This window comes from Bradyrhizobium sp. SZCCHNR1098, assembly GCF_032489375.1.
Lineage (GTDB): Bacteria > Pseudomonadota > Alphaproteobacteria > Rhizobiales > Xanthobacteraceae > Bradyrhizobium.
Genome location: NZ_JAUEXY010000010.1, coordinates 1 through 56,567 on the forward strand (window position 1 = coordinate 1; position 56,567 = coordinate 56,567).

Below are 56,567 nucleotides of genomic sequence, written 5' to 3' on the forward strand. Positions count from 1 at the left end.
CTACGTCAGCCCGGTTGAGTTCGAGCGCAAGGTGGGATTAGCTTGACCGGGTGTCCATCAAACCGGCAGCAGCTCACGGCCTCCACTCGTGAAATAGTGGTTTGGTGAATCCGAAAGGGCCCCCCACTACTGCTTGGCTGGGTCGATGTAGAGCAGTGAAAGCCGCGCGGCAAAATACGAAATTCTTCTGCGGTTTCAAGGTATCGCCCCTGTCCAGTCCTCGCGCGCAAAATATTCTACTTCCGTTTATCAGAAAATATGGTTTATTCGCTCCGTCCCACCTCGGCACGAGGGGCGTATCGCGATCGTCATGACACGCGGGGTGGGATGTGGTGGGCGCTTGGGGTCGCAGCATGGCTTGATGTCGTGCGGACGAACGGCTCGAGGCGCACGTTGAAAACGTATGGTCCTGGCATCCCGACGCTGATGCTACGCCGGTGGTGATGATGATCCGCCGGTCACGGGGGCAAGACAGCCCGGTCCCCGGGGAGAGTACGCATAAGGCGTAAAGCCATCGCGCAGGGAATGCCGGTTGACCGGCTGGACCTGTGGTGACTGCCGCCTGCTTTTTTTCTGCAGGCGGGCCATGGGTTGCGGCCAGCACCCGGCATTCCCTGCGCCCTCGTTCTGCAAGAGGGTGACATCGAGATGCAAGCCTCGGGCGTTTCATGCCGCGAGAACGACAGCGCATGTCAAAGCATCGTCATCGCGAGCGTCGCGCCGATCCCGTAGCCCGGATGAGCGCAGCGATATCCGGGTTCGCCGATACGGCGCATGGGACCCCGGATGTCGCTGCGCTCATCCGGGCTACGGCAGCGCGATTTGTCGCAACCGCGTGGCGATATCTATCCACGGCGTGGGAGCGGTCGTGCGCACCACAATCAGGGAGCGCGGCGCGATCAGCCCTCGGCGATTGTCGCCGCGCCGCCCTTGTAGATGCGATGATAGCGCCGGCCGAGATTGGTCAGGACTTCGTAGCCGATGGTGCCGAAATGATGCGCGAGCTCGTCGACCGTGATGCCCTCGCCGAGCAAGGTGGCGAAGTGACCGCGGCGGGCGGCCTTCGGCGGCAGGTCGGTGACATCCACCGCGATTAGGTCCATCGAGATGCGCCCTGCGATCGGGCAGCGTTGGCCGGCAATGATGACGTCAGCGCCGCGGGTGCCGTCGTTGGAGCTCGCCGCGCGGAAATAGCCGTCGGCATAGCCGGCGGAGAGGATCGCGATCTTTGTCGGGCGGCGCGCCGTCCAGGTGCCGCCATAGCCGACCGTGTCGCCACGGGCGAGGTCGCGCAACTGCACGATGCGCGCTCTTATCTCGGCCACCGGCTGCATCGGATTGTCGGCCTCCGGCGTCGGGTTGACGCCGTAGAGCGCTGCACCCGGGCGGACCATGTCGAACTGGAACGAGGCGCCGAGGAAGATGCCGGAGGAGGCGGCAAGCGCGGCGGGCACGCCGGTGAAGACGCTGGCGACCTCGCGGAATGTCGCGAGCTGGCGCGCGTTCGACGGGCTGTTGATCTGCTCGGCGGAGGCCAGATGGCTCATGACCAGCGTGATGCCGTGGTCGCCGCTCTGGATGCGCGGGATCATGCCCTGCGCATCGATCGGGGTGAGGCCGAGCCGGTTCATGCCGGTGTCGACATGGACGGCGGCGCCGCCCTTCCAGCCAGTGCGGCGGCAGAAGATGTCCCATTCGGCGAGCTCGTTGAGCTCGCCGATGACCGGGCGGCAGTTGATCGCGGCGTAGTCGTCGCCGGTGTTCTGGAAGAAGCCGTCGAGCACGTAGAGCGCGGCCGTGTCGGGCAGGGCCGCGCGGGCGACCTTGGCCTCGGCGAGCGTCGCGACGAAGAAGGTCTTGCAGCCGGCGGCCGCGAGCGTGCGCGCCACCTGCGGGATGCCGCAGCCATAGGCGTCGGCCTTGATCACGCCGGCGCATTCGGCCGGCACCGCGGTCTTTTCCAGCTTGCGCCAATTGGCGGCGAGCGCGTCGAGATCGATGGTCAGCACGCCGGTGGCGCTGGCCGGCACCTGGACCTCCTCAGGACCGGGGGCGGGCTGATCAGCGGCGGGTTTCAGATCGGGAACGCTCATGTCGCGCTTTTACGCGGTGCAGCGTCCCGGTTCAACAGCACACGGTCAATAGTCGTGATGCTGCGGCGGCAGGCCGTCATGGGCGAGGTCGCCGAAGCGCGTGACCGAGGCGTCGAAGTGCAATTCAACCGTGCCGGTCGGACCATGGCGCTGCTTGCCGATGATCACCTCGGCCTTGCCGAGCGCCAGATCCATTTCCATCTGCCACTTCTGATGCTCCTCGGTGCCGGGGCGCGGCTCCTTGGCGGCGAGGTAGTACTCGCCGCGATACACGAACAGCACCACGTCGGCGTCCTGCTCGATCGAGCCGGATTCGCGCAGGTCCGACAGCTGCGGCCGCTTGTCCTCGCGGTTCTCGACCTGACGCGACAGCTGCGACAGCGCGATGATGGGAACGCTGAGCTCCTTGGCCAGCGCCTTCAGGCTGGTGGTGATCTCGGTGATTTCCTGCACGCGGTTGTCGTTGCCGCGTTTGCCCGAGCCCGACAGCAGCTGGATGTAGTCGATCACCAGGAGGTCGAGGCCCTTCTGGCGCTTCAGGCGGCGGGCGCGCGCCATCACCTGCGCGATCGAGATGCCGCCGGTTTCGTCGACATAGAACGGCAGCGACTGCAGCTCGATCGAACATTCGCGCAGCTTCTCGAAATCAGCCTCGGTGATGCCGCCGCGGCGGATGTGGCTCGATGGAATGCCGCTGCGCTCGGCGATGATACGGGTGGCGAGCTGCTCGCCGCTCATTTCGCAGGAAAAGAACCCGACCACGCCGCCCTGGGCGGCCCGATAGGTGCCGTCCGGCTGCAATTCGGGAACATAGGCCTGGGCGACGTTGTAGGCGATGTTGGTGGCGAGCGAGGTCTTGCCCATGCCGGGACGGCCGGCGAGGATGATCAAGTCCGAATGCTGCAGGCCGCCCATCTTGGCGTCGAGATCGCGCAGGCCCGTCGAGATGCCGGACAGCTTGCCGTCGCGCTGGAACGCCTTGGCGGCCATGTCGAGCGCGGTCGTCAGCGCCTGGGAGAATTTCTGGAACCCGCCGTCGTAGCGTCCGGACTCGGCGAGCTCGTACAGCCGGCGCTCGGCGTCCTCGATCTGGTTGCGCGGCGCGAAGTCGACCGGCGCGTCATAGGCGACGTTGACCATGTCCTCGCCGATGCCGATCAGATCGCGGCGCAACGACAGGTCGTAGATGGTGCGGCCATAGTCCTGGGCGTTGATGATCGTGGTCGCTTCGGCCGCGAGCCGCGCCAGATACTGCCCGACGGTCATGCCGCCGATGTCGACGTCGGCGGGCAGGAACGTCTTCAAGGTCACGGGCGTCGCGACCTTGCCCATCCGGATCAGGCTGGACGCGGTCTCGAACACGGTCTGGTGCAGCGGCTCGAAGAAATGCTTCGGCTCGAGGAAGTCGGACACGCGATAGAACGCGTCGTTGTTGACCAGGATCGCGCCGAGCAGACCCTGTTCCGCCTCGATGTTGTGAGGAGCGCTGCGATAGGCCGGCGTTGCTGCGTCAGCCGGCGCCAGCTTGTGAACGTTCGAATCGGTGAGTGCCATGACCGCGTGTTTAGCAGCTTTGAAGGGGAGGGGATAAAGCGCCAGTCGCGCGCGAAGCGGAAGCGAAAGCTGAGCGCTATTCACCGTCCGGTAAATCTGGTGGATGAATCCGGACTCGCCAGATGTCGCGCTTGACGGAACCGGGGGGACTCAACGCCGCGCAGGCGGGAGCGACGCGCCGCTGCAATCAGGGAACGCGATCGTTCGACAGTTCTGCGATATGGGAACGGGAGCCGGCACGCCCAGGCGCGCCACGGCCGCAAGCGGATCCGCGCGGGACGTCAGACCAGCAGCAGATAGAGGAGGGCGAGGAGGGAGGCACCCACGCCGGCGGCAATCAGCGCGTAGTCGGTGCTGAAGTCGGTCTGCGGTTCCAACATGGCTCTGGTGGGGCTCTGGGACATGCGGGGACACTACGGCCAGGCTTTCCCGGGGTCTGTGAGCCAGTTCACAGACCGCACGATTTGTTTGAAAATTTGAGTCGGATGGGCATGATCTCGCGCGCGAGACGCAACCTGTCCACCGCGCGTCTCAAAATTGAACCCGAGCCCGGCGGGGCGCTGCCGAGCGAATGCGGGCATCCGTCTCTGCAAGACCATCGCACTGACGCCGCCCTCCGCTGTCGTCCCGGGCCGCGCGCGCTACTCCCCCGCCATTCGCAGCGCCGGACGGCTGCCGCGCTCGCGCGCCCGCAGCCGCGTCTCCTCACGGGGAATGTAGTCGCGCGTCATCGGCACGACGCCCTGGCGCTTCGTCAGCTGGATCTGGACATTCATCAGGTTCTGCTTGCGGAACGCCATCTCCGATATCGCCAGGTAGAACTCCCACATCCGCGCGAAGCGCTCGTCATAGAGCTGCACGGCCTCGTCGCGCCGGGCCATGAAGCGTTCGCGCCACGCCTTCAGGGTCTCCGCGTAGTGCAGCCGCAGGACCTCGATGTCGCAGACGAGCAGCCCGGCGCGCTCGATCGCCGGCAGCACCTCCGAGAGGGCTGGGATGTAACCGCCGGGGAAGATGTATTTGGCGATCCATGGATTGGTCGCATCCGGCCCCCCGGAGCGTCCGATCGAATGCAGCAGCATGACGCCGTCGTCCGCGAGCAGCTCGGCGCAGCGGCGAAAGAAGGTGTCGTAGAAGGCGACCCCGACATGCTCGAACATGCCGACCGAAACGATGCGGTCGAAGGTGCCGGGCACGTCGCGATAATCCTGCAGCAGGAAGTGGGCGGAGGCGGAGAGGTTACGTTCGGCCGCGCGGGCCTCGGCAACCTGCAACTGCTCGGCCGACAAGGTCACGCCGGTCACGTCGGCATCACACATCTCGGCCAGGTAGAGTCCAAGCCCGCCCCAGCCGCAGCCGATGTCGAGGATGCGATGGCGGCGGCCGATCAGCAGCTTGGCCGCCAGATGACGTTTCTTGGCGAGCTGGGCCTCGTCCAGCGTCGCGTCCGACGTCTCGAAATAGGCGCAGGAATATTGCCGGTCGGCATCGAGGAACAGCGAATACAGCCGGCCGTCGAGATCGTAATGATGGGCGACGTTGCGGCGCGCGCGTCCCCTGACGTTGAGCTGGCGCAGATGGCGGGCCAGGTAGCGCAGCCACCATTGCGGTTTTGCCCAGTCGGGCACCACGGCCGGCTGGCTCATCACGATCGACAGCAGATCCGCGATCGATCCCCGTTCGACCACGAACGAGCCGTCCATATAGATCTCGCCGAGCGCGAGCTCGGGATTGGCCAGAAGCCGGCGCTCGGCTTCATGGGTCAGGAATCGTGCCGCCACGGGAACACCGGTTCCATCCCCGCAGCTGAACGTCGTGCCGCTGGCGGTCGTAAAGCTGATCGACCCACGGCAAATGAAGCTACTCAACAGACTTCGCAGCAAACGGTCCATCCACACCACCCAACGAGCCATCCCGTGAGTTGTTGACTTTCCCGGCCGTCGCACTCGACGCATCGAGAACCGATTGGTTCCCTATCATCATCTTGTTATGTTACTCAGCGGGCACAAGCCGACGCCACTGCCATGAACACAACGCCGATATTCCGTCATGTCATTGATCGATGGACATCTCAGCGCAGGAACATCTGTGCGCTTTCATTCGCTCCGCAATCCGTTAAAAAGGCCGCGGCCGCCGGCCTTTTGGCCGGTGTCCGGCATCTGACCGCCGGACGAGGTCTGAAGGAATCGCCATCGAGGGCGTGGAGCGACCGCAACGTCCGCTGTCACGTTCGGCTGATAGCGAGAGGAAACACGGCAGCAGATGTCGCGCGGGGGCGGCGCCGTGTGGGCGAAACCATAGCTGGAGAATGAGAATGGTGGGCCGAGCGCTCAATTTGGCGACGGTGGTGGCGGTGTTCTGCATGGGCTTTGCGGGGGCCGCCGTTGCGCAGGAAAATCTCGATGCGGGCAAGAGTCCTGCGCAGATCTACAACGGGACCTGCGTGGTCTGCCACAAGTCGCCACGCGGCCTGGTCAAGAACACCTCGGCCGGCTCGCTGCCCGGGTTTCTGCGCCAGCATTACACGACGAGCCCCGAGATGGCCGGCGTGCTCGCCAACTACCTGATTGCGAACGGCGCTGCAGATGCGCGCTACACGGGCCATTCGGCCAAGGACGGCAAGGAGACGCGGTCCGAGCGCCGCGCTCGGTCGGCCGCCACCGAGCCGTCGGAGGCGAAGCCAGCCGCCGCGGATGCTGCTGCCAGCCCAGGCGAGCCGCGCCGCCGTTCGGGTCATCACTCCAAGCGCTCCGCGCCGGCCGAGGCGAAGCCCGACGCGGCAGCGGATCCAACCGCTGCGCCGGCCGATGGCGAGGGCAGCGCGCCCGCGAAGAAGGGCAGGCTCGGCAAGCGCAAGAAGCCGGCCCAGGAGGGCTCGGCTGCGGAGGAGACGCGCGGCGAGCCGACCGGTGCGACCCGGCCGTCGCCGTCGCGCGAGGACAGCGCCGCCGGCTCCGAGCCGCCGCGGGTCGAGCCGGCGAGATCGAGCGACGCCGCCCCGGCGCTGCGGGCCGATCCGGTCCCACCGGTGACGCCGGCGCCGGCCACGACCCAGTCGGTGCCGTCGGATCCCTCGGTTCCGTCCTCGCCCTCGCGGTGAGACGACAATGAAAAAATGAAAAAGCCCGGCTCGTTGAGCCGGGCTTTCCCGCAAATGGGCTGAGCGCGCTTACTGCTGCGCGGGCTCGCCGGCAGCGCCCTCGTCCTGGGCCTCCGGATCGAAGAACTCGCCGGCGGCGGCAATCGCTTCGGCGGCGGCGTCGCGGTCCTCCTGGCGGGTCGAGATGTCCTCGCCGCGCTTGATGCGCTCGGCCTCGTCGGCGCTGCGGGCGACCGTCACGGTCACGGAGGTCTCGACCTCCGGGTGGATCGCGATGGTGATCGTTTGCTTGCCGATCGTCTTGATCGGGGCGTCGAGCCAGACCTGCGGCCGGCTGACGGTGATGCCGTCGGCGGCGAGCGCGGCGACGATGTCACGCACCGAGACCGAGCCGAACAGCTGGCCGGATTCGGAGGCCTGGCGGATGATGACGATGTCGCGGCCGTCGATCTTCTCGGCGACCTTGGCCGCCTCGCCCTTGGCCTTGATGTTGTTGGCCTCGAGATCGGCCTTCATGCCCTCGTACTTGGCCTTGTTCTCGGCCGTCGCCCGCAGCGCCTTCTTGCGCTTCAGCAGGAAGTTGCGGGCGAACCCGTCCTTGACCTTCACGATCTCGCCCATCTGGCCGAGCTTGGCGACACGTTCCAGCAGAATGACTTCCATCGATGTTCTCCTTGTGATGTTCGGAAGCGGTTGGTGTGAGGTTGAGCCTTTACGGCACCGGCAAAGGCGGCGGCTGCCGCGGGCCGAAACGGTGGCGGAGGTCGAAGGCGGCGTCGGCGAGGCCGAGGACGATCATCGCCAGCATGGGGATCGGCCAGATGAAGGTCAGCATCAGCGCGTAGGCGAGGCCGAGCCAGAGCGGCCGGGTGCGCAGTGGCAAGGTCAGCGTATGCAGGACCGCGAAGCCGGTCAGCGCATAGGCGGTCAGCAGCGCTGCGGCGGCGATCCGCGCCAACATGCCGATCAGTTCGCCAGGGAAGCAGAAGGCGATGATCGCAAACAGCGCCGGAAGCGTCATCAGCGGCAGCTTGGTGTCGCGCAGGCGAGGCCATGGGCGCATCAGCCGGCCGGAGATCGCCGTGATCTTTGCGGCTGCCAGAACGTTGAGCGACAGGATCGTGGTCATGATCACCGCGGCCATGGGTGGCGCCATGAAGACCAAGAGCTCGATCAGCCGGGGAATGTCGACCGCGTCGGTCGACGTGACGGTATTGCCGAGCACGCGCGACAGCAGCCGCCTGAGACCCTGATTGGTGGCCGTCATGTCGGTGCCGAAGGAGAACGCGGCGATCAGCGCTGCGATCATCGCGATCCACAGCAGGATATGGCCGGGCGGATACCATTCGATGCCATCCTGGCCGGACGGGCTGGTCGTCGGACGGCCGAGCAGGACGAGGTGGCCGAGCCACCAGGCCGGCAGCGTCACCGAGACGGCAAAGGCGAGAGCGCGATCGAAGCCGAAGATGGCCAGCACGCAAGCGGTTGCTACGAGACCGCCGATGACAGCGCAAAGCCGGCCCCAGGCGATTGCGGCGACCAGCAGCGGCACGGGCGCGAGCAGCGCAAGCACGAGCGCCGTCATCACGCCCGACCCGGTCGAGGCGAACATGACCGCGGAGGCAGCGCCTGCCGCGAGCGCGATGAGAAGCGTTCCGATCATCAGCTGTCCCGCTCCCTTCGAGCGGTTAGAGGCGTGGTGGCCCCAACCATCGGCGACCGGACGACCCGGAAGCCTTATGAGAATTCAACGAGAGGAGCCGGCGGCGCGGGGCCGCCGGTCCGAGGTCCGCAATCAGCGGATGACGTAGGGCAGCAGGCCGAGGAAGCGGGCGCGCTTGATGGCGCGCGCGAGCTCGCGCTGCTTCTTTGCCGAGACGGCCGTAATGCGGCTCGGCACGATCTTGCCGCGCTCGGACACGTAGCGCATCAGCAGCTTGGAGTCCTTGTAGTCGATCTTCGGCGCGTTCGGCCCGGAGAACGGGCAGGTCTTGCGGCGGCGGAAGAACGGGCGACGTGCGGGGGCTTCAGCCATTGATCTTACTCCTCGTCCGCAGTTTCTTCGTCACGGGGACGGCGCGGGGGACCGCGATCACCACGGTCGCCACGATCACCGCGGAAACCGCCGCCATCGCGCTCACCGCGGAAGCCGCCGCCACGGTCGTCGCGCTCACGGTCGCGATCGGCCTTGCGCATCATCGCCGACGGACCTTCCTCGAGCTCGTCGACGCGGACGCTCAGGTAACGGATCACGTCCTCGCTGATCCGCTCCTGACGCTCGATCTCGGCGATCGCCGCCGAAGGCGCGTCGATGTTGAGCAGCACGAAGTGCGCCTTGCGGTTCTTGTTCATGCGGTAGGTGAGGGAGCGAACGCCCCAATTCTCGGTCTTGGTGATCTTGCCGCCGAGACCTTCGACGATGCCGGTCATCTGGGCTGTCAGTTCTTCCACCTGCTGGGTGCTCGCGTCCTGACGCGCGAGAAAAACATGCTCATAAAGAGGCATGGCTGTCCTTTCCATGTTGGCGCAGATCCCGGCGTCAAGCCCTTCGAGCCCTTGTGGAAAGGACTCGCAGACGTCAGCTCAGAAGGCGGGAACACGGGACGACGGGCCGACTGGCCCTGCCCCATCAAAGTCGCCTGGACATCCTGGAGGAGATACATCCCCAGGATCGAGCAAGGTTAATTTGCTGGGACCGTCCGTTCAGCTCCCGGCTCGGGATCCACGGATGGCGGGCCTTATACCGATTTTCGGCGCCAAGGCAAGGGAAAGTGGTCGAATTGCGCCCGTCACGCGCTTGACATCCCGGCCTTTGCCAGTGTCTTTCCGGCCAAAGCTACTCAATTCCAGGGATTTTGGAACGTTCAGGGGGCGGCCATGACGGCAGCATTCACTTTTCCGGGGCAGGGGTCCCAGGCCGTCGGCATGGGCAAGGCGCTCGCGGACGCCTTCCCGGTCGCCCGCTCCGTGTTCGAGGAGGTCGACGCCGCCCTCGGCGAGAAGCTGACCGCCCTCATCTGGGAAGGCCCGGCCGAAACCCTGCAATTGACCGAGAACGCCCAGCCCGCCCTGATGGCGGTTTCGATGGCAACCTTGCGGGTGCTGGAGGCCGAGGCGGGGTTCTCGGTCGGGCGTGATGCGGCCTTCGTCGCCGGCCACTCCCTCGGCGAATATTCGGCACTCGCGGCTGCCGGCAGCCTGACCATCGCCGACACCGCCCGCCTGCTGCGGACGCGCGGTCTCGCCATGCAGAAGGCCGTTCCGGTGGGCGTCGGCGCCATGGCCGCGCTGCTCGGGATGGATTACGAGGCCGCCGTGGCTGTCGCCGACGAGGCGGCCCAGGGCGAGGTCTGCCAGGCCGCCAACGACAATGGCGGAGGGCAGGTGGTGGTGTCCGGCAACAAGGCCGCCGTCGACCGCGCGGTCGAGATCGCGCGCGGCAAGGGCGCCAAGCGCGCCATGCTGCTGCCGGTCTCCGCGCCGTTCCATTGCAAGCTCATGCAGCCGGCGGCGGACGTCATGGCGGAGGCGCTGTCCAGGGTCACCATCAACGCGCCGGCCGCGCCGCTGGTCTCGAACGTGCTCGCGGCGCCGATCAGTGATCCCGACGAGATTCGCCGTCGCCTGGTCGAGCAGGTCACGGGTACGGTGCGCTGGCGCGAATCGATCGCCTACATGGCGAGCCAGGGCGTGACGCGGTTTTTCGAAATCGGCGCCGGCAAGGTGCTGAGCGGCCTGGTCAAGCGGATCGCGGATGGTGCGGTCGGCGTCGCCGTCGGCGGGCCGGCGGACATCGCGGCCGCCAAGGATGCCTTGGCCGCGGCCAAAACGTCGTAAAGGGCCGCGTGCAGCGGCATTGAGGAGAGTTTGATGTTCGATCTGAGTGGCAGGACCGCGCTGGTCACCGGCGCGACCGGCGGCATCGGCAATGCGATCGCCAAGGCATTGCATGCCCAGGGAGCGACCGTGGCCGTTTCCGGCACCCGGCGCGAGGTGCTCGAGACCCTCGCGGGCGAGCTGGGCAGCCGCGTGCACGTGCTGCCTTGCAATCTGTCGGATACGGCCGAGGTCGAGGCGCTGGTACCGGCCGCCGAACAGGCCATGGGGCAGGTCGACATTCTCGTCGCCAACGCCGGCATCACCCGCGACAACCTGTTCGTGCAGCTGCGCGACGAGGATTGGGACGAAGTGATCAAGGTCAACCTGACCGCGACATTCCGCCTCTCGCGTGCGGCCACCAAGCTGATGATGCGCAAGCGCTTCGGCCGCATCATCGCGATCACCTCGATCGTCGGCGTCACCGGCAATCCGGGGCAGGGCAATTACACGGCGTCCAAGGCCGGCATCATCGGCATGATCAAGACGCTCGGCGCCGAATATGCCAAGCGCGGCGTGACCGCCAACTGCATCGCCCCGGGCTTCATCAAGACACCGATGACCGACGCGCTGAACGAGAAGCAGCGCGAGTCGATCCTCGCCAAGGTGCCGGCGGCGCGGTTGGGCACGCCCGAGGACATTGCTGCAGCTGCGGTGTACCTCGCCTCAAACGAGGCGGCCTATGTCACGGGCCAGACCATCCACGTCAATGGCGGCATGGCCATGATCTAGGCTCTGCCGCGGCTCGGAATGCGGCGAAAAGACGTCGCGACCACCATACCGGGCCGTGTGGTCAATGATTCGCGTGTATGGTAACCGGGCGGCTGATGGGGGCACGAAGAACGCCATTGCAGGATTTCCAAACCCTGTATATTGGCGGGGCGAGCTACCATCGTTCGCCGGGCCTCCGTCGACTGGTGCTGCTGATCCGGGTTTCTGTTTGAGCGCTCTGGATCGGAGGCGTACCGGCCTCATGGAGAGTGTGGATTGGAGTTTGTGAGTGGCCCCGTTTCCGAAGTTTTCGGACCGCAAGTCGTCCGCCAAATTTCGGTAAAGGGGCGCTGCGGGGCAAATCTGGTTTTGCGCGATCGCGAAGGAAGTTTAGCGGCCGGGGTGATGCGGATCATCCGGGGGTCGGGTCTTAAAGGAACAAGCACGAGGTTGAACGATGAGTGAGATTGGCGAGCGGGTTAAGAAGATCGTGGTCGAACACCTTGGTGTCGAGCCCGAGAAAGTGGTCGACAACGCGAGCTTCATTGACGACCTCGGTGCTGACAGCCTCGACACGGTCGAGCTCGTCATGGCCTTCGAGGAAGAGTTCGGTTGCGAGATTCCGGACGACGCCGCGGAAACGATCCTGACTGTCGGCGACGCCACCAAGTTCCTCGAGAAGAACGCCAAGAGCTGACGCTCTAGCGAAGTTGCGCGAAACCGGCCGATCCGTCTTGTGCGGTCGACCGGTTTCTTGCTGTTGGCGGCGTCGCGATGAGCCGTCATCTGGCGGCCGGCGACGGACGATTCGGACGCGCTGCCTGGCCAGAACGTGTTACTCGAACAATTGACCCGAGGTGCGGCGACGGCAGTCAGCCGATCCACAAGCGCTCAAGGTCGGGTCTGGAGAAACGAACATGAGGCGGGTTGTCGTCACTGGCCTTGGCATGGTTTCGCCGCTTGGCTGTGGTGTGGAAACGACCTGGCAGCGCATCCTTCAGGGCAAGAGCGGTGCGCGCTTGATCGAGTCGTTCGATGTCTCCGATCTTCCCGCCAAGGTGGCCTGTCAGGTGCCGCGCGGCGATGGCTCCGACGGCACCTTCAATGCCGACCAGTGGATGGAGCCGAAGGACCAGCGCAAGGTCGACGATTTCATCATTTTCGCGATGGCTGCGGCGCGTCAGGCGCTCGATGACGCCAACTGGCATCCGGCAACGGAAGAGGACCGCTGCGCCACCGGCACGTTGATCGGGTCCGGCATCGGTGGCCTCTCGGGCATTGCCGACACTGCGATCCTCCTGAAGGAGCGTGGTCCGCGCAAAGTGTCGCCCTTCTTCATTCCCGGACGTCTGATCAACCTCGCCTCGGGCTATGTCTCGATCGAGCACGGGCTCAAGGGCCCCAATCATTCGGTGGTCACCGCCTGCTCGACCGGCGCGCATGCGATCGGCGACGCCAGCCGCCTGATCGCGCTCGGCGATGCCGATGTCATGGTCGCCGGCGGCACCGAATCGCCGATTTGCCGAATCGGCATGGCCGGGTTCTGCGCGGCGCGCACGCTGTCGACCGGATTCAACGAGACGCCCGAGCGGGCATCGCGCCCTTACGACAAGGACCGCGACGGCTTCGTGATGGGCGAGGGCGCCGGTGTGGTCGTGCTCGAGGAGTATGAGCACGCCAAGGCACGCGGCGCGCGGATCTACGCCGAAGTCTCCGGCTACGGACTGTCCGGAGATGCCTATCACATCACCTCGCCATCTCCGGACGGCGACGGCGGCTTTCGCAGCATGAGTGCCGCCTTGAAGCGTGCCGGCATCACGGCAGCCGATCTCGACTACATCAACGCCCACGGCACCTCGACGCAGGTCGGCGACGAGATCGAGCTCGGCGCCGTCGAGCGTCTGCTCGGCAATTCCGCGTCGAAGATCTCGATGTCCTCGACCAAATCGTCGATCGGTCATCTCCTGGGAGCTGCGGGCGCCGTCGAAGCGATCTTCAGCATTCTCGCGATTCGGGATAACATCGCTCCGCCGACGATCAACCTGGAGAACCCGTCGGTGGAGACCGCGATCGACCTCGTGCCGCATGCGCCTCGCAAACGCGAGATCAACGTGGCGCTGTCGAACTCGTTTGGTTTCGGCGGCACCAACGCGTCGGTGGTTTTGCGGCGCGTGGCGAACTAGTGCGGAAGGACGGATGCCGCTCGGGCCGATTGTCGCTTGGTCACGTGGATATCCGACTGCAGCCACACTAGAACCCAAGACTTCGCGTGTCCTTCGCAGGTCGGCCTTCGGCGCCGATGCGGTAAGTGGATGCGCATGGCGGTGAGGCCCGGCGAAAACACCTTTTCGCCGTATTCGATGACGACATGACGAATCGTTAAATTGGGCGTGGACTTCAGGTCGCTTGCGTTGGGGAGCGCACGGCCGCGACGAGAGCGACAGGACTGAAGGTTGCATCGATGAGTGAACGGCCGCCCATCTCACCCCGCAGCCCGCGCGCAGCGCTGGAGCCGGAACGCGTGCCGCCGCCGCCGCGCCGCTCCGACCGCGCCCGCAATCCGTTCGTGGTGGTCGGCAATGCGATCATCACCTTGCTCATCCTGGCCATGCTCGGCGTGGGCGCGGCCTACTATTATGGACGGCAGATCCTCGAAGCGGCAGGACCGCTGCAGGAGGACAAGATCGTCAACATCCCGCAGCGCGCGGGTAAACGCGATATTGCCGACGTACTCGCGCGTGAAGGCGTGATCGACGTCAATCCGTGGATCTTCATTGGTGGGGTCTATGCCCTGAAGGCCAGTTCCGACCTCAAGCCGGGCGAGTATGCGTTCCAGAAGAATGCGTCGTTGCGCGACGTGATCGGCGTCATCGTCGAAGGCAAGGTCGTGCAGCATTCGGTGACCGTGCCCGAGGGCCTGACGTCAGAGCAGATCGTGGCCCGCCTGTCCGAAAACGAGATCTTCACCGGCAGCGTCCGCGAGATTCCGCGCGAAGGCACGTTGTTGCCGGAGACCTACAAGTTCCCGCGCGGCACCAGCCGCGATCAGGTCGTGCAGCGCATGCAGCAGGCGCAGAAGCGGGTGTTGGCCGAGATCTGGGAACGGCGTAGTCCGGATCTGCCGGTCAGGACGCCGGAGCAGCTGGTGACGCTGGCTTCAATCGTCGAAAAGGAGACCGGCAAGCCCGACGAGCGCAGCCGGGTGGCCGCCGTATTCGTCAACCGGCTGAAGCAGAGGATCAAGCTGCAGTCCGATCCGACCATCATCTATGGTCTGGTTGGCGGCAAGGGCACGCTGGGCCGTCCGATCAAGCGCAGCGAGATCACCCAGCCGTCGCCCTACAACACTTATGTGATCGAGGGCCTGCCGCCGGGACCGATCTCCAACCCCGGCCGCGCCTCGCTGGAAGCGACGGCCAATCCAGCGCGCACGCGCGATCTCTATTTCGTCGCCGACGGCACCGGCGGCCATGCGTTCACTGAAACCTACGACCTGCACCAGAAGAACGTCGCCAAGCTCAGGGCGATGGAGCGGCAGACCCAGAACGACACGGTCGAGCCCGACGAGGCGCCGCCTGCCGTCGCGGGCGGCACGGCCGATCCGGCGGCCGGAGCGGCGGCCCCACGGGCTCCCGCAGCGGCAAAGAAGCCGCCGGCCAACCGCGCCACCGGCGGAGTTGCACCGGGGGCCGCACCTGGCAATGGCGCCCGTCAGGGGGCGGCGCAGCCGAGCCCGCCGGTCGTTCAGCAATAATTTCCCACGCATGTCGGCCGCGCAGAACCGGGCTTAACATTTGCCCAAAAGGCCGTAAGGTTCGCGCACTTTTGGCGGGGGCTGAGTCTGTCCTCGTTCCCAATGTGCCGGAGACATGGACGAAATGGCGCTGTCGAGCATGACCGGCTTTGCCCGTAGCCACGGAGCAAGCGGTCCCTACTCGTTCGAGTGGGAGTTGAAGTCGGTCAACGCCAAGGGATTGGACATCCGGGTGCGGTTGCCGCAGGGCTGGGACGAGGTCGAGGCCTTCGCCAAGAAGCGCGCAACGGGAGTCCTGTCGCGCGGCACCGTCTATGCGAATCTCACCGTCAAGCGCACCGAGACCGGGTCGACGGTGCGAATCAACGAGGACGTGCTGGCTGCGGTGGTGAAGATGGCGAGCTCGCTTGCGGGCCGGATCGACGCGGTCGCACCGAGCATCGATGGGCTGTTGTCGATCAAGGGCGTGATCGAGGTAGCGGAGCCGGAGAGTGACGAGGCCGAGGACAAGGCCGCCAAGGAGGCGGCGATCGCGGCGTTCGAGACCGCGCTGAAGCATCTCGTCGAGATGCGCCGGCGCGAGGGCGACACACTCGGACAAATCCTCAATCAGCGCGTCGACGAGATCGAGGCGCTGGCGAAAAAGGCGGAGGCATCGCCGGGCCGCAAGCCCGAGGCGATCAAGGCGCGGCTGGCCGAGCAGGTGGCAGCGCTGCTTGAGACCTCCGATCGTTTCGATCCCGATCGCCTGGCGCAGGAGGCGCTGCTGATCGCGGCCAAGGCCGACGTGCGCGAGGAGCTCGATCGCATTGCCTCGCACATCGCGCAGGCGCGCGAGATGCTCGGCAAGGGCGGGCCTGTCGGCCGCCGGCTCGACTTCCTCGCCCAGGAATTCCATCGCGAAGTCAACACCACCTGCTCGAAGTCGAACGATATCGAGCTGACGAACATCGGCCTCGAGATGAAGACCGTGGTCGAGCAGTTCCGCGAACAGGTTCAGAATCTGGAGTGATCCATGGCGGCTCACGACGGAAGCTTCGATGGGGTCGAGCGGCGCGGCCTGATGTTCGTGCTGTCATCGCCTTCGGGGGCGGGCAAGACGACGCTGTCGCGCCTGCTGATCGAGCGCATGCCGGGCCTGCGGATGTCGGTTTCGGCGACGACGCGTCCGATGCGCCCCGGTGAGATCGACGGCCGCGACTATCACTTCGTCGACCGGGCGCGCTTCGAGGACATGGCCAAGCGCAACGAGCTGCTCGAATGGGCCACCGTGTTCGACAACCGCTATGGCACGCCACGCGCGCCGGTCGAAGCGGCGCTCTCCGGCGGCCAGGATGTGCTGTTCGACATCGACTGGCAGGGCACGCAGCAACTGCGCGAGAAGGCGCGGCAGGACGTCGTCAGCGTGTTCATCCTGCCGCCGTCCGCCGCCGATCTCGAGAAGCGGCTGCATACGCGTGCGCAGGACTCCGATGAGGTCATACGCGGGCGCATGAGCCGCGCCAGTCACGAGATGAGCCACTGGGCGGAGTACGACTACATCGTCATCAACCGCAACGTCGACGATGCGTTTGCCGAGGTGCAGTCGATCCTCAAGGCAGAGCGCCTGAAGCGCGAGCGCCGGACCGGATTGACGACCTTCGTCCGCGAGTTGCAGCGCCAGCTCGAAAGCTGAGGCGCCTGTCACGCCCGTCGGCCGAGGCGCGCCAGGATGTCCTGGATGCCGTCGAGCGACTCATCCTGCTGAATGTTGCGCGGCCGCGGCCGCAGCGCGGGCGGCCGCGGAATGAAGTCGAGCGGCGGGGTCGCCGGGTCCTCGAACGGCGTCGGCACGAACAGGGGGCGCTGCTGCTGCGGCCGCTGCGCCTGCGGTCTGTCGATGGGGAGCGCGGCGGGGATCGACGACCGCGATTCCAGGAGACTCATCAGTCGGGCCGCGGGATCATCATGCATGTGCGCGACGTTCTGCTGAGCCTCGACGGAGAACTCCTCGTGCTCCTCCTGCTGCGGCTCTGCCTCCAGCTCGTCTTCGGGCAATGAAAAGCGCGACTGCAGAAGGTTGATCAGCGCCGCCGCGGGATCGTCGAACTCATCGTCTTCGGCGGCAGGGGCCTCCGACATCATCGCGGGTCCGGCCATGGCGATGTCATCGTCAGGCTGAGGGGCCGGTTGTCGTGCCGCATGCGCGCGAAGCGTCTCGATCAGTGCGGCCGCTGGATCGGCTGGTGTCGTCGACGGCGCGCGCGTGGGTTGATCGGGCATCGCGGGAACGGGCTGAGCGGCCGGCTGGCCGCCACGCAGACGGTTCGTCAGGTGTTGCGACGCCGGCGTGGTCTGGGGTGCCGCGTCCTCATGCGCTGGCGGAGCCGTCTCAGCGAGGACCGCTGCAGCCGGAGCATCGCCAGCCTCGCCGGGTTGCGTGGTACGCCGCTTGGCCGCGCGCGATACCAGCAGCGCGGCAATCACCTTGGCGGCGTCGACCGGGGCGCCGGCAGAGGGGGACGCGGCTTCGCTGCTGCGGGCCTTGCGCAGCGCCGACACGATTTCGCTGACGTCGACAGGGGCGGGTGGGGCGGCGCTCGTGGCAGCCTGCGTCGGTGGCGGGGCGGGTGGCGGCATCGGTGCGGCCGCCTGGACGCGGGTGGGATTCGCAGGTTCAACTCGCTGCGCAGCCGGCCAGGGCTCGGCGGGTGCGGTCGGCGCCGCATAGGTCGGCGAGCGCTGCGAGGCGGCTGCGGCACTCGCCTGGGCTGCTGCAATCTTGGTGGCAGTGGCCTGCGCCGCGGCCATCTGGGCAGCCGTCAGTTGTGCTTGCGCCGGAGCAGCAGGCGATGGGGTAATTGCGGCAACCGGCGATGGCTGCACGTTGGCCGCAGCGGCCTGTGCCCCGGAAGGCTCAGCCCGGCGCACCGCTGCGCGATCCACCAGCTCATCGACCGCCTGCCACACTGCGTCGGTGGACTGCGACCGTTGCATCTCCGCAGCCGCGTCCCGGTCGCGTCGGCGTGCGGCCACGGCCGGGTGATCCTGATGCTGGGGAGACGGCGCCGGTCGCTGTGCACGGGGGTCGATCTGGTCCGTTGAAGCGGACAGCCGCGCGCTGGCGAGGTCGAGCGCCGAAGCCGGCTGAGAGCCGCGGCTGCCGCCTGGATGGGATGGTGCCGCCGGCATGCTGCCGCGGTTCGCACGCATCCCGCCCTGCGGCGCCTTGGACCGTGGTTTGATGCGACTACGGCGCATCCGTACTGCGTCCGCGTGCCAGCTGCCGTTGCGCCGTTGCCGCCGTCCCATCCGGCTGAGCCGATAGAGCGCGCTCGCCAGCAGTCCTGAAATCGCGAGTGCGCCGATCACCACGAGCATGAGCACGTGGATGGGCGCTTCGGGCTTGCTCGGCTTGGGTGCGATGATCGGCCCGTCGGCAGGCGGCGCCGCATTCGCGTCCGGCTCCACATTGCCGTCGTCGGCCATTGCCGGCGGCGGCGCATCGGCCGCAATCGGGTCAGCCTGTTGCGGCGGGGCAGAGGGCCAGGGCGAGCTATCGAGGCTGCGCGGCAGGCTGGCGTCCGACGCCGTCAGCGTCGTCCGTGTGGCGAGGGTCTGCGGCTTCGGCGTGCCTCGCACGGCGAGATCGGTACGCAGCCGCGGCTGCGGCGCTTCTGCGAGGGCATCGCTGGTGCGAACGACCGGGCCATCGGTGCGTCTTGGCGTCAGTTTGGGTGGAGCGGGCTGGGCGAAGTCCCAGGGAGCCGGCTGCTGCGTCGTCCGTATCGGTGCCGCGGCGTCACGGGGGTTGCCGTTGGCGTCTTTCAGATACCAGCAACGCCGATTGGTGCCACGATCGAAACGATAGTACCAGCGTTGCGCGTCGGACTTCTCTCCCGTCGGCTCGGTCAGACATTCCTCCGCCGCGAAGACGACGCGCGGCAGCACGAGCACGACGGTGCCAGCGATTCCGGCAGCAATGGCAAATGCAACTCCTGCCGTTCGGCTTGCCATTGAAGACTCCGGATACGCTTACGCAACGGCGCGTTCTCGGAGACAAGTTGGGTGGCAATGAGCCGCAATTCCGGATTAATTCTGTCTCGATCCTTTCGTGTCCGAGTGCGGCTTTTTTCCCACAAGAGGATTTGCATCGCGCCGCGATTTTGGCCGCGCTATCGCGCCAAATCGGTCACATCGGTGAAGATGGACCCGGTTTTTCACCCTCAGAGATTAAGGGCGTTACACCGACAACCTCTGCGTTTGTGGACAAATGATTGGCAGCAGCGGCAGCGGTGCAGCACCGCCGCCGCGTCCGATGTCGCAACAGGCGACGGATCAGTTCGTCAGCACCACACGTCCGACCACATGGCCGGCGCGCAGCGCATCGATCCACTTCTGTACGTCAGCCATCGGCTCCTCGCGCATCGGCGGCGGCTTGATCTTGCCGGCGCGCGCGAGCGCCATCAACTCGTGCGCCTCGGCCAGCGTGCCGACCATGAAGCCCTCGATGGTCATGCGCTTGTACACCCATTGAACCATCGGCAGGGTGAACTGGCCGCCCATCAGTCCGGAGACGACGATCTTGCCGCCGCGTGCAACGACGGACACCGCAAAGGCCATCGACTTCTCGTTGCCGGCGAAATCGACGACCTCGTCGAAGCCGCCCTCGGTCTCCTTGAGGATGCGCTTGATCACATCCGGCTCGGCCGGATCGTAGGCCGTCGCGGCGCCATTCTTCAGCGCGGTCTCGCGCGCAGCCGCCGAGAGGTCGGCCACCGAGATCGGTTGCTTGAACATCGCCTGCGCGAACGACAGGCCCATCATGCCGACGCCGCCGAGTCCGATCAGCAGCAGATTGCGCTGGCGCGGCCGATCCACGAGGCGCTTGAGCGCGCCATAGGCCGTTACGCCGGAGCACATCAGCGTCGCGGCCTGGTTGACCGGCAGCGGATCATACTCCAGCAGATATTTCGCGTCGGGCACCAGCACGTGCGTGGCGAAGCCGCCGTCGATGGAGACGCCGAGGAAGCGCTGCTTGGCGCACAAATTCTCGTCGCCATTGGCGCAATCGCGGCATTGGCCGCAGCCGATCCACGGAAACACTGCGCGGCGCGCGCCGATCAGCTCCTTCGGCACATCGGGTCCGACCTCGTCGACGACGCCGGCGATCTCATGCCCGAGCGTGAAGGGCAGGGTCATGCCGCGTGTGGTGTCGAGTCGCTTGCCATTGCCGAGATCGGCATAGCCGTCCTGGATATGCAGGTCGGAGTGGCACAGGCCGCAGCGCTCGATGCGAACCAGAACTTCCCGGCCTTGCGGCTTCGGCGTCTCGACGATCGTCTCGCACAGCGGTGCATCGAACTTGACGAGCGACTGACGGCGCATCAACGCCATGATGAAACTCCCTGAAATGCTTGTTGATTAAGACTTGTTCTCGTTGCGACTATTGGTCAATTCGCGGGCCATGGCAACAAAGCCGGAAACCGGAATGGTCTCGGCGCGGCGGGTGGGATCGACGCCTGCGGCGGCCGCGAGCCGCACGGGATCCGCCGGCAGCGACTTCAGGCTCTGCCGCAGCATCTTGCGGCGCTGGCCGAAGGCGGCGGCCGCGACCTGCTCGAGCGCGCGGCGGTCGCATGGTTCGGGCGAAGGGCGCGGCACCAGCCGCACCACCGACGAGGTGACCTTCGGCGGCGGCACGAAGGCCGACGGCGAGATGTCGAACAGGATCTTGGTCTCGCAGCGCCAGTTGGCGAGCACGCCGAGCCGGCCATAGGCGTCCTCGTTCTCGCGCGCGACGATGCGCTCGGCGACCTCGCGCTGAAACATCAGCACCATCATGTCGTACCAGGGCGGCCACGGCTCTACGGAAAGCCAGCCGATCAAGAGATGCGTGGCGATGTTGTAGGGTAGGTTGGCGACGATCTTCGCCTTGGTGCTGCCGAGATAGGGCCGGACGTCGAAGGTGCGGGCGTCGGTGCAGACGATTTCGAGCCGCCCCGGATAGCGCGCAGCGATCGCCTGCAGCGCTGGGATCGCGCGCTCGTCGTGCTCGACCGCGATCACGTGGCGCGCGCCGAGCGCGAGCAGCGCCCGCGTCAGGCCTCCCGGGCCGGGGCCGATCTCCACCACCGTGGCGTCCTCAAGCGGACCCGCGGCGCGCGCGATCCGGGCGGTGAGATTGAGATCGAGCAGGAAGTTCTGACCGAGCGCCTTGCGCGCCGACAGCTGATGTTCGCGAATGACCTCGCGCAGCGGCGGGAGGTCGTCGATCGCGCTCATGACGACTGGCTGGCCATGCGCGCCGCGAGCTCGAGCGCCGCGATCAGGCTCGCCGGATTGGCGGTGCCCTTGCCGGCAATGTCGAAGGCCGTGCCGTGGTCGGGCGAGGTGCGGATGAAGGGCAGGCCGAGCGTCACGTTGACGCCCTCGTCGAACGCCAGAGTCTTGATCGGGATCAGTGCCTGATCGTGGTACATGCAGATGGCGCAGTCATAGGTCTTGCGCGCAGCTTCATGAAACATCGTGTCTGCCGGCAGCGGTCCCTTCACGTCGAGCCCGGCGTTGCGCAACGTCGCGATCGCCGGCGCGATGATCGTGTCCTCCTCGCCGCCGAGCGTGCCGTCCTCGCCCGCATGCGGATTGAGTCCCGACATGGCGATGCGGGGCCGCGCCACGCCGAAATAGCGACGCAGGCTCGCCGCGACGATTCGCGTCGTCGACGTGATCAGCGGGCTCGTCAGCTGTTCGATCGCATCGCGCAACGCGACGTGGATCGTCACCGGCACCACGGCGAGAACAGGCGACCACAGCATCATGACCGGCTGTGGCGTGGCCCCACCATCGGCGGCGAGCTCGGCGAGAAATTCGGTATGGCCGGGATGCGAGAAGCCGGCGCGGTAGAGGACGGCCTTGGCGATCGGGTTGGTCACGACGGCGCTGGCGCGTCCGGCCCTCACGTCGGCCACGGCCTCCCGGATCGAGCCGATGGCCGCCTCGGCACTCGTCATGTCCGGGCGGCCCGGCAGGGCCGTCACGGCGTGCCCGGTGGAGACCACGGGCAGCGCGGTCGCAAACGCCTGCGCCGCTTGTTCGGGACGAACCTCGTCCACAGTGACGGGGAGGTCGAGCAGCTTGGCGCGCTGAGCCAGGAAGGCCGGATCACCGCGCACGTAGAAGGCGGGGAGTCCGAGCTCGGTGCGGCGCAGCCACGCTTGCAGGGTGATGTCGGGGCCGATGCCTGCCGGTTCCCCCAGGGTCAGCGCGAGCGGCTTCGTCATCAGCGATATTCGATCATCGCCGCCTTGCGGACTTCCTGCAGATAGGCCTTGGAGGTGGCCTCGTATTTCTTGGTATACATCTGCTCCTTGATCTCGCGCTTCTTCGGCGTGTCGATCGTGGTCGGAGTCCGCGAGCAGAGCGCCACCATCTGAATGCCCTGCCGTGTCGCTTCCGGCGGAGTCAGGTGGCCGATCGGCGTGTCATCGAGCAGCTTGCGCAGATTCGGCGGAATGTCGGCGGACGTCTTGACGACGATCTCCTTGATGACCGCATTCGCCGTCGTCTTGAAGATGTTGTTGGCTTCGGCGCAGGTCTGCACCCGTGAGCGCAGCGCCTCCGCCTCCTTGTGACGTGCCTCCATCAAGCCCTGGTTCGAGGAGTTCGACACGATCAACACGATCGGCTGCATCTTGTACTCGAACGCTTGGCCCTGCTGATCGCCGTCGCCGCCGGCGGCGGCGACAGCCGCGGCGACGTCCTTGTCGGAGACGAGCAGCCGCTCCTTGTAGCGGCCGCGCACCAGGCTGCTCCAGACGATCTCGGCCTTGATGCGGGCCTTCAGCGTCTCCGGCCGCACGCCCTGGCTCTCCAGCGATTTGGTCAACTGTTCCGGGTTGAGCCGCATGCGAGAGCCCATGCCGGCAAACGACTGGTCGACGTCGGAGGCAGTCGGCTCGACGCCGTACTTCTTGCCCTCCTTGATCTTCACCTTGTCGTCGATCAGCTCGTCGATGATCTCCTGGCGGGACTGATGCTTGCGCGTGCTCAGGAAGTTCAGCTTGGTGCGCTGCTCGATGTCATAGTCGGTGATGGGATCGCCATTGACCATGACGACGATGCTCTGGGCGCGAGCCGACATCGTTCCGATGCCGCAGACGAGTGCGGCAAGAGTGCAGATGGCCAGGGCCCGAAGGCGAGGAGAGAACGCGATCGTCATGACCAAGCTTCGCTGTCGCTATTGATCCAACTGGAAACCGCGCCACGGCTCCCGACGAGGGACTTTCGAACCCCACGGAGCGGCCCGTCGGAGACCGGCGCGCGCTACTGAAGGCCCCCAGCCCCGGTTCCCGTGGACGAGGAATTGGCCAGCGTCCGGAGTCCGATCTGGAGCATATAGGCATGGCTCAGAACGGGGGGAGTGGTGCCTGCCGTATAGTTATACGACGTTACATAGTTGGCGGCCAGCACGAAACAATCATCCACATAGCCGGCGCCGATCACATACTGGTTGATCTTGTTGGCTGCCAGATCCCAGCGCGCCGCACCCGTGACGACCCAGTTCGGCGCTACCTTGACCGAGCCGCTGCCCAGGATGCCTTCGCGCCGGTCGAGATAGCCGAGCGCCGGATCGGCGGCATAGTTGCCGTAGGTCAGGGCCACCGACCAGCGGTCGAAGTTCGCCTTGGCTTCCGCCTCGAAGCGCTGGATGTTCAGGGTCTGCTGGTCGAACCGGCTGCGCATGCTGAACGTGTAGGTGCGGTTCGGCGAGTAATCGACACGCGCCACGTAGTCCGAGACGTTCTTGTCCAGGCCGGAGCCGATGGCGGTGTTGTTGGCATCCTGCACCGCGAACGAGTTCATCCCGAACAAATGGTAGGACTGGCCGAACAGCACGTTGATGGTGCCGCCGCGGTCGAACTGCGTCGTCGCCTGGACGCCGACATTGGCGCGGCCGCCGCCTTCGACGCGGTCGTAGCCGGAGAACTTGTCGACGCTGAACAGGTTGCTGGCGTCGAACACCATGCTCTGGGCGTCCTCGTTCGGCAGCCGGCCGGCGTAGGTCTCGTTCGGTCGGATGATCACTTGCGCGATCGGCTCGATCGTCGTCGTGCCCCACGGCTGAACGTTGATGAACGGGTAGCGATATTCGAGGCCGACCGTCGGCATCAGCCGCAGCGCCTGGGTGTCGCCGGTCTGCAGGAAGTTGCCCACGCCCGGCTGGTTCGAGACGTTGGCGTTGATCGCATCCGCGCGCAGGATCGCGAACGGCGTCCAGATCTGGCCGTAGGGATCCGTGAACGACCGCCGCCACTCCGCCTGCGCAGTCAGGCGGGTGTAGGTGCCGGGCGTGGCGCGCAGCAGGCACTGGTTGGGCAGACGCGCCCGCGGATCGGCAGACACCGTCGTACACAGCCCGGCGGTGTTGGCGGTGGTCGTGATCGGATCGAACACCGCCGTCTGGCGGCTCAGATTGACGAAGTTGGTCTTGTAGCTGAACTCGCCGCCGAACACGGGGTAGTTCAGCACGTTCGAGTAATCCAGCACCGGATAGACCACCGGCACGGTCTGCTGGTTGCCCGAGAAGCTTAGATAGTGGATCGCCCTGACGTCAAAGAAGCTGCGACTGCCAACGCCGGTCAAATACAGCTGCGAGATCGCCTCGGTCGGCAGGCTCATGAACGAGTTGAACGGGTCGCGGTACTGCGCCAGCCGGTAATCCGACAGGAACATGTAGTCGGACAGCAGGATGCCGTCCCAGCCCCAGACCCATTTGTCGTTGAGCGCGAACTGGCCCTTGGTGTCGACGCCGCCGCGGAATTGGCGGTTGCCGGGCTGGCCGGCGAAGGCTTGGGGGTCGAGCTGATCGATGCCGTACAGGCGCACCTGATAGCCGCCATTGCTGAGGCGCTGGCGGAACTCGGTCTGCAGCAGCACGCCCTGCTTGGAGGTGATGCGCGGCGTGAAGGTCGCGTCGTAATCCGGCGCGATCGCCCAGTAATAGGGGATGTCGACGCCGAAGCCGTAGCCGCCGGTCTGGGTGACGCCGGGCATCAGGAAGCCGCTCTTGCGCTTCACGGTCGGATCGGGCGTCGAGAAGTAGGGGATGTAGGCCAGGGGAACGCCGAAGAACTCGAGCTGGGCGTTCTCGAAATACAGCATCTTCTCGGTCTGGTCGTGGATGATGCGCGCACCCTTGACCTGCCACAGCGGCGGCTTCTTCGGATCGTCCTTGCAAGGCGCGCAGGCGGTGTACACGCCGTTCTCGAAGACGGTGTAATTCCCCTTGGAGCGGTCGGCGCGGGTCGCCGCCATCCGCGTCTGGTCCTCGGTCTCGACGCGCAGCGAATCGACGAAGCCGTCACGATAATCGTCGGACAGGTCGAGGCTGTTGGCGTAGGTGATCTTGCCGTCGGCGTCGGTCATGCGGATGTTGCCTTCCGCATGCAGACGCTTGGTCTTCTGGTCGTAGATCACCCGGTCGGCCTCGACCGAGGTGCCATTGTAGAACAGCTGCACGTTGCCGACCGCCGACACGCGCGAGTTGTTGTAGTCGTAATCGACCTCGGTCGCCTGCACCAGCATCTGGTTGTCGTTGGCGACGCGCGGCGGCGGCGCCTTGGGCGGGCGCGGATTGTAGGTGAAGCCCTGCGCGGCGGCAGGACTCGGCGCCACGACCCCGGTCGCAGCCGCAACCATCAGGCCGAGCCCGCAGGCCAAAACGAATCCAAGCACGCCAGACCCGGCGCGACGCACGCGCACGCAACCGCGGCGCGCAACGGCATGCTGCCGAAGCGCGGCGAGCGCTGTCTGACGGACGGCAACGAACGACACTAGCCGTCCTCCTGGTAGAGCAAAGCCATGAAACCGGTGAGGCCGCCGACGAACACCGGCAACCACGCCGCAGCGATCGGATTCATCAACTCAGCCTTGCTCAAATCTTCAGTTACTTTCGACAGAACGTAGAGCAGAAACCCGGCGCCCACGCCACTCAAAACCATTTTCTGTACGCCACCCATTCGGAAGAACCTGAGCGACACGGACGCAGCCAGCATGACCATCGCAGCCAGCAAAAACGGCTGCGCGATCAGCTTATGATACTGCAGTCGGTACCCCGCGGTCGCGAAGCCTGAGCTCTCCGACGAACGGATGTATGTCGGCAGTTGCCAAAACGACACAGTTTCGGGGGTGGAGAAGCTGTTTCGGACCTGCGCCGGCGTCAGGCTGGTCGGAAGAATGAACGTCGGTTCGTCGACAGGGGGCGCATCGAGGGAGAATCGGCGCACCGAGCGGAAGACCCACCGGCCTTCTTCGAGGGTCGCCTCGCGGGCTTCGATTCGCTCCTTGAAGTGCTTGTCCGTATCAAAACGGAACAGGGTCAGTCCGGTCAGGCGGACGCCCTGCTGCTCGCTGCGGGCGGCATTGATGATCACGGAGCCGTCCGGGTTGATCTGGTTGAGCCAGAAGCCGGCCGCATCCTGCACGCCGCCGCCGGGGGCCGCGCCGAACAGCTCGGCCTCCATGCGCTTGGAGAGCTCGCGCAGATTGGCCGACATCGGGTTGTAGAGGGTCGTGGCCATCAGCCCGAGCACGATGGCGCTTGCCAGCGCCGGCGCGATGAACTGCCAGGCGGAGACCCCGGCTGCGCGCGCCACCACGAGTTCGAGCCGGCGCGACAGCGCGAGATAGCAGGTCATGGCGCCGATCAGGACGCAGAACGGCATCATCTTCTCGAGCAATTGCGGCACCCGGAACAGCGACGTTTCCGCCACCATCAGCGCCGAAGCGGAGGCGAGCCCGGAGGTCTTGCGCACCATCTCGATGTAGTCGACGAGCACGAGCAGGATGAAGATGCTCGCGAACACGCCGACCGCCGAGACCAGGAAACGGCCGGCGAAATAGCGCCCGAGCGTGTTGGTGACCATGCTCATGCGGTGGCCGGCCTTCCGAACAGGCGTGCGATCCGCGCGTTCGAGCGGTTGATGGCTTCCATCAGCCGCGCCGGCGGCTCGACCACCACGCCGCCGATGATGATCCAGATGCTGAGGCCGAGCACGCCGAACAGCATGAGGTACTGCACCAGCGCCGCCATCGGCGTCTTCACCGTCATGACCGAGCAGGCGAAGCCCGCCATGCGGACGCCGAACACGGCGAGGATGGCGCTGCCGAACGAGAAGTTGCGGCTCTGGCGTGTCGTCCGCGGCGCGCCCAGGAATGCGAAGGTGAGGGCCGCGAAGGCGAACGGATAGATCGGCGCCAGGAAGCGGTCGTGCAATTCCTGGCGGAATTGTCCCGGGATCTGCTTGTAGATCGGATCGTTCTCGGCGGGGGCCATCAGCTCCCAGAGATAGCGCTCGCGGATGCCGAGCGTGACGTCGCGGCCCTGATTCGAAAACTTCGACATGTCGAAGGCGTAGCGGGCGAACGCGACCATCGCCGGCTCGCGCTTGCCGAGCTCGAAGCGTTCCAGATTGCCGTCCTCGAGCACCAGGAACGAGCCGTCGGCATTCTTCACGACGGTGCCCTTCTCGGCGATGATCGTGATTCGCTCCTTGGGGTCGCGGCGGTCGTCGATCAGGATGCCGGACAGCTCGCCGCCGGGTTGGCGCTCGCGGATCCGGATGGTCAGGTTCTGGTCGAGCTGCGCGAACCGCCCGGGCTGCAGGATGTTGGCGAGCACGTCGGCGGTGATCTCGGCATCCCACTGCTTGATCCGGCGCAGGCCGTCGGGGGCGAAGAACGCGGCGATCACCGTCACCAGCACGGCCACCGCGCAGGTGGCATAGGCGAACGGCACGAACAGCCGGATCGGCGACATGCCGGCCGCGTTCATGACGATGATCTCCGAATCGGTCGCGAGTTTGTTCAGCGTATGCGAGACCGCGATCATCAGCGCGATCGGCGCGATGACGCCGAGCAGGGAGGGAATCACGAGCCCGGTGATGCCGAGGAAGGTCAGGATCGTCTGGCCCTGGCTGGTCATCAGGTCGATGCCGCGCAGCGCCTGCGTAATCCAGATCACGCCGGTGAGGCTGACCAGGACCAACGCGAACGACGCCAGCGTCGTGCGAAAGATGTACCTGTCGATGGACCCCATCGTCTGCGCTCGATCCCCAATCAGCAGTCCCGGAACGAGCGCTGCAGCCCCCCTTGAAACGGGTCCCCCCAAGGCCGCTGTCGCCGTGACGTTCCAAGAGCAGTGAATATCATTACCATCTCATTGATCCGTCGACAAAATGGCTGTGGCGTGGCGCCCCGAAAATACGGTCAAAATTTCATGATTGTGACTGGCCCGCCACGCGGCGCTTGGCAGCCGCGGCCCGGGCAGGTCATACTGCTGCCAAGTTGGGTTCCGAACTGCCGCCATCCGCGTCTGGTCCTTGAGGTTTTCGGCCGGACGTGGCGGCTCATCACGTCGAAATTTGGAGGATTGCTTGATGTCCGACGCCGTCAAGGTCGGCTTCGTCCCGCTATCGACCGCCCCGCGCGGCATCGTGGTGGCGTTCTGCGATGACACCCTGCGACTTGGAGTCGCGACCGAGAAGGCGCTCGGGGGAGCCTCGGACCTGATCAAGCGCGCGGCCGCCGCAGCCCGGTTCAAGGGCAAGGACGGCGCGGTGCTGGACCTGCTGGCTCCTGAGGGAATCAAGATTCAGCGCTTGATCGTCATTGGCACTGGCAAGGGTTCAGACCTTAAGGACAAGGATTTTCTTAAATACGGCGGTACTTTAGCCGGAAAGTTGAACTCCGGAACTGAAGCGGTCGCGGTGCTGGCCGAGTTGCCTTCGGGACCGCTGTTGCCGGATCAGGTCAGCTCGCTGGCCACCGGGATCCGGCTGCGGGCCTATCGGTTCGATCGCTACAAGACCAAGAAGAAGGACGAGGAGGGCGCCGTCAGCGCCAATGTCTCGATCGCCGTGGCGGATGCCGCGGCGGCCAAGAAGGCGTTCGCGCCGCGGTCCCACGTCACTGACGGGGTGATACTGGCGCGCGATCTCGTCAACGAGCCGCCGAACGTGCTCTACCCGGAGGAGTTCGCCAAGCGCGCCGCCGCCTTGCGCAAGCTCGGCGTCACCGTCGAGATCCTCGACGTGCCTGCGATGAAGAAGCTCGGCATGGGCGCGCTGCTCGGCGTCGGCCAGGGCTCGGCACGGCCGAGCCGCACCGTCGTGATGCACTATAATGGCGGCAAGCGCGGCGAGCAGCCGGTCGCCTTCATCGGCAAGGGCGTGTGCTTCGACACCGGCGGCATCTCGATCAAGCCGGCCGGCTCGATGGAGGACATGAAGGGCGACATGGGCGGCGCGGCCTGCGTGGTCGGCCTGATGCATGCGCTCGCCGCGCGCAAGGCCAAGGCCAACGTGATCGGTGCCATCGGCCTGGTCGAGAACATGCCGGACGGCAATGCGCAGCGTCCAGGCGACATCGTCACCTCGATGTCGGGCCAGACCATCGAGATCATCAATACCGATGCCGAGGGCCGGCTCGTGCTCGCCGACGTGCTCTGGTACGTCGCGACCAAGTTCAAGCCGAAGTTCATGATCGACCTGGCAACCTTGACCGGAGCGATCATGGTCGCGCTCGGCACCGATCATGCGGGCCTCTTCACCAACAATGATGATCTCGCCGACAAGCTGTTCAAGGCGGGGCAGGAGACGGGTGAGAAGGTCTGGCGCATGCCGCTCGGCCACGAATACGACAAGCTGATCGATTCGCAGTTCGCGGACATGAAGAATACCGGTGGACGCCATGGCGGCTCGATCACTGCTGCGCAATTCCTGCAGCGCTTCGTCAACGACACGCCGTGGGCGCATCTCGACATCGCCGGCACCGCGATGGGCGCGCCGAAATCGGAGATCAACCAGAGCTGGGGATCGGGCTATGGCGTCCGGCTGCTCGACCGGCTGGTGTGGGATTCCTACGAATCCAAATCCGACGCCAAAGCTGAAGCCAAGTCCGGCGCCAAGGCGTGACGCGGGACGATGACAGAAGTCCTGTTCTACCATCTGCAGAACATGACCATTGAAGGCGTGCTGCCGCCGCTGCTCGAGAAGTCGCTCGAGCGCGGTTGGCGCGTCGTGGTGCAGTCGACATCGGAGGAGCGCGCGGATGCGCTCGATGCGCATCTGTGGACCTATCGCGACGATTCGTTTCTGCCGCATGCCACCTGGCGGGTGGCCGATGTGGCCGACCAGCCGATCGTGCTCGCGGTGGAAGAGAGCAATCCCAACGGCGCAAACGTCCGTTTCCTGGTGGACAACGCGCCGCTGCCATCGGACTCGCACAGCTACGAGCGCATGGTGCTCGTATTCAACGGCGATGATGCGGACGCGCTCGCGGCTGCGAGATCGGCGTGGACCGATTGCAAATCGCGAGGATTCGAGGTCACCTACTGGCAGGCGGATGAGCGGGGGCGTTGGCAGCGCCGGCAATGATGCGGAAGTCCGTGAAGCGCCAATGATGGCAGCGCGGCGCGATTCATGATAAACTGCTGATTTACCGGCAGAGCGTTGGCAAAGTCACGAACGTGCCGCAAAGTGATGTTGGGACAACACGTTAGAGTGTCCACAGGTTGCAATTCAGCAAGGTTCATCGTGCGAGACCACAACAAACAGCTGACGCGCGCTCTGGCGTTCCTTGTGCTTGCCCCGGTCGTCGCCGGATGCTCGAGCACGCCCGATTTCCTGTCCAAGGACACCGAGTGGTTCAACCGGCCGCAGCGCCTGTTCATCAGGAACATCTCGATCGACGCGCCGCCGCTGACGCCGGATAAGCCGGTCACGGCTGAAGACCTTGTGAGCGCCGAAGGCGCGTGCCCGGGCATGGCGCCTGCGGCCGGTGCTGCGGGCGCGAACGCGCTGGCGAATGATCCCGCCGCCGCAACGCCGGCCGTCGGCGGCACCGTCGCACTCGGCCATACCGAATGCGACGTGGTGCGCGGCATCGGTGCACCCGACAACGTCAACGTCTCGAGCAATGGCGGTGAGCGCGTGGCCACGGTGACCTGGCTGCGCGGCGCGCGCGCCGGCGTCTACACGTTCAGCTCTGGCCGCCTGACCTCGGTCGAGCGAGCGCCCGATCCGGGACCCGCGCCGAAGACGGCCAAGCCGAAGGCGAAGAAGCGCGCGACCTGAGTGTGCGCTGAAGTTGCCGAGAGAGTAGTTCGTCGGACGAACGTTGGTTCGTCGCGGATTGCTCGATCAGCCGGTTGCCTCGTCATACAACGTGCTCGCTTCCAGCCATTGCTCCTCGGCGCGCGCCAGCGCGTCGGCGGCATTGGCCCGTGCCTTCGACAATTGCGCCGCCTGTTTCGGGTCGCGTGTGAAGATGTCGGGCAGCGACAGCGCGCCGTCGATCTTGGCGATGATCTCGGTGATGCGGGCGATCTCGGCTTCGACCGCCGTGATCTTCTGCTTCAGCCCGCTCCGCCTGTTGTCGCCGCGCGGCCGCTCTGCTTTCTCGGTCACCTGCGGACGTTCGGTCTCTCGGGTGCCGGCGCCGCTGCGTGACGACAGGACCATGCGCCGGTAGTCATCGAGATCGCCATCGTAGGTCTTCACCGTGCGGTCGGCGACGACCCAGAGGCGGTCGGCGCAGGCCTCGATCAGATAGCGGTCGTGCGAGACCATGATCACGGCGCCGGGAAATTCGTTGATCGCTTCGGCGAGCGCGGCGCGGCTGTCGATGTCGAGATGGTTGGTCGGCTCGTCCAGGATGATCATGTTGGGGCCGAAGAAGGTCGCGAGCCCGAGCAGCAGCCGCGCCTTCTCGCCGCCCGACAGGCTCTTCACCAGCGTGTCGGCGGCCTTGCCGGAAAACCCGATCGCGCCGGCGCGCGCGCGCACTTTCGACTCCGGCGCGTCACCCATCAGCTTGCGCACGTGACTATACGGCGATCCGGTCTCGTCCAGCTCATCGAGCTGGTGCTGGGCGAAATAGGCGATCGACAGCTTGTCGGCGCGCGTGACCTTGCCGGAAAACGGTGTAAGCCGGCCGGCGAGGAGCTTCACCAGCGTGGACTTGCCATTGCCGTTGGCGCCGAGCAATGCGACGCGGTCGTCATTGTCGATGCGTAAGGTGACGCGGTTGAGCACCGGTTGCGCGGGGTCGTAGCCGACCGAGGCGTTGTCGACCGCGATGATCGGCGGCGACAACAGTCGCTCCGGTGCGGGGAACGTGATCTCGTGCACGTCCTGGGTGACGAGCGCGGTGATCGGCTTCATCCGCTCCAGCATCTTGACGCGGGACTGCGCCTGGCGCGCCTTCGAGGCCTTGGCCTTGAAGCGCTCGACGAAGGCCTGCAGCCGCGCGCGCTCCGCCTCCTGGCGCTTGACCGCCTTGGCATCGAGCATCTCGCGGGTGGCGCGCTGCTCCTCGTAGGAGGAGTAGCTGCCGCGGTACAGCGTGAGCTTGCAACGGTCGAGATGCAGGATCTGGTCGACGGAGGTTTCCAGCAGATCGCGGTCATGGCTGATCACGATCACCGTGCGCGGATAGTGCGCCAGGTGATCCTCGAGCCACAGCGTGCCCTCGAGGTCGAGATAGTTGGTCGGCTCGTCCAGCAGGAGCAGGTCGGGTGCGGCGAACAGCGTGGCCGCGAGGGCGACCCGCATGCGCCAGCCGCCGGAGAATTCGGCGCAGGCTCGCGCCTGATCCGCGGCGGAAAATCCGAGGCCGCTGAGAATCGCGGCCGCGCGCGCCGGGGCGGAATGCGCGTCGATGTCGACGAGGCGGGTCTGGATCTCGGCGATACGGTCTGCGTCATGGGCGGTCTCGGCCTCGTGCAGCAGCGCGTGCCGCTCGAGGTCGGCTCGGAGAACCACCTCGATCAGGCTTTCGGGCCCGCTCGGGGCTTCCTGGGCCAGGCTGCCGATGCGCCACCGCGGCGGCACGCTGATGCTGCCGGTCTCCAGCGACAGTTCGCCGCGGATCGCTTTGAACAGGGTGGACTTGCCGGTGCCGTTGCGGCCGACCAGCCCGACGCGCGCGCCCGGCGGAATCTGCACCGAGCTCTGGTCGATGAGAAGCCGTCCGGCGAGGCGGATGGAGATGTCGGTGATGGAAAGCATGCGCGCCTTGTCACCGCGCGCGCGGCCAAAGGCAACCGCTTTGTCGCGGTCTCAGCGGCCGGATAGGCTCGTCCCGGCCTCGTCGCGCTTGCGCAACTCGTTCATCAGGTCCGCAAGGGAAGCCGGCAGGTGAGAGCCGTCCGGCGGCAGGCTGCGTTGCAGGCGCTCGCCGACGGCCTCGCAGATCGATCGGCTGGTCTTGCGATCGAGCGCCTCGCTGAAATTGGCGGTGCGGCCAGACATGACGGAATTCCAAGAGCAGTTGCAGGACGATGCCGTAACAAGTCGTGGCCGCTCGATTTGTTTCCGGCTCCTGACCGGAATACCCCGAAATGAGGTTGAAACTGCACAAAAAAAGCCCCGGCGTGGGGGAGACGCCGGGGCGATGCGAGTTCGGTGCGGCGGGGGGCGGGTGCCGCGCCGAGGCTCGTATCAATAGCAGCGGTTGATCAGGCGCCAGCGCGGTCCCCACGGGGTCGGAACCACGCGGCGCACATAGCAGCCGCCATAGCCGTAGCTGTAGGCCGGGCCGCCGACGAAGAAGCGGGGACCGTAGAACGGACGGTGCCAACCGCCATGCCAGCCGCCTCCATGCCAACCACCGCCATGCCAGCCACCGTGCCAGTGAGCCGAGGCGGCGGTCGGGGCGAGGGCGGCTGCGCCGAGGGCAACGGCGGCCGCCGCGATGAGGGAGAGTTTGCGCAACATGATCGTCTCCTGGATGACAGCGTTGGTGGCGCCGAAATTGTCCGACGGATGAGGCTGGGAGAGGGCGGCCACCGGAACGCTGCTGGCTCGTCCTCGCCCGATACCGAACACGTTAAGACATGACAGCTGAATGATGGTCGCACGAACCCTTCAGGCTATGTTCAGAAACGTGAAATTGTCGTAAGGCGTTGCGCCTCCGGGCTGGGTCCCGGTCGCTTGCCGTCGACCAATCGCGTCGATATAAGCCCGCAACCCACCCAAATCCCGCACCTCCAAGGACGACATCATGGCGATTGAGCGCACCTTTTCGATTATCAAGCCCGACGCGACCGAGCGTAACCTCACCGGCGCGATCAATGCGCTGATCGAGAAGGCCGGCCTGCGCATCGTGGCCCAGAAGCGGATCCGCATGACCCGCGACCAGGCCGAGACATTCTATGCCGTGCACAAGGCGCGGCCGTTCTTCGGCGAGCTGGTCGATTTCATGATCTCCGGCCCGGTCGTCGTCCAGGTCCTCGAAGGCGAAGGAGCCATCCTGAAGTACCGCGACGTGATGGGCGCGACCGATCCGTCGAAGGCCGCCGACGGCACCATCCGCAAATCGCATGCGAAGTCGATCGGCGAGAACTCGGTGCATGGCTCGGATGCCGCCGAGACGGCTGCGGTCGAGATCGCGCAGTTCTTCGCCGGCAACGAGATCGTCGGCTGAGCCATGATCGCTGCGGCGGAGCCTCGCTCCGCCGCATGCCGACGTGCTCAATCTTCGTTGAACCGATCTGAAAGGCTTGGCCGTGAACTGGCTGTCGCAACTCGCTGATCCCGCCACTTTCGGCCATTTGCTCGCTCAATTCGAGGCCGACCTGCAGAGCCCGGGCTTCTGGCTCGCGCTCGGCAAGATCGTCTGGATCAACGTGCTGTTGTCGGGCGACAATGCGCTGGTCATCGCGCTCGCCTGCCGCGGCCTGCACGGCAAGCATCGCGTCTGGGGCATGGTGGCCGGCTCCGGCATTGCCGTCGCACTGCGCATCGCCTTTACCGGCATCGTCGCCACCCTGATGGCGCTGCCCTATCTGAAGCTGATCGGCGGGCTGGCGCTGATCGTGATCGCCGCCAAGCTGCTGGTGCCCGAGGACGAGAACGACGAGATCGCAGCCGGCACGACGCTGTGGCATGCGGTCCGCATCGTCGCGCTTGCCGACCTCGTGATGAGCCTCGACAACGTGATCGCGGTGGCTGCGGCCGCGAACGGCCAGGCGTCCCTGCTGATCATCGGCCTCGCCATGAGCATCCCGCTGATCATCGCGGGCGCCGCGCTGATCATGCTCGTGCTCGATCGGGTCCCGCTGCTGGTCTGGCTCGGCGCGATGTTGCTCGGCTGGGTGGCCGGCGAGGTGATCGCGACCGATCCCGCGATCGAGCCGATGCTGCACCATCTCCTCGACGGCACCGTGGTCATCAACATCGAGGCGACCTCGGCGCTGTTCGCCGGCAAGACCAATCTCGCGAGCCACGTCGATGTCATGGAGACGCTGATGTCGCTGATCGGCGCCGGTGTGGTGCTGATCGCCGGCTCGATCTGGCGCGGCCGCGCGCTGCAGCGTCAGGCCGAGAGCGAGCTGGTGCCGGCGCGCGGCGTCGATCTGCCGTAGCTGATCGTCAGGACGCGTCGCATCCGACCGGGCGGCGTCAGGACGCCGCATCCAGCCGATCGAGGAATTCGCGAACGGTGTGGACCGATCCCGTGGCGGCTGGCTGGTAGCCGGGCAGGGCGGCGACGGCGCGATGGAATTCGTCGCCCTTCATCACCTCGAGCACCCGCCGCATCGGGTCGGTCTCCAGAAACGATTTATGGCAGGCGAAGAAATAGTCCTCGGTGAGGATACGGATGAAGTCGAGTCCGAACTGCCGCGCGGCGGCCTCGACGCCGAAGCAGACGTCGGCCATGCCGCTCGCGACATAGGCGGCGACGGCTGCATGGGTGAACTCGATCTGCTGCGCGCCATTAATGCGCGCTTCGTCGATGCCTTGTGACGCGAGCAACTGATCGAACAACAGGCGGGTGCCGGAATCATGATCGCGATTGACGAAGCGCGCCCTGCCGTCGGCAAGATCGGCCAATGAACGGATGGACAGCGGATTGCCGCGCTTGACCATCAGCCCCATTTCACGGGTCACGAAGCTGATGACGCAGTCCTGCTTGGGATCAAGCCAATCCCTGCAGGCCTGGATGTTCTGGGCACGCAGCTCGCCGCGCGGCAGATGCAGTCCCGACAGGTCGCATTCGCCTTGCGCCAGCGACGCCAGCGAATGCTGGCTGCTGACATAGCGGACATCGACCCCGACGCCTGGCTCGCGATCCAACAGCTCGCGCAGCTTGGCGACGGCAAAGCCGTGGCTGGCGTGAACGCGGATCACGCCAGGATGCGGCTGCAGGAACGGCTTGATCTCGGTCACCAGCTCCTGCGCCAGATTGTCGAGCTGCGGGCCGAGGCGGGCGTGCATGCGCTCGCCGGCCCACACCAGCTTGTCTCCGAACGTGGTGAGCTTCGATCCCTTGCCGCGCTGGGTCTCGACCAGCGGCACGCCGAAGAATTCAGACCACTGCTCGATCAGATTCCAGACGTGACGATAGGACAGATGCGCGTCACTGGCCGCGCTGGTGATCTTACCCGTCCTCCTGATTTCACTGAGCACGCGGAGCATCACGACGATGCTCTGCGGGCCGTCGTCCTTGTAGAAACGCCAGACAGGTTCGATCGCGATCCGCAACATCAGGGCCCGCTTGTGAAGTCGGCTTCATATGACCGCCGGCCATAGGCAACAGATATCATATTTACGAACAGATATTTGTTCTTACCTTCATTGGTATACAACAAACGGAGGAAATATGATGTCGATTGCATATGATTACGAGCGCGGCTCGAGGACGACGTCTTATCTGACGAAGCCGTTCCAGCTCCTGATCGGCGGCCGGCATGTTCCCTCGGTTTCGGGACGCACCTTCACGTCGCTCAATCCTGCGACCGAGCAGGCGATTGCGACGGTCGCCGAGGGCAATGCCGAGGATGTCGATCTCGCGGTCGCCGCGGCCCGCAAGGCCTTCGAAGGGCCGTGGCGAACGATGCGTGCGGCGGAGCGCGGCGCGATCCTTCTGAAATGGACGCAGCTGTTGCGCGACCATGCCGACGAGATCATCGAGCTCGAAAGCCTCGATGCCGGCAAGCCCGTGTCGGCGATCCAGCGCCAGGATCTTCCCGCCGCCATCGATACGCTCACTTATTACGCCGGATGGGCCGACAAGATCAGCGGTGAAGTCGTCTCTACGCGCGATGATGCGCTGACCTATACCGTGCGCGAGCCGGTCGGCGTGGTCGCGGCAATCGTGCCGTGGAATTTCCCGCTGATGATCGGGATGTGGAAGCTCGCTCCGGCGCTGGCTTGCGGCTGCACCGTCGTGATGAAGCCCGCCGAGCTGACGTCGCTGTCGGCGCTGCGGATCGGGGAGCTCGCGCTCGAAGCCGGACTGCCGCCCGGTGTTCTCAACATCGTGACCGGCCCCGGGCGCACCGTCGGCGATGCGCTGGTCAACCACCCCGATGTCGACAAGGTCACGTTCACCGGCTCGCCCGGCGTCGGCCGCGGCATCATGAAGGCGGCGGCCGGCAACTTCAAACGGGTGTCGCTCGAGCTCGGCGGCAAGTCGGCCAACATCATCTTCGACGATGCGAACATCGAGGCCGCCGCGAAGGCTGCGGCCAGCGGCATCTTCTTCAACACCGGGCAGGTGTGCTCGGCCGGATCGCGGGTGCTCGTGCACGAGCGCGTGTATGATGAGGTGGTCGATCGCCTGACTGCGCGGGCGCAGGCGCTGCGGATCGGCGATCCGCTCGATCGCGCCACCTCGCTCGGACCGGTCATCTCCGAACGGCAGATGAAGACGATCCTCGACTATGTCGACATCGGACGCAACGAAGGCGCCACGCTCGTCACCGGCGGCCAGCGCGCGGCCGCCCGCGGCTATTTCGTCAGCCCCGCCGTCTTCGCTGGCGTCACGCACGACATGCGGATCTCGCAGGAGGAGATCTTCGGACCCGTGGTCAGCGTGATCAAGTTCAGGGACGAGGCCGAGGCGCTGCGGACGGCGAACGGCACGGCTTACAGCCTGGCCGCGGGCGTCTGGAGCCGCGACATGGGGCGCGTCCATCGCTTCGCTAAGCGCCTGCGCGCCGGCACTGTGTGGATCAACACCTATGGCTACACCGATGTGCGGCTGCCTTGGGGTGGCGATCGTGACTCCGGACTGGGCCGCGAGCACGGCACGGCCGCGCTGGACAACTTCACGGAGCCGAAGTCCGTCTGGATGAACCTCGCGGTGTGAGCCAGGCGTCGGTTGACGCGGACGGCCGCCATTCGCATCGGCGGCCGTCTGCGCGATCCAACGGATCAGTCGGCCTTGGCGCCGGTCGGCGGCCGGCGTGTCGGCGTCTCCGATGGCCTGTGAGAAGCACGATGGCCGTCGTGTTTGTTGCCGTTGCCGTCTCCGATCGCTGAGTCGGTCAGCAATCGTCGCGGCAGGATCACAAGCCAATCCACAGTGCTGCGGCACGGTGCCGCGCCTTTGACAAGTACCGCAGGGCGTGGTCGTCTGTTTCTTATAATGAACCCGTTCGCGTCGCCGCGACACCACTACGTCGAGCTCCACTGATCGGGCCCTGATTGGAATTGTTTCGAATTGGACTTGCGCATGTTGACTGCAGATGAGATTGCGCACGTCAAGTCGTCGTTCGACTTGGTATTTGCCAATGCTACACAGATGACGACGACGTTCTATGATCGCGTGTTCGAGCTCTTGCCGGAATGCCGCGCGATGTTTCCAGCCGACATGGACGTGCTGAAGCGCGATTTCATCGCGACGCTTGCGGTGCTCGTCGGCAGCCTCGATCAGATGACCGGACTTCTGTCGAGCACCGACATCCTCGGCCGCAATCATGCGCGCTATGGCGTCAAGCCGGAGTACTATCCGGTGGTCGGGGAGGCGCTGCTGTGGAGCCTCGCCAAGGGGCTTGGTCCGCATTGGAATGATGAGGTGGAGCAGGCCTGGCGCAAGGTCTACGGCATCATCGCCCAGCGGATGATCGCAATTTCGGTCGGCGCTCGGCGGCCCTGATCCGGATCTAGCTGCGCACGATCGAGCCGGAGCGGCCGACGAGACGCGCGAGCTGCTTGAAGCGTCCGCCGACACGGTCGGCGACGAGGTCGACCATCTGGTGCTCGAACACCAGCATCAGCTTGCGATCCTGGGTGCGGAAATGCGTTGCGGGCAGCACGCCGGGCCGCGCCGCCGAGATCAGATGCGCGACGCGAAACGCGGTGCCGAGCAGGCGCGCACGATCGATCTGGGCCGGGCTCAGCTGCTCGGTAAGGGCAGGCGCCGCCGCCTCGTCGCGCAGGCCCTCGTAGCGGAAGAATACGGACAGCGCGACGAAGATGCGGCCCTCGTGGTTGATCGAGCCGAAATTGCCGTTCAGAACGATGCCGTAGGTCTGCTCGCCGCGATGGTCCGGATGCATGCGCCAGCCGATGTCGGACAGCAGGCAGGCGGCGTGCCGCAGCCGGCGCTCGTCCTCGGTCTCGCGCATGTGCATCACGCGGAACAGGCGGTCGGTCCAGTCGATCAGCTCGCGGGCATGCTGGGCCGAGCGCGACAACAGCTCGTTGAGGCCCTGCGCCGCGCAGAGCAGCCCGTCCTTGGCGCGCTCGGCGTCGGGAAGCTTGGAGTAGAGCAGGCCCTCGCGCACGCCGAAGGTCGAGAACACGACCGTCGTCGGCCTGGCGACGCGGATGATATGCTCGAGCACCAGCGCGGCATAGGCAAGCAGCGGGCGCCGCGCCTCGGCGATCGCTTCGATGTCGGCCAGCATGTCGGCGGCGACGAGACGGCGCAGCCGGCGCACGAAGGCCAGCGCATCGGCCGCCGGAATCGCATAGCCGTGCATCACCCCGAGCGGATAGCCGCTCTGGATGATGTGGATGCGCGCCAGCGCGCGCCAGGTGCCGCCGACCGCATAGAAGGTGCGGTTCTGGCCGGCCAGCAGTTGCGGCAGGTCGGTCAGCGCCTCGCGCGCGATCCGCTCCGCCTTCTTCAGCGATTTCTCGGCGAGATCCTGCAGCGCCAGGCTGCCGAGCGGCAGGGTGACGCCGCTGCGGACCTGGTGCCCGCGCACGTCGATCAGCTCAAGTGAGCCGCCGCCGAGATCACCGACGATGCCGTCGGGCTTGTGGATGCCGGAGATGACGCCGAGCGCCGAATAGCGCGCCTCTTCGGGGCCGGTGAGGATCTGGATCGGGGCGCCGCAGATCTTCTCGGCCTTGGCGATGAAATCAGCGCCGTTCGAAGCATCGCGGCAGGCGGCGGTCGCGATGGCATGAACTTGCCCCACCCGCTGCACCTTGCACAACGCGCGGAAGCGCTTCAGCGCCGTCAGCGCCTTGTCGACGGCATCGGCCGCGAGCAGGCCGGTGGTCTGGACCTCGCGACCGAGCCCGCACAGCGCCTTCTCGTTGAACACGGTGACGAGACTGCGTTCCATCGCCTGGTAGACGACGAGACGGACCGAGTTCGAGCCGATGTCGATGACACCGACGCTCGCGGCCCTCGTGCCGGGCCGCTTCACCACGGCATGTCCCGTTGCAGAAGGCCCCGGTGCAGACAGCCCCTATGAAGGAGGGCGTTCATTCCGGCGCGTGAGCCGGCGCGGCGATGATTCCTTGAGCGACTTTCCACGGCCGGACAGACTCGGATTCGTCATGAAGTAATTGTGCAGGTTGAACGGCTCCTCGCCCTTCGCGGCCTTCATACGCGTTGACGACCCATCCGGCAACAATTGCCAGCTCTGCTCGGTGTCCTTGAGGTTCGCGACCATGATCTGTTCCAGAACCTGCTGATGCACGGTAGGGTTCTGAAGCGGGCACAGCACCTCGACGCGGCGGTCGAGATTGCGCGGCATCATGTCGGCCGAGGAGATGTAGACGGCGGCCTTGGCGCTCGGCAGGCCCTGACCCATACCAAAGCAGTAGATGCGGCCATGCTCGAGGAAGCGGCCGATCACCGATTTGACGCGAATGTTCTCCGACAGTCCGGGGAGGCCGGGACGCAGGCAGCAGATGCCGCGCACGATCAGCTCGATCGACACGCCGGCCTGCGAGGCCTCATACAGCGCGTCGATGATGTCGGGATCGACCAGCGAGTTCATCTTCATCCAGATCACGGCGGGCTTGCCCTGGCGGGCGAAGCTGGTCTCGCCGTGGATGTGCTCGATCATGCGCTTGCGAAGCGTGAGCGGCGACACCGCCATCTTCTCGATGTCGATCGGCTCGGCATAGCCGGTGATGTAGTTGAACACCCGCGTCACGTCGCGGCCGATCACCGGGTCGGAGGTGAAGTAGGACAGGTCGGTGTAGATGCGCGCCGTCACCGGGTGATAGTTGCCGGTGCCGGTGTGGACATAGGTCGTGAGGCTGCCGCCCTCGCGGCGTACGACCATCGACAGCTTGGCATGCGTCTTCAGCTCCAGGAAGCCGTAGACCACCTGCACGCCGGCGCGCTCCAGATCGCGGGCCCAGCGGATGTTGGCTTCCTCGTCGAAACGCGCCTTGAGCTCGACCAGCGCCGTCACCGACTTGCCGGCTTCGGCAGCTTCCACCAGCGTGCGTACGATCGGCGAGTTGTTGGAGGTGCGGTACAGCGTTTGCTTGATCGCGACGACGTCCGGGTCGCGCGCCGCCTGCTGCAGGAACTGCACGACGACGTCGAACGACTCGTAAGGGTGATGGACGATCAGGTCCTTCTGCCGGATGGCGGCGAAGATGTCGCCGCCATGGTCGCGGACACGCTCAGGATGGCGCGGCACATAGGGCACGAATTCGAGGTCGGGCCGGTCGACCCGCGTCAGTTGCGACAGCTCGTTCATCGCCAGCACGCCGTCGACCAGGAACACCTCGTCATCGGTGGTCGAGAGCGCATTCTGCACGAAGCGGCGTAGCTCCTCCGGCATGTTGGCCTCGATCTCGAGCCGGATCACCGAGCCGCGACGGCGCCGCTTCAGCGCGGTTTCGAACAGCCGCACCAGGTCTTCGGCCTCTTCCTCGATCTCGATCTCGCTGTCGCGGATGATCCGGAAGGCGCCCTGGCCCTTCACGGTGTAGCCCGGAAACAGCCGGCCGATGAACAGGCCGGTCGCCTGCTCGAGGGTGATCAGGCGGATCACGCCATCCTTGGAGCCGGGGAAGCGGATGAAGCGGTCGATCTTGCCGGGCATTCGGATGAGGGCGTTCATCGGACGCCCGTCGGCGGAGCGGATCAGCTGCAGCGCCACCGTGAAGCCGAGGCTCGGGATGAACGGGAACGGATGCGCCGGATCGATCGCCAGTGGCGTCAGCAGCGGGAAGATGTTGGCGAGGAAGTGGTCCTCGATCCAGGCGCGCTCGTTCTTGGTGACGTCCTGGCCGTCGACCAGCACGATGCCGAGCTCGCCGAGAAACTTGCGCAGGTCGCGCCAGATCGCCTGCTGGTCGATCGCGAGCTGTGAGACGGTCTCGTTGATCAGCTTCAACTGCTCGGTGGGGGTCAGCCCATCCGGGCTGCGCTCGGCGATGCCCTCGCGGACCTGGGCGCGGATGCCGGCGACGCGGACCATGAAGAATTCATCAAGGTTGTTGGCGGAAATCGACAGGAAGCGCACCCGCTCCAGGGCGGGATGGCGCGGATTGACCGATTCCTCCAGAACGCGGCGGTTGAAGTGAAGCCAGGACAGTTCCCGGTTGATGAATCGCTCGGGGCTCGAGGCAATCTCGAAGGACGGCGCCGCGACCGATTCTTTCTCTGAAATTTCAGTAACTTGCTCGGTATCCATCGGAATTCGATCCATATCCATCCAGTCGCGAATGGTCGACCGTAGCCCAATCTGGGTAACCAGGGGATGACGTTGCCGGCACCATTGAGGTTCCGTCACCAACCGCCGTCAAGATGGCCGCCGGTCACAGCGGGCGGAGCAGCTCCGCCGCCAGCGCCCGGGTGACCGGCCGTCCGAGCCGTAGGGACTCGTTGTCCAGCAGCGCGATGGTCTGGCGTGCCGCCGCATAGGAGCGCTCGATGTGGCTTGCGAGATAACTGACCACGGTCTCGTCGATCGCCAGTTGCCGGTCCGCGGCCAGCTTGACGATCAGGGCGCGGAACAGCTGGTCGTCGGGCGGCAGCAGCGTGACGACCGGGACGGCGCGCAGCCGCGACCTCAGATCGGCCAGGGCGATGGGCAGGGCCGCCGGGGCCTCGCGCGCCGTGATCAGCACGAAAGCCTCGTCCTGGCGGGCCAGGTTCAGCAGGTGAAACAGCGCCCGCTCGTCGAGATCGGTTGCCGTCAGATCCTCCAGCACCAGCGCGCCGGTGGCGAGCGCCCCAGGGACCGCGCTCGCCTCGAGGGCATGCGCGGACAGGGATCGGGCTCCAGCCTGCTCGGCCCAGATCGCGGCGAGGTGGCTCTTGCCGGAGCCGTCGGGGCCGACCAGGAACATGGTCCGCGCCGGCCATTCCGGCCAGGCGTCGACCAGAGCGAGCCCGGCCGCGTTGCCTGGACCTTCGAAGAAATTGTCCCGCGTCAGGCTCTCCGCATGCGGCAATGCGAAGGCCAGCTGACGAGGGGGGATATGGCCGGCCAAGGTCGAATTGCTCCGTATCGTGGGGTGCGTGAGGTCAGGACGGGCCCCCAGCGGAGGATCACCGGACCTCGATGGTGCTCATGTGGCGCACCCAGTCGACGAGATACAGCCCGACCGACACGAGGGTAAAGACCGTGACCAGCGCCATCAGCACCACATCGTAGGGCTTTGGCTCGAAGCCGAAGCTGAGCGAGGCCAGCACGAGCGCTGCGAATCCCACCTGGGCGACCGTGTTCAGCTTGGACACCATCAATGGCTTCATCGCGACCGGCCGGTCGAACAGCCAGGACACGATCACCGCCGAGACGATCATGATGTCGCGCGAGACCACCAGGATGACGATCCAGCGCGGGATCGCGCCCCAGATGCCAAGCGTGACGAAGATCGAGACCAGCAGCGCCTTGTCGGCGAGGGGATCGAGCAGTGCTCCCAGTTCAGACCGCAGGTTGAAGCGCTTGGCCAGGAAGCCGTCCACGGCGTCGCTCACCCCCGCGACCACGAAGACCAGAAACGCGATCTCCATCTCGCCGGCCGCAATGGCCCAGACGACGATCGGAACCAGCAGGATTCGACCGAGCGTGATCAGATTGGGGATACTGTGGGGAATGGTCACGCAGCGGGTCCCGACGACAACGATCAAAAGACAACCCGATTCCGAAACAGGGCGAACCGGTACGGTTCCTAGATAGTATGGGGACGAGCCCCTTGCGAGCCATTGCGCGCGGCCGGATTCCGACGTAACCAGCGGCCAGATTAGGGGTTTTTACCATGACCGAGCGCAAGAACGGGCTCACTTATGCAGATTCGGGCGTCGATATCGATGCCGGAAACCGTCTGGTCGATCTGATCAAGCCCATGGTGCGCGCAACCGCCCGCGCCGGCGCGGATGCCGAGATCGGTGGCTTTGGCGGCCTGTTCGACCTCAAGGCCGCCGGATTCAAGGATCCGGTGCTGGTCGCCGCGACCGACGGCGTCGGCACCAAGGTGAAGATCGCGATCGAGACCGGGCTGCATGGCGGTATCGGCATCGACCTGGTCGCCATGTCGGTCAACGATCTCGTCGTGCAGGGCGCCGAGCCGCTGTTCTTCCTCGACTACTTTGCCTGCGGCAAGCTCGACCCGGAGGCGACGGCCTCGATCGTCGCCGGCGTCGCCGAAGGTTGCCGGGAATCCGGCTGCGCGCTGATCGGCGGTGAGACCGCGGAAATGCCGGGCCTCTACAAGGACGGCGACTACGATCTTGCCGGTTTCGCGGTCGGCGCCGCCGAGCGCGGCACGCTGCTGCCGTCGCCGGACATCGCGGCCGGCGACGTGGTCCTCGGCCTCGCTTCATCCGGCGTGCATTCCAACGGCTACTCCCTGGTGCGCAAGATCGTCGCCCAGTCCGGCCTCGGCTTCGATGCGCCGGCACCGTTCGCGCCGGTCCTGACTCTCGGCGCGGCGCTGCTGACGCCGACCCGGCTCTATGTGAAGTCGTGCCTTCGCGCCATCCGCGAGACCGGTGCGGTCAAGGGGCTCGCGCACATCACGGGCGGCGGCTTCACCGACAACATTCCGCGCGTGCTGCCGAAGCATCTCGGCGTCTCGATTGATCTGACGGGCCTGCCGGTGCTGCCGGTCTTCAAATGGCTGGCGGAGCAGGGCGGCATTGCCGAGCGCGAGCTCTTGCGCACCTTCAATTGCGGGATCGGCATGATCGCGATCGTCAAGGCCGAGGCCGTCGATGCGGTGATCGAGGTATTCACCGCCAATGGTGAGCATGTCGCCCGGCTCGGCGAGGTCGTTGCCGCCGCGGGCGATGAGCGCGTGATTTACACCGGCGCCCTCGATCTGGCCCTGTGAGACGAGTGAGCCGATGAAGCGCCGCGTCGCCATCCTGATCTCGGGCCGTGGGTCGAACATGGCCGCGCTGATCCACGCGGCGGCGCAGCCGGATTTTCCGGCCGAGGTCGCCATCGTGATCTCCAACCGAGCCGATGCGGCCGGACTGCAGAAAGCGCAGGAGAACGGCGTCGCGATCGAAATTATCGAGAGCAAGCCGTTCGGCAAGGACCGCGCGGGGTTCGAAGCCAGATTGCAGCAGGCGCTCGATGCACGCGGCATCGAGATCATCTGCCTGGCCGGTTTCATGCGCCTGTTCACGGCGGAGTTCGTGCAGCGCTGGTACGGAAGGATGCTCAACATTCATCCGTCGCTGCTGCCATCATTCCCCGGCCTCGATCCGCACGGCCAGGCGCTGCGTGCCGGCGTCAAGCTGTCAGGCGCCACCGTGCATTTCGTCATTCCGGAGACGGATGCAGGTCCGATCGTGATGCAGGGCGCGGTCGTGGTCCGGGACGACGATACGCCGGACACGCTGTCGACGCGCATTCTCGGCGTCGAGCATCGCATCTATCCCGAGGCGCTGAAGCTGCTGGCCAAGGGCCTGGTGCGGCTCGAAGGCGATCTCTGCCGGACGTCGTCCGTGGTGCAGGCCGATCACGCGCTGATCTGGCCCGTCGTCCGTTAGCTGTCGCCGGACGAAAAAAATCCCCGGCGGGGCCGGGGCACATCAAGGCTGACGAAGTCTGGTCATGCAAGTGAACGTGACGCGGAACTCGTGAGTTGGCTTGCGAGCGCGCGCTGTGGCGCCCTCCGCCGGGACGATGCTCACGAGAGCTTCAGGTTCTCTGCCGACGTCTTGCCGCGGCTCTCCACCAGATCATATTCGATCGTCTGGTTCTCGTTGAGCGTGGTCAGTCCAGCACGCTCCACGGCCGAGATATGGACGAACACGTCCTTGTCTCCGCCAGCCGGTTTGATGAAGCCATATCCCTTGGTCGGGTTGAACCACTTCACGCTGCCCTTGTAGGTCGGCATCGCTGTCTCCTCGTCTAGACGAAAAAAAGACGCGGCCACGCTCACGCGTGCCACGCCACAAACGGGCTTCCGGGGATCTGCTCAATTTCCGAAGTCGCGAAACGCACAGTCGAACGGCCAATCCGATTGTACTGGAGATTGCAACACGATTTTCCGCCGATATCAAGTTTGGCGGACCGATGAGAACGCGTCGCGACGTCACGTCACCGGCTTCTGCTGCACTGCGTGGCTTGTGGCGCTGGAACCACAAATCTTTGCGGTGCAGCCGCGGCATGGTCAATCTGATTGACCGCAATCGGGAACTGCGGACAAATCGACGCGGCAATATTGAAGCGAATTCGAGCGGGCGGCGAACGGGGCATCGATGCGCGGGGCATCTCAGGCCGAGCGGGGCAGGCGACGGTGCACCCGTGTACCCGGGGCGGCGCTGCTGGCCATCGTCGCCTTCGGTATGGCCGTCGCGTCTTCGCCGTGCGCCGCGCAGGCCGGCCTGCCGAGCATAGCCGCTAGCCCGACACCAACGCCGAGCCCATTGCCCAGTCCTGCACCCGGCGCGATCAGCTCCGAACGCTCGTCCGGCCAAACCGTGCTCGATCTCGGCTCGAGCTTCCTCGAACGGCTCGGCACCCAGGCCACGCAGGGCGTCACCCGGCTGCAGCGGAGCAATCCGGGGGGCGGTGGTGCGCCGGAGGCTTCGGAACAGCCTCGGTTCCGAACTTGGGGCGAGACGTATGGCGTGACGGTCCGCAGCAATGCGCAAGGCGACTTCGTTGGCGACAAGAGGACGACTTGGGGCGGTGTCGCCGGTATCGGCATGCGCCTCGCGCCGGGCGTGAACGTCGGACTCTCCGTTGACCAGAGCCGGACCAGGGTCGATGTGCCGCTGGCGCTGCAATCGGCGACGCTCGATCTCACACAGTTCGGGTTCAACGCCTCGGTCGACCAGGGACCCTGGACCTGGGCGATGGCGATCGTCCATGGCTTCGGCGGGATCAGTGCGCGGCGCGACACCAGCCTCGGTGCGGCGACGTCGGTCTACGGCGCCCACATCACGGGCGTGCTGAGCGAGCTCGACTATTACTGGAGCATCGGTGAGAGCCGGATCGTTCCGAAGCTCGCCTTCGAATACACCCGCGCCACGACCGCGGCATTCCAGGAATCGGGCGGGCTCGATCCGCTGTCGGTCAGCGGCACGTCGCTGGAGCGCGCCCGCGTTCTCGTCGGCGCCGAATTCGGCCGCTACTTCATCGTCGACGGCAGGGTCCTCGACGTCTCGGCCTATGGCAAGCTCGTCGACAATTTCAGCCAGAATCTCGGCGCGGTGACCGTGAGCCTCGGTCCGCAGAGCATCACGCTGCAGGGCCTTGGCGAGGGCCGTTACGGCGCCGACGCCGGCGCGGCACTGTCGCTATCCCTGAACCGAACGTCACGCCTCTATCTGAACTACGATGCGAAGCTGCGTTCGGCGCTGCAGTCGCATCAGGGGACGCTCGGCGTCGAGTTGAAGTGGTAAGTCGTCAGACCGGTTTCGGCGCGACGTAGCCGCCGAAGCCGACGACATCCCGCGCGGACGCCATCAGAGGCACGAGCTCCAGCGGATGGATGAACTCGTCCCGGAAGCAGGCATGGACCTTCGGATCGAAGATGCGCTTCAGCCAGTCGATGACGACCTTGTGCCGGTCGGAGTTGCGAAACTCCTTGTGATAGGTCAGCCACAGATCCATGTGGTAGTTGATGCCGAGATCGACCGGAACGAGCGGCGCCCCGAGCGCGACCGCCGATGTCGGCAGGAAGCCGATGCCGGCGCCGCGCTCGACCGCGTAGAGCACGGCAACGCTGGAATTGGTGGAGATGCCGACGATGCCCTCGAGCGACTCCAAGCCGAGGATGCGCGCATAGCCCGTCTCGTCGAGCTGCACGCCGTGCTGCTTGATGATGCGGTGGTTCTTGAGATCCGCCAGCGATGTCGGCAATCCATGCGCGTCGCGATAGGCTTCCGACACGAAGCCGTAGATGTGCAGGCGGCCGAGCTTCACAACGATCACGTCGGGGTTGGTCGGCCGTTCGAACTGGATCGAGATGTCAGCCTCCAGCCGCGACACGTCGGCCTGCTGCATCGCGCAGCTCAGATCGACCGTGATCCTGCGATAGGTCTTCTGGAAATCGATCAGTCGCGGCAGGATCCAGAAATTGCCGGGGCCTTCGGTCACGGCGACGCGCACCGACCCCTGAGTGTCGGTCGACAGCGAGGCGCGCCGGAAGATGTTGAAGCTCAGCCGCTCCATCTGCTCGACGTCGAACAGCAACGATCGTCCCTCGTCGCTGAGCGACAGGCCGGATTGATCACGGATGAAGAGCTTGAATCCGAGCTCGTCCTCGAGCCGGTCGATCTTGCGCATCAGGGTTGTGCCGGTCAGTCCGAGAACATCCGCCGCGTTTCGGAAGCTGCGGTGACGCGTACAAAGCAGAAATGCTCTCAAATCCTCCCATGAAGGGTTAAGCGTTTCGTCAGACTTCCTGTGCTGCGTGGATGCAGCACCCCGATGCAAATGTTGCCGCATACACTCCAGCCCCGACAAGTATGATGACGTTATCAAAGCCAAGCTGGAAACATAGATGCAGAACCTGCACCGCGGAAGCACAGAATTCACGCTGCGACATCAGCTCGACGCGCTGCCGCGGACGGATCGGGTCACGGCTCAGGCGGTCACGCTCGATCGGCTCGGCGAGCTCGCGGCGCTCGCACGCCGGGAAATACCGGGCGTTCGTGCCTCGGAACACGAACTTGCGGAGTTCTTGCGGCACGATCCGGACTCGATCTTCGCGCTCTACCGCGGCAGGAACTTGCTCGGCGGCATCGCCTTCCTCTATCTCAACTGCTCAGGCCTCGATGCGTTGCTCCTGGATGAGTTCAATTTGAATGATCCGCCGCGCAGATTTCTGGCGCGGCCGGACGAAGACGTAGCTGCCATCTATGTCTGGGCGCTCGTCGCGCAAGGGCGAGGAGCAATCGGTCTCGGCAACGTCGCGCAGGCGCTGCAAGGCGCGAGATTTCGCGCCGCCGATTACTACGCACAACCGTCGAGTCCGGAAGGGCGCGCGTTTCTCGGCGCACTCGGCTTCACGCCGGTTCCAAGCTTTCAGCCCGATCTCTGGTGGTATCAGCGGCCGTGGAACCGGCTGCCCGAGATGATCGCGCCTTCGATCCAGTCGATCACGAGTTTCGGACAAGGGAGCATCGCGGATGCAAAGCATTAGTTCGGCCAGGGCGGCAAAGACAAATCCGCGCGCGATCACGGTGCGCATCGCGCGTGATCCGAATGACCTCATGCTCGTCACGGCGATCCGCTCGGCGGTCTACCTGACCGAGCAGGATTGTCCGATGGAAGAGGAGTTCGACGGCAACGATCTGGTTGCAGCCCACTTCCTCGGTTTCGTCGGCAACGAGCCGGCTGGATGCGTGCGCGTGCGCTTCTTCGGCGACTTCGCCAAGGTCGAGCGGCTCGCGGTGCGCCATCAGTACAGGCGCTCGCGACTGTCGTTCAAGCTGGTTCGCGAGGCGCTCGACTATTGCAGGCGCAAGGGCTTCAAGAAGGCCTATGGCCACGCGCAGGATCGTCTCGTCGATTTCTGGGCGCATTTCGGCGCCAAGCCGCTCGGCCATAATCGCAAGCTCACCTTCTCGGATTTCTCATACACTGAGATGGTGCTGGACCTTGAGCCGTGCGACGACGCGATCACGCTCGACAGCGATCCCTACATGATCATTCGTCCGGAAGGGGACTGGGACCGGCCGGGCGTGCTCGATCTCTCGGCCGGCCGGCCGGCGTCCTCGCCCTTGCGCGACTTCGCCGCAGCGAGACAGTGATGTCGAGCCGAGATCTGTTCGGTGCCACCGAGGTGGATCCGCCGGTTCTCGTCTGCGCCGATCTGCAATGCGAATATCTCGCCGAGGGACGCAGGCATCTGATCGCCGATGGCGATGTCGTCACGGCGCGGTGCCGGCAGTTGATCGCGCTCTGGCGCGACAACCTGTGGCCGGTCGTCCATCTCAAGCGGATCGCACAGGCGGCCTGGTTCAATCCGGCCTCCAACCTGACGAACTGGCTTCCGGACTTCAAGCCGACCCCAGGGGAGCTTGCGTTCGAGCATCCACTGCCGTCGGCCTATAGCTCGGCTCGGTTCGCCGAGTACATGGCGAACATGCGCAGCATGCGCTGCGTGCTGCTCGGCTTCTCGCTGGACGAGACGATCCTCTCGACGGTGGTGGACGGTTTTCACCGCAGCCACCGCTATCAGGTGATCGGAGACGCCGTCGCATGCCGGCAGGCTTGTGCCGGCGACGCTGCGTTGTACAAGCTGGTTGTAACCAAGGTGATTGGCAATTTTGCCGGCGTCCTCGACAGTGCCGAGCTTATCGGCGCCGGCGGCCGGCTCGCGGTGTGACCGCGGCGGATATTGGCGGTATCATCCTGAGGCGAGTCGTTCGGTCAGATCGATAATCATACGGCGATCGGCCGGATCGCTGATCTTGTTGAATGCGACGACGAGGCGAAGGGCCTCGACGACGTGCAGGTCGACCGGATTCTCGCTGAGCAGCCGCAGCAGCTTCTGTTCCGGCGGTTCGCAATCGTCTTTGCTCACGCGGCAGCTCCAGGATCGAGACCACGACATGACCCGAGAGGAAGAGCTCAAAGAGCTGGCGAGCAGCCTCCAGGCGGCCATCTCGAAAGCGCGCCAGCTCAATCTGCCGACCAGCGCCTACATTCTTTCGATGGCTCTGGTTGAGGTGTCTCAGACAATCGAGGCGGAGTTGAGGGGGCAGACCAGCGCCGAATGATGGGCAGCATTATGGGCGGCCGTGCCGCCTGCTGCAATCAACTGGGCAAACTCCGGAAGACGTAGCCGGCCGTAGCCGCTGCGATGCCCGTCAGGCCCGGTCGACCCGGACGACGCGGCCCTTCTCGATCGCGAGCGCGAGCTTGCCGTGCTTCAGCGCCAGCGCGGCCTCGCCGAACAGCTCGCGGCGCCAGCCCTGCAGCGCAGCAACGTCGGCATTGTCGTCGGCGGCGATCTGCTCGAGATCGTCGACGGTGGCGATGACCTTGCTCGCCACGGCATGGCGCTCCGAGGTCATGCGCAGAAGGACCTTGAGCAACTCGACGATCGCAGCGCCATTGGAGTTGTTGCGCGGCTTTTCCAGCTTGGGCAGGGCGGCGAGATCGCGCGCCAGCCCGCGCTGCACGGCGGCGACGATGTCGGAGCCCCATCTTGAGCGCTCGAAGCCCTTGGGCAGCGAGCGCAGATTGCCGAGCTTCTCGATCGTTGTCGGGGCATGGGTGGCGATGTCGCCGACCGCGTCGTCCTTCATCACGCGGCTGCGCGGCACGTCGCGGCTCTGCGCCTCCTGCTCGCGCCAGGCCGCGACCTCGATCAGCACCGCGAGCTCCTTCGGCTTGCGGACCCGCGTCTTCAGCCGCTCCCAGGCGCGCTCGGGATGGAAGTCGTAAGTCTTCGGCGAGGTCAGGATCTCCATCTCCTCGCTGACCCAGTCGCTCCGCCCGCGCTTCTTCAGGTCGGCATCGAGCGCGGCAAACACGTCGCGCAGATGGGTGACATCGGCCTCGGCGTAATGCGCCTGCTCCTTGGTCAGCGGCCGCCGCGACCAGTCGGTGAAGCGGTGGGTCTTGTCGGGGCGGTGGCCGGTGATGCGCTCGACCAGCTGGTCGTAGGCGATGCTGTCACCGTATCCCAGCACCATCGCGGCGACCTGGGTGTCGAAGATCGGGTGCGGCACGATGCCGGCGCGGTGCCAGATGATCTCGATGTCCTGGCGGGCGGCGTGGAAGACCTTCAGGACCTTCTCGTTCGCCATCAGCTCGAAGAAGGCTTTGAGATCGATGCCCTCGGCAAGGGCGTCGATCACCACGGCCTCGTCCGGGCTCGCCATCTGCACGACGCAGAGCAGGGGGTAGTAGGTGGTCTCCCGCAGGAACTCGGTATCGACGGTGACGACCGGGTGCTGGGCGAGGCGGGCGCAGGCGGCCGCGAGGTCCGCGGTGGTGGTGATCAAGTCCATGAACGATCCATGACGAGGCACCTACGCCGTCGTCCGAAAACGCTGACAAGTCAAGGGTGTCGGCAAAGGGGAAGGAACGAAATTCGTCCTCGCTTGTCGGCCCAATCCGCCCGGAACGCAAGCGCTCCGGTGTCAGCTGATCGCTCTATGGTTGACGATCGGCGGTCCGGGGTGGCCTCAGTGATGCCGGACGCGGCCCGACGGCCGCCGCGCCGAGGGCACGGCGAGCACGATCAGGCACAAGGCGATCATCGCCAGACCCATGAATTCGAACACCAGCGCGTCCACGTGCGCGACCTCCCGACTTGTTGCTTCAACTTGTCGGGGCTGCGTTGATCGTTTCTTAAGGACCCGGGCGTGACGCCGGCGATGGTGGACGCGAGGTTAAGGCAGGGAGCTTGCCGTTTACGTGCCGCAGAACGTCTGCAGCACGCGTTCCTGGGGCTGCGGCGGCTCGGCATAGGCGGCCTGGTCCGGCTGGTCGTCGTACGGCCGGGCCAGCACCGCATGAAGTTCCTCGAACGGCGCGTAGTCGTCGTTCTCGACCGCCGCGGTGATGACCGCCTCGATGCGATGGTTGCGCGGGATGAAGGCCGGATTGACCTTGCGCATGGCTTCGCCCCGCTCCGCCGCCGTCTGCGGTTCCTCCGCGAGGCGCCGGCGCCAGCGCTGAGCCCATTCGTCGAAGTCCGTGGGATCCTCGAACAGGGCGCGGACCTCGCTGAGATCGCCGCTGCCGGCGGCGTCGCTGAGACGGCGGAACGTCAGCGTGAAATCGGCTCGGGCCGCCGCCATCGCATCGAACAATGCCTGCGCCAGCGGCTGGTCGCCCTCGCGTTGCATGAACAGGCCGAGCTTGCGGCGCAGCCCCGCCTGGTGCGCGTCGGTGAACTGGGCGGCAAAGCCGTCGAGCGCGGCTTCGGCCTCCTTGATCGCCTGGTCCTTGTCGTCGCCGAACAGCGGCAGCAGGCATTCGGCGAGCCGGGTCAGGTTCCACATCGCGATGCGCGGCTGGTTGGCGAAGGCGTAGCGGCCGAACTCGTCGATCGAGGAGAACACCTGCTTCGGGTCATAGCCGTCCATGAAGGCGCAGGGGCCGTAATCGATGGTCTCGCCGGACACCGAAGTGTTGTCGGTGTTCATGACGCCATGGATGAAGCCGACCAGCAGCCAGTCCGCGATCAGCCGCGCCTGCCGCGTGATCACGGCGTCGAGCAGAGCGTGGTAGGGCCGCTCGGTTCCGGCGAGGTCCGGATAATGCCGGCTGATGACGTGGTCGGCGAGCCGGCGCACGGCGTCGGTGTCCTGGCGCGCGGCGAAATACTGGAACGTGCCGACCCGGATGTGGCTGGTGGCGACCCGTGTGAGCACCGCGCCGGGCAGCGCCGTGCCGCGATAGACCTGCTCGCCGGTGACGACCGCCGCCAGCGACCGGGTGGTCGGGATGCCGAGCGCCGCCATCGCCTCGCTGACGATGTATTCGCGCAGCACCGGCCCCAGCGCGGCGCGGCCGTCGCCGCGGCGCGAGAACGGGGTCGGCCCCGAGCCCTTGAGCTGGATGTCGCGGCGGACGCCGTTGCGGTCGACGACCTCGCCAAGCAGGACCGCCCGGCCGTCGCCGAGCTGCGGCACGAAATGCCCGAACTGGTGGCCGGCATAGGCCATCGCGATCGGCTCGGCTCCCTCGGGCACGGTCTTGCCGGCCAGGATCTCGGCGCCCTCCGGCGTCTCCAGCTCGGCCGGGTTCAGCCCCAACTCCGCGGCGAGAGGCCGGTTCAGCTTGATGAGACGAGGCGCTGCGACGGGGGTCGGCGCCACCCGGGCAAAGAAATTGTCCGGCAGCGCGGCGTAGGAGTTCTGGAAGGGGAAATGCACGGTCATACCGTCCAAGATAGGCGCGAGGAGGCCGCTTTTCGAGCCCAAACGGCCGCCAGATGAGCGTTTCAGCACCAGCTCAATTCGGCGGCAGCGCGCCTGGTTGCATCGGTGGCTCGAGCGAGGCGGCCTTTTCCCCGCTGCGAGGCGGAAAAGGAGCCGTTCCTGCGGTTGCCGCGCCGGGGCGGCTCGGCTAAACCCTGCGCGCATTCGGAGCGCGCCTTTAAGGGCTGCGCCGATTCCTTCTCCTCACGACGACCATTCAGGACGACCATGCATCGCTACCGGACCCACACCTGCGGCGCGCTCCGCGAGAGCAACATCGGAGAGACGGTCCGGCTGTCCGGCTGGTGCCATCGCATCCGCGACCATGGCGGCGTCCTGTTCGTCGACCTGCGCGACCATTACGGCATCACCCAATGCGTGGTCGATCCGGACTCGCCGGCGTTCAGCCTGGCCGAGAAGCTGCGCTCGGAATGGGTCGTGCGCATGGAGGGCAAGGTGCGCCGCCGCCCGGCCGGCGCCGACAACAAGAGCACCGACAATGACGATCTGCCGACCGGCAAGATCGAGCTCTACGTGTCCGACATCGAGGTGCTCGGCCCCGCGGACGAGCTGCCGCTGCCGGTGTTCGGCGAGCAGGAGTACCCCGAGGACATCCGGCTGAAATACCGCTTCCTCGACCTGCGCCGCGAGAAGCTGCACCAGAACATCATGACGCGCGGCGCGATCATCGATTCGATGCGCCGGCGCATGAAGGAGCAGGGCTTCTTCGAATTCCAGACGCCGATCCTGACCGCGTCGTCGCCGGAGGGCGCGCGCGACTTCCTGGTGCCGTCGCGCATCCATCCCGGCAAGTTCTACGCGCTGCCGCAGGCGCCGCAGCAGTACAAGCAGCTGCTGATGATGTCGGGCTTCGACCGCTACTTCCAGATCGCGCCGTGCTTTCGCGATGAGGATCCGCGCGCCGACCGCCTGCCGGGCGAGTTCTACCAGCTCGACGTCGAGATGAGCTTCGTCGAGCAGGAGGATGTGTTCGCGGCGATGGAGCCGGTCATCACCGGGGTGTTCGAGGACTTCGCCAAGGGCAAGCCGGTGACCAAGGGTTGGCCGCGCATCCCGTTCGCCGAGGCGATCCGCAAATACGGCTCCGACAAGCCTGATCTGCGCAACCCGATCGAGATGGCCGACGTTTCCGAGCACTTCCGCGGCTCCGGCTTCAAGGTGTTCGCGCGCATGCTCGAGGACCCCAAGAACCAGGTCTGGGCGATCCCGGCGCCATCCGGCGGCAGCCGCGCGTTCTGCGACCGCATGAACTCGTGGGCGCAGGGCGAGGGCCAGCCCGGCCTCGGCTACATCATGTGGCGCGAGGGCGGCGAGGGCGCAGGTCCCCTGGCGAACAACATCGGTCCGGAGCGCACGGCTGCGATCCGCAGCCAGCTCGGCACCAAGGAGGGCGACGCCGCCTTCTTCGTCGCCGGCGATCCCGACAAGTTCTGGAAGTTCGCAGGCCTCGCCCGCAACAAGGTCGCCGATGAGCTGAACCTGTCCGACAAGGATCAGTTCAAGCTGGCCTGGATCGTCGACTTCCCGATGTACGAGTACAATGAGGACGACAAGAAGGTCGACTTCTCGCACAACCCGTTCTCCATGCCGCAGGGCGGCCTGGAGGCGCTGCAGACGCAGGACCCGCTGACCATCAAGGCGTTCCAGTACGACATCACCTGCAACGGCTACGAGATCGCCTCCGGCGGCATCCGCAACCACAAGCCGGCGGCGATGGTGAAGGCGTTCGAGATCGCAGGTTATGGCGAGCAGGAGGTGGTCGACCGCTTCGGCGGCATGTACCGCGCCTTCCAGTATGGCGCCCCGCCGCATGGCGGCATGGCCGCCGGCGTCGACCGCATCGTGATGCTGCTCTGCGGCACCACCAACCTGCGCGAGATCTCGCTGTTCCCGATGAACCAGCAGGCCATGGACCTGCTGATGGGCGCGCCGTCGGAAGCCAGCACGAAGCAGCTGCGCGAGCTGCACATCAAAACCAACCTGCCGAACAAGTAGTTCGGCGGACTGAGGGTGATGCTCGAATCTTCGTCATTGCGAGCGCAGCGAAGCAATCCGGGGTGGCACGAGGACTCTGGATTGCTTCGTCGCCTGCGGCTCCTTGCAATGACGATCGTGTGGGGATCGCAGA

The 56,567-nt window shown here is 65.8% G+C and carries 51 protein-coding genes; 23 read left to right on the plus strand and 28 right to left on the minus strand.

Annotated elements, in window-relative coordinates:
- Positions 1-899 precede the first annotated feature (899 nt).
- From alr to QX135_RS20990, 3 genes are all read right to left on the minus strand, one after another.
- Complete coding sequence (gene alr / locus QX135_RS20980) at positions 900-2,093, minus strand: alanine racemase (RefSeq protein ID WP_316182541.1); 1,194 nt, start codon at positions 2,091-2,093, stop codon at positions 900-902.
- Positions 2,094-2,138: 45 nt separating this feature from the next.
- Entirely contained in the window at positions 2,139-3,647 is a 1,509-nt protein-coding gene (locus QX135_RS20985) for a replicative DNA helicase (protein ID WP_315755750.1), read from the minus strand.
- 641 nt (positions 3,648-4,288) lie between these two features.
- A complete protein-coding gene (locus QX135_RS20990; RefSeq protein WP_315780456.1) occupies positions 4,289-5,539 on the minus strand; it encodes a cyclopropane-fatty-acyl-phospholipid synthase family protein in 1,251 nt (416 codons plus the stop codon).
- Between the two features lie 422 nt (positions 5,540-5,961).
- Between QX135_RS20990 and QX135_RS20995 the strand changes: the two genes are divergently transcribed.
- Positions 5,962-6,747: a hypothetical protein gene (locus QX135_RS20995; RefSeq protein ID WP_315739392.1), complete on the plus strand. Its 786-nt coding sequence runs from the start codon at positions 5,962-5,964 to the stop codon at positions 6,745-6,747.
- A gap of 69 nt (positions 6,748-6,816) precedes the next feature.
- On the opposite strand, the gene rplI is transcribed toward QX135_RS20995, so the two are convergent.
- The 4 genes from rplI to rpsF form a co-directional block, all read right to left on the minus strand.
- The gene (gene rplI / locus QX135_RS21000) at positions 6,817-7,410 is read right to left on the minus strand and encodes a 50S ribosomal protein L9 (protein WP_315739393.1); all 594 of its coding nucleotides are present in this window, start codon (positions 7,408-7,410) and stop codon (positions 6,817-6,819) included.
- Positions 7,411-7,459: 49 nt separating this feature from the next.
- Positions 7,460-8,410: a hypothetical protein gene (locus QX135_RS21005; RefSeq protein ID WP_316182538.1), complete on the minus strand. Its 951-nt coding sequence runs from the start codon at positions 8,408-8,410 to the stop codon at positions 7,460-7,462.
- A gap of 132 nt (positions 8,411-8,542) precedes the next feature.
- Positions 8,543-8,782, minus strand: a complete 240-nt coding sequence (gene rpsR / locus QX135_RS21010) for a 30S ribosomal protein S18 (protein WP_008963441.1) — start codon at positions 8,780-8,782, stop codon at positions 8,543-8,545.
- A gap of 5 nt (positions 8,783-8,787) precedes the next feature.
- The gene (gene rpsF / locus QX135_RS21015) at positions 8,788-9,252 is read right to left on the minus strand and encodes a 30S ribosomal protein S6 (RefSeq protein ID WP_315739396.1); all 465 of its coding nucleotides are present in this window, start codon (positions 9,250-9,252) and stop codon (positions 8,788-8,790) included.
- Between the two features lie 372 nt (positions 9,253-9,624).
- On the opposite strand from rpsF, the gene fabD reads away from it, so the two are divergent.
- The 7 genes from fabD (at position 9,625) to gmk (ending at position 16,763) form a co-directional block, all read left to right on the plus strand.
- A complete protein-coding gene (gene fabD / locus QX135_RS21020; protein ID WP_316182536.1) occupies positions 9,625-10,584 on the plus strand; it encodes an ACP S-malonyltransferase in 960 nt (319 codons plus the stop codon).
- Positions 10,585-10,617: 33 nt separating this feature from the next.
- Positions 10,618-11,355, plus strand: coding sequence for a 3-oxoacyl-[acyl-carrier-protein] reductase (gene fabG / locus QX135_RS21025; protein ID WP_315739398.1), 738 nt, complete (start codon positions 10,618-10,620; stop codon positions 11,353-11,355).
- A 436-nt stretch (positions 11,356-11,791) separates the two neighbouring features.
- Positions 11,792-12,031 (plus strand): acyl carrier protein, encoded by a 240-nt coding sequence (locus QX135_RS21030; protein ID WP_006610957.1) that lies wholly within the window; start codon positions 11,792-11,794, stop codon positions 12,029-12,031.
- Between the two features lie 220 nt (positions 12,032-12,251).
- Positions 12,252-13,517 (plus strand): beta-ketoacyl-ACP synthase II, encoded by a 1,266-nt coding sequence (gene fabF / locus QX135_RS21035; RefSeq protein ID WP_315739400.1) that lies wholly within the window; start codon positions 12,252-12,254, stop codon positions 13,515-13,517.
- A 278-nt stretch (positions 13,518-13,795) separates the two neighbouring features.
- A complete protein-coding gene (mltG, locus tag QX135_RS21040; protein ID WP_316182534.1) occupies positions 13,796-15,088 on the plus strand; it encodes an endolytic transglycosylase MltG in 1,293 nt (430 codons plus the stop codon).
- A gap of 124 nt (positions 15,089-15,212) precedes the next feature.
- Positions 15,213-16,100 carry a YicC/YloC family endoribonuclease gene (locus QX135_RS21045; protein ID WP_316182546.1) on the plus strand — a complete coding sequence of 296 codons (888 nt, stop codon included), beginning with the start codon at positions 15,213-15,215 and terminating at the stop codon, positions 16,098-16,100.
- Positions 16,101-16,103: 3 nt separating this feature from the next.
- Complete coding sequence (gene gmk / locus QX135_RS21050; RefSeq protein WP_315739402.1) at positions 16,104-16,763, plus strand: guanylate kinase; 660 nt, start codon at positions 16,104-16,106, stop codon at positions 16,761-16,763.
- A gap of 8 nt (positions 16,764-16,771) precedes the next feature.
- On the opposite strand, the gene QX135_RS21055 is transcribed toward gmk, so the two are convergent.
- The 8 genes from QX135_RS21055 to lptF form a co-directional block, all read right to left on the minus strand.
- Positions 16,772-19,084 (minus strand): hypothetical protein, encoded by a 2,313-nt coding sequence (locus QX135_RS21055; RefSeq protein WP_316182531.1) that lies wholly within the window; start codon positions 19,082-19,084, stop codon positions 16,772-16,774.
- Positions 19,085-19,405: 321 nt separating this feature from the next.
- The gene (locus QX135_RS21060) at positions 19,406-20,464 is read right to left on the minus strand and encodes an alcohol dehydrogenase (protein ID WP_316182529.1); all 1,059 of its coding nucleotides are present in this window, start codon (positions 20,462-20,464) and stop codon (positions 19,406-19,408) included.
- A gap of 27 nt (positions 20,465-20,491) precedes the next feature.
- Positions 20,492-21,352 (minus strand): 16S rRNA (adenine(1518)-N(6)/adenine(1519)-N(6))-dimethyltransferase RsmA, encoded by an 861-nt coding sequence (gene rsmA, locus QX135_RS21065; RefSeq protein ID WP_316182527.1) that lies wholly within the window; start codon positions 21,350-21,352, stop codon positions 20,492-20,494.
- Positions 21,349-22,350: a 4-hydroxythreonine-4-phosphate dehydrogenase PdxA gene (gene pdxA / locus QX135_RS21070; protein WP_315777488.1), complete on the minus strand. Its 1,002-nt coding sequence runs from the start codon at positions 22,348-22,350 to the stop codon at positions 21,349-21,351. The genes rsmA and pdxA overlap by 4 nt, the downstream gene beginning before the upstream one ends.
- A complete protein-coding gene (locus QX135_RS21075; RefSeq protein ID WP_315739408.1) occupies positions 22,350-23,288 on the minus strand; it encodes a SurA N-terminal domain-containing protein in 939 nt (312 codons plus the stop codon). The genes pdxA and QX135_RS21075 overlap by 1 nt, the downstream gene beginning before the upstream one ends.
- Before the next feature lie 104 nt (positions 23,289-23,392).
- Positions 23,393-25,903 (minus strand): LPS-assembly protein LptD, encoded by a 2,511-nt coding sequence (locus QX135_RS21080; RefSeq protein WP_316182524.1) that lies wholly within the window; start codon positions 25,901-25,903, stop codon positions 23,393-23,395.
- Entirely contained in the window at positions 25,903-27,000 is a 1,098-nt protein-coding gene (lptG, locus tag QX135_RS21085) for an LPS export ABC transporter permease LptG (protein ID WP_315739410.1), read from the minus strand. The genes QX135_RS21080 and lptG overlap by 1 nt, the downstream gene beginning before the upstream one ends.
- Positions 26,997-28,166, minus strand: a complete 1,170-nt coding sequence (gene lptF, locus QX135_RS21090; protein WP_315749956.1) for an LPS export ABC transporter permease LptF — start codon at positions 28,164-28,166, stop codon at positions 26,997-26,999. The genes lptG and lptF overlap by 4 nt, the downstream gene beginning before the upstream one ends.
- Before the next feature lie 340 nt (positions 28,167-28,506).
- Between lptF and QX135_RS21095 the strand changes: the two genes are divergently transcribed.
- The 3 genes from QX135_RS21095 to QX135_RS21105 all read left to right on the plus strand — a co-directional run bounded on the left by QX135_RS21095 (position 28,507) and on the right by QX135_RS21105 (position 31,203).
- Complete coding sequence (locus QX135_RS21095; protein WP_315798807.1) at positions 28,507-30,042, plus strand: leucyl aminopeptidase; 1,536 nt, start codon at positions 28,507-28,509, stop codon at positions 30,040-30,042.
- Between the two features lie 9 nt (positions 30,043-30,051).
- A complete protein-coding gene (locus QX135_RS21100) occupies positions 30,052-30,504 on the plus strand; it encodes a DNA polymerase III subunit chi (RefSeq protein WP_315739413.1) in 453 nt (150 codons plus the stop codon).
- Between the two features lie 204 nt (positions 30,505-30,708).
- Entirely contained in the window at positions 30,709-31,203 is a 495-nt protein-coding gene (locus QX135_RS21105) for a hypothetical protein (RefSeq protein ID WP_315777511.1), read from the plus strand.
- 66 nt (positions 31,204-31,269) lie between these two features.
- On the opposite strand, the gene QX135_RS21110 is transcribed toward QX135_RS21105, so the two are convergent.
- From QX135_RS21110 to QX135_RS21120, 3 genes are all read right to left on the minus strand, one after another.
- Positions 31,270-33,138, minus strand: coding sequence for an ABC-F family ATP-binding cassette domain-containing protein (locus QX135_RS21110; RefSeq protein ID WP_316182521.1), 1,869 nt, complete (start codon positions 33,136-33,138; stop codon positions 31,270-31,272).
- A gap of 51 nt (positions 33,139-33,189) precedes the next feature.
- A complete protein-coding gene (locus QX135_RS21115) occupies positions 33,190-33,381 on the minus strand; it encodes a hypothetical protein (RefSeq protein ID WP_315739415.1) in 192 nt (63 codons plus the stop codon).
- 189 nt (positions 33,382-33,570) lie between these two features.
- Positions 33,571-33,846 carry a sulfur globule protein precursor gene (locus QX135_RS21120; RefSeq protein ID WP_315739457.1) on the minus strand — a complete coding sequence of 92 codons (276 nt, stop codon included), beginning with the start codon at positions 33,844-33,846 and terminating at the stop codon, positions 33,571-33,573.
- 286 nt (positions 33,847-34,132) lie between these two features.
- Here QX135_RS21120 and ndk point away from each other — a divergent pair, with 286 nt between their 5' ends.
- A complete protein-coding gene (gene ndk / locus QX135_RS21125) occupies positions 34,133-34,555 on the plus strand; it encodes a nucleoside-diphosphate kinase (protein WP_315739416.1) in 423 nt (140 codons plus the stop codon).
- Between the two features lie 82 nt (positions 34,556-34,637).
- A complete protein-coding gene (locus QX135_RS21130) occupies positions 34,638-35,495 on the plus strand; it encodes a TerC family protein (RefSeq protein ID WP_315780470.1) in 858 nt (285 codons plus the stop codon).
- Positions 35,496-35,532: 37 nt separating this feature from the next.
- Here QX135_RS21130 and QX135_RS21135 read toward each other — a convergent pair whose 3' ends face one another.
- The gene (locus QX135_RS21135; RefSeq protein WP_316182518.1) at positions 35,533-36,618 is read right to left on the minus strand and encodes a substrate-binding domain-containing protein; all 1,086 of its coding nucleotides are present in this window, start codon (positions 36,616-36,618) and stop codon (positions 35,533-35,535) included.
- 118 nt (positions 36,619-36,736) lie between these two features.
- On the opposite strand from QX135_RS21135, the gene QX135_RS21140 reads away from it, so the two are divergent.
- Together QX135_RS21140 and QX135_RS21145 are read left to right on the plus strand one after the other, a co-directional pair.
- Entirely contained in the window at positions 36,737-38,224 is a 1,488-nt protein-coding gene (locus tag QX135_RS21140; protein ID WP_316182516.1) for an aldehyde dehydrogenase family protein, read from the plus strand.
- 366 nt (positions 38,225-38,590) lie between these two features.
- A complete protein-coding gene (locus tag QX135_RS21145; protein ID WP_315755728.1) occupies positions 38,591-39,013 on the plus strand; it encodes a globin family protein in 423 nt (140 codons plus the stop codon).
- A 7-nt stretch (positions 39,014-39,020) separates the two neighbouring features.
- Here QX135_RS21145 and ppx read toward each other — a convergent pair whose 3' ends face one another.
- The 4 genes from ppx to QX135_RS21165 form a co-directional block, all read right to left on the minus strand.
- A complete protein-coding gene (ppx, locus tag QX135_RS21150; protein ID WP_315739460.1) occupies positions 39,021-40,520 on the minus strand; it encodes an exopolyphosphatase in 1,500 nt (499 codons plus the stop codon).
- Between the two features lie 42 nt (positions 40,521-40,562).
- Positions 40,563-42,758: an RNA degradosome polyphosphate kinase gene (locus QX135_RS21155; RefSeq protein WP_316234263.1), complete on the minus strand. Its 2,196-nt coding sequence runs from the start codon at positions 42,756-42,758 to the stop codon at positions 40,563-40,565.
- 124 nt (positions 42,759-42,882) lie between these two features.
- Positions 42,883-43,560: a DnaA ATPase domain-containing protein gene (locus tag QX135_RS21160; protein ID WP_315739421.1), complete on the minus strand. Its 678-nt coding sequence runs from the start codon at positions 43,558-43,560 to the stop codon at positions 42,883-42,885.
- A 58-nt stretch (positions 43,561-43,618) separates the two neighbouring features.
- Entirely contained in the window at positions 43,619-44,173 is a 555-nt protein-coding gene (locus QX135_RS21165) for a CDP-alcohol phosphatidyltransferase family protein (RefSeq protein ID WP_315739423.1), read from the minus strand.
- 155 nt (positions 44,174-44,328) lie between these two features.
- Between QX135_RS21165 and purM the strand changes: the two genes are divergently transcribed.
- Both purM and purN read left to right on the plus strand, forming a co-directional pair.
- The gene (purM, locus tag QX135_RS21170) at positions 44,329-45,402 is read left to right on the plus strand and encodes a phosphoribosylformylglycinamidine cyclo-ligase (protein ID WP_315755726.1); all 1,074 of its coding nucleotides are present in this window, start codon (positions 44,329-44,331) and stop codon (positions 45,400-45,402) included.
- A 13-nt stretch (positions 45,403-45,415) separates the two neighbouring features.
- Positions 45,416-46,069, plus strand: a complete 654-nt coding sequence (gene purN / locus QX135_RS21175) for a phosphoribosylglycinamide formyltransferase (protein WP_315739426.1) — start codon at positions 45,416-45,418, stop codon at positions 46,067-46,069.
- A 140-nt stretch (positions 46,070-46,209) separates the two neighbouring features.
- Here the strand turns inward: purN and QX135_RS21180 are convergent, their stop codons facing one another.
- Positions 46,210-46,419: a cold-shock protein gene (locus QX135_RS21180; protein ID WP_315712366.1), complete on the minus strand. Its 210-nt coding sequence runs from the start codon at positions 46,417-46,419 to the stop codon at positions 46,210-46,212.
- A 364-nt stretch (positions 46,420-46,783) separates the two neighbouring features.
- Between QX135_RS21180 and QX135_RS21185 the strand changes: the two genes are divergently transcribed.
- Positions 46,784-47,932: an autotransporter outer membrane beta-barrel domain-containing protein gene (locus tag QX135_RS21185; RefSeq protein WP_315755724.1), complete on the plus strand. Its 1,149-nt coding sequence runs from the start codon at positions 46,784-46,786 to the stop codon at positions 47,930-47,932.
- Between the two features lie 4 nt (positions 47,933-47,936).
- On the opposite strand, the gene QX135_RS21190 is transcribed toward QX135_RS21185, so the two are convergent.
- A complete protein-coding gene (locus QX135_RS21190) occupies positions 47,937-48,980 on the minus strand; it encodes a LysR family transcriptional regulator (protein WP_315739428.1) in 1,044 nt (347 codons plus the stop codon).
- A 55-nt stretch (positions 48,981-49,035) separates the two neighbouring features.
- On the opposite strand from QX135_RS21190, the gene QX135_RS21195 reads away from it, so the two are divergent.
- From QX135_RS21195 to QX135_RS21205, 3 genes are read left to right on the plus strand one after another with little or no spacing between them, the layout of a single operon-like run.
- The gene (locus tag QX135_RS21195) at positions 49,036-49,677 is read left to right on the plus strand and encodes a hypothetical protein (protein ID WP_315739429.1); all 642 of its coding nucleotides are present in this window, start codon (positions 49,036-49,038) and stop codon (positions 49,675-49,677) included.
- Positions 49,664-50,287 (plus strand): GNAT family N-acetyltransferase, encoded by a 624-nt coding sequence (locus tag QX135_RS21200; RefSeq protein WP_315739430.1) that lies wholly within the window; start codon positions 49,664-49,666, stop codon positions 50,285-50,287. Before QX135_RS21195 ends, QX135_RS21200 begins: the two co-directional genes overlap by 14 nt.
- Positions 50,287-50,865: an isochorismatase family protein gene (locus QX135_RS21205; protein WP_315739431.1), complete on the plus strand. Its 579-nt coding sequence runs from the start codon at positions 50,287-50,289 to the stop codon at positions 50,863-50,865. Before QX135_RS21200 ends, QX135_RS21205 begins: the two co-directional genes overlap by 1 nt.
- 21 nt (positions 50,866-50,886) lie before the next feature.
- Here the strand turns inward: QX135_RS21205 and QX135_RS21210 are convergent, their stop codons facing one another.
- Positions 50,887-51,063: a hypothetical protein gene (locus QX135_RS21210; RefSeq protein ID WP_316182510.1), complete on the minus strand. Its 177-nt coding sequence runs from the start codon at positions 51,061-51,063 to the stop codon at positions 50,887-50,889.
- 28 nt (positions 51,064-51,091) lie between these two features.
- Here QX135_RS21210 and QX135_RS21215 point away from each other — a divergent pair, with 28 nt between their 5' ends.
- Positions 51,092-51,259, plus strand: a complete 168-nt coding sequence (locus QX135_RS21215; RefSeq protein ID WP_316182508.1) for a hypothetical protein — start codon at positions 51,092-51,094, stop codon at positions 51,257-51,259.
- A 90-nt stretch (positions 51,260-51,349) separates the two neighbouring features.
- On the opposite strand, the gene rnd is transcribed toward QX135_RS21215, so the two are convergent.
- Both rnd and QX135_RS21225 read right to left on the minus strand, forming a co-directional pair.
- Positions 51,350-52,498 (minus strand): ribonuclease D, encoded by a 1,149-nt coding sequence (gene rnd, locus QX135_RS21220; RefSeq protein WP_315739434.1) that lies wholly within the window; start codon positions 52,496-52,498, stop codon positions 51,350-51,352.
- A 405-nt stretch (positions 52,499-52,903) separates the two neighbouring features.
- Positions 52,904-54,379 carry a protein adenylyltransferase SelO gene (locus QX135_RS21225; protein ID WP_315777501.1) on the minus strand — a complete coding sequence of 492 codons (1,476 nt, stop codon included), beginning with the start codon at positions 54,377-54,379 and terminating at the stop codon, positions 52,904-52,906.
- A gap of 267 nt (positions 54,380-54,646) precedes the next feature.
- On the opposite strand from QX135_RS21225, the gene aspS reads away from it, so the two are divergent.
- On the plus strand, positions 54,647-56,434 hold the full coding sequence (aspS, locus tag QX135_RS21230; protein WP_315755719.1) for an aspartate--tRNA ligase: 1,788 nt from the start codon (positions 54,647-54,649) through the stop codon (positions 56,432-56,434).
- Positions 56,435-56,567 lie beyond the last annotated feature (133 nt).

What these genes read in the sequence shown, in the direction of transcription:
- alr (WP_316182541.1), bottom strand. Translation starts at nt 2,093, where the DNA reads ATGAGCGTTCCCGATCTGAAACCCGCCGCTGATCAGCCCGCCCCCGGT.
- QX135_RS20985 (WP_315755750.1), bottom strand. Translation starts at nt 3,647, where the DNA reads ATGGCACTCACCGATTCGAACGTTCACAAGCTGGCGCCGGCTGACGCA.
- QX135_RS20990 (WP_315780456.1), bottom strand. Translation starts at nt 5,539, where the DNA reads ATGGACCGTTTGCTGCGAAGTCTGTTGAGTAGCTTCATTTGCCGTGGG.
- QX135_RS20995 (WP_315739392.1), top strand. Translation starts at nt 5,962, where the DNA reads ATGGTGGGCCGAGCGCTCAATTTGGCGACGGTGGTGGCGGTGTTCTGC.
- rplI (WP_315739393.1), bottom strand. Translation starts at nt 7,410, where the DNA reads ATGGAAGTCATTCTGCTGGAACGTGTCGCCAAGCTCGGCCAGATGGGC.
- QX135_RS21005 (WP_316182538.1), bottom strand. Translation starts at nt 8,410, where the DNA reads ATGATCGGAACGCTTCTCATCGCGCTCGCGGCAGGCGCTGCCTCCGCG.
- rpsR (WP_008963441.1), bottom strand. Translation starts at nt 8,782, where the DNA reads ATGGCTGAAGCCCCCGCACGTCGCCCGTTCTTCCGCCGCCGCAAGACC.
- rpsF (WP_315739396.1), bottom strand. Translation starts at nt 9,252, where the DNA reads ATGCCTCTTTATGAGCATGTTTTTCTCGCGCGTCAGGACGCGAGCACC.
- fabD (WP_316182536.1), top strand. Translation starts at nt 9,625, where the DNA reads ATGACGGCAGCATTCACTTTTCCGGGGCAGGGGTCCCAGGCCGTCGGC.
- fabG (WP_315739398.1), top strand. Translation starts at nt 10,618, where the DNA reads ATGTTCGATCTGAGTGGCAGGACCGCGCTGGTCACCGGCGCGACCGGC.
- QX135_RS21030 (WP_006610957.1), top strand. Translation starts at nt 11,792, where the DNA reads ATGAGTGAGATTGGCGAGCGGGTTAAGAAGATCGTGGTCGAACACCTT.
- fabF (WP_315739400.1), top strand. Translation starts at nt 12,252, where the DNA reads ATGAGGCGGGTTGTCGTCACTGGCCTTGGCATGGTTTCGCCGCTTGGC.
- mltG (WP_316182534.1), top strand. Translation starts at nt 13,796, where the DNA reads ATGAGTGAACGGCCGCCCATCTCACCCCGCAGCCCGCGCGCAGCGCTG.
- QX135_RS21045 (WP_316182546.1), top strand. Translation starts at nt 15,213, where the DNA reads ATGGCGCTGTCGAGCATGACCGGCTTTGCCCGTAGCCACGGAGCAAGC.
- gmk (WP_315739402.1), top strand. Translation starts at nt 16,104, where the DNA reads ATGGCGGCTCACGACGGAAGCTTCGATGGGGTCGAGCGGCGCGGCCTG.
- QX135_RS21055 (WP_316182531.1), bottom strand. Translation starts at nt 19,084, where the DNA reads ATGGCAAGCCGAACGGCAGGAGTTGCATTTGCCATTGCTGCCGGAATC.
- QX135_RS21060 (WP_316182529.1), bottom strand. Translation starts at nt 20,464, where the DNA reads ATGGCGTTGATGCGCCGTCAGTCGCTCGTCAAGTTCGATGCACCGCTG.
- rsmA (WP_316182527.1), bottom strand. Translation starts at nt 21,352, where the DNA reads ATGAGCGCGATCGACGACCTCCCGCCGCTGCGCGAGGTCATTCGCGAA.
- pdxA (WP_315777488.1), bottom strand. Translation starts at nt 22,350, where the DNA reads ATGACGAAGCCGCTCGCGCTGACCCTGGGGGAACCGGCAGGCATCGGC.
- QX135_RS21075 (WP_315739408.1), bottom strand. Translation starts at nt 23,288, where the DNA reads ATGACGATCGCGTTCTCTCCTCGCCTTCGGGCCCTGGCCATCTGCACT.
- lptG (WP_315739410.1), bottom strand. Translation starts at nt 27,000, where the DNA reads ATGAGCATGGTCACCAACACGCTCGGGCGCTATTTCGCCGGCCGTTTC.
- lptF (WP_315749956.1), bottom strand. Translation starts at nt 28,166, where the DNA reads ATGGGGTCCATCGACAGGTACATCTTTCGCACGACGCTGGCGTCGTTC.
- QX135_RS21095 (WP_315798807.1), top strand. Translation starts at nt 28,507, where the DNA reads ATGTCCGACGCCGTCAAGGTCGGCTTCGTCCCGCTATCGACCGCCCCG.
- QX135_RS21100 (WP_315739413.1), top strand. Translation starts at nt 30,052, where the DNA reads ATGACAGAAGTCCTGTTCTACCATCTGCAGAACATGACCATTGAAGGC.
- QX135_RS21110 (WP_316182521.1), bottom strand. Translation starts at nt 33,138, where the DNA reads ATGCTTTCCATCACCGACATCTCCATCCGCCTCGCCGGACGGCTTCTC.
- QX135_RS21115 (WP_315739415.1), bottom strand. Translation starts at nt 33,381, where the DNA reads ATGTCTGGCCGCACCGCCAATTTCAGCGAGGCGCTCGATCGCAAGACC.
- QX135_RS21120 (WP_315739457.1), bottom strand. Translation starts at nt 33,846, where the DNA reads ATGTTGCGCAAACTCTCCCTCATCGCGGCGGCCGCCGTTGCCCTCGGC.
- ndk (WP_315739416.1), top strand. Translation starts at nt 34,133, where the DNA reads ATGGCGATTGAGCGCACCTTTTCGATTATCAAGCCCGACGCGACCGAG.
- QX135_RS21135 (WP_316182518.1), bottom strand. Translation starts at nt 36,618, where the DNA reads ATGTTGCGGATCGCGATCGAACCTGTCTGGCGTTTCTACAAGGACGAC.
- QX135_RS21140 (WP_316182516.1), top strand. Translation starts at nt 36,737, where the DNA reads ATGTCGATTGCATATGATTACGAGCGCGGCTCGAGGACGACGTCTTAT.
- QX135_RS21145 (WP_315755728.1), top strand. Translation starts at nt 38,591, where the DNA reads ATGTTGACTGCAGATGAGATTGCGCACGTCAAGTCGTCGTTCGACTTG.
- QX135_RS21155 (WP_316234263.1), bottom strand. Translation starts at nt 42,758, where the DNA reads ATGGATACCGAGCAAGTTACTGAAATTTCAGAGAAAGAATCGGTCGCG.
- purM (WP_315755726.1), top strand. Translation starts at nt 44,329, where the DNA reads ATGACCGAGCGCAAGAACGGGCTCACTTATGCAGATTCGGGCGTCGAT.
- purN (WP_315739426.1), top strand. Translation starts at nt 45,416, where the DNA reads ATGAAGCGCCGCGTCGCCATCCTGATCTCGGGCCGTGGGTCGAACATG.
- QX135_RS21180 (WP_315712366.1), bottom strand. Translation starts at nt 46,419, where the DNA reads ATGCCGACCTACAAGGGCAGCGTGAAGTGGTTCAACCCGACCAAGGGA.
- QX135_RS21185 (WP_315755724.1), top strand. Translation starts at nt 46,784, where the DNA reads ATGCGCGGGGCATCTCAGGCCGAGCGGGGCAGGCGACGGTGCACCCGT.
- QX135_RS21190 (WP_315739428.1), bottom strand. Translation starts at nt 48,980, where the DNA reads ATGCGGCAACATTTGCATCGGGGTGCTGCATCCACGCAGCACAGGAAG.
- QX135_RS21195 (WP_315739429.1), top strand. Translation starts at nt 49,036, where the DNA reads ATGCAGAACCTGCACCGCGGAAGCACAGAATTCACGCTGCGACATCAG.
- QX135_RS21200 (WP_315739430.1), top strand. Translation starts at nt 49,664, where the DNA reads ATGCAAAGCATTAGTTCGGCCAGGGCGGCAAAGACAAATCCGCGCGCG.
- QX135_RS21205 (WP_315739431.1), top strand. Translation starts at nt 50,287, where the DNA reads ATGTCGAGCCGAGATCTGTTCGGTGCCACCGAGGTGGATCCGCCGGTT.
- QX135_RS21215 (WP_316182508.1), top strand. Translation starts at nt 51,092, where the DNA reads ATGACCCGAGAGGAAGAGCTCAAAGAGCTGGCGAGCAGCCTCCAGGCG.
- rnd (WP_315739434.1), bottom strand. Translation starts at nt 52,498, where the DNA reads ATGGACTTGATCACCACCACCGCGGACCTCGCGGCCGCCTGCGCCCGC.
- QX135_RS21225 (WP_315777501.1), bottom strand. Translation starts at nt 54,379, where the DNA reads ATGACCGTGCATTTCCCCTTCCAGAACTCCTACGCCGCGCTGCCGGAC.
- aspS (WP_315755719.1), top strand. Translation starts at nt 54,647, where the DNA reads ATGCATCGCTACCGGACCCACACCTGCGGCGCGCTCCGCGAGAGCAAC.